Here is a 57671-nt window from a genome sequence, read left to right on the forward strand (position 1 = left end):
CGATCGCGGCCTGAAAATAGTCATCTCCATTGTCCGAAATCCTCGCGGCAGATCAGTAGCTCCAGCGCGACGGCACGCGGCAGGGCTGTGGTCAATCTGAAGACACCGCCCGCTCCGGCGATGAGACCCCGCTTCACTTCGGGAAGTCCGAAGGTCGAATTCTCCGCGGCTACTACAAGATCACCGGCCAATGCGAGTTCCGTCCCACCGCCCAGGGCGCTGCCGTTCACTGCGGAGATCACCGGCTTCGCGATATGGTGTTTGACGATTCCGGCGAAACCCCAGTGCGCGGTCTCGGGTGGAGTCACCCCCGCGGGCCCCGATGTGCCGAGAGCTTTCAAATCTGCGCCGGCGCAGAAGATTTTGTCGCCTGCGCCCGTCAACACCACAACTCGAATGTTGTCGGTCTCCTGTGCAAGCTCCCACGCCGCGCCCAAACCGCGGTGCACATCGGCGTTGATGCTGTTGGCTGCCTCCGGCCGGTCGATGGTGACGACGAGGGTGTGTCCCCGCACTTCGGTGAGTACTATTTCGGACACGTCGATCCTCGTTCCTTGGGGCCGTGAGACCCCACAACACTAATTCAGACAGTCACTGTCTGCAATGGTTCGGCCGGTCACCCGATCGTTCAACGGCTAACTCAACGCTCGCAAAACGGTGTCGACGACCACTGTCGAGTGGTCAACGGCAGCAGTGGTTCTCGATCCTGAGTGCGCCTGCGAGAAGAGCGCGCGCGCCAACACCGCTCCCGTCACGAGTTCGAGCAGTAACGTCGTCGACGTGCCCTCGGGCAGCTCTCCTCGCGCGACAGCCCGGCGGACGATGCGTCGAGCGGTGACGAGACGGCTCTGGTTGAGAGTGTCGGTGAGATGGGACAACAGGTCCGGATTCACCCTCGCGTCGAGAGCAACCCGTAGCGAGACCAAGCCGGAGAGCTCCCCGTAGCCGACGGCCAATTGTTCCGCGAGCTCGACGAGGTCCCCACGGACCGATCCGGTGTCGATAGGCGTCGACAGCGGCGACCGAGCTTCGAGCGCCTGGACCAGAAGTTCTTCCTTGTCGGCCCAGCGGCGGTAGAGCGCGGCGCGGCCGACCTTGGCCTGCCGCGCGACTGCGTCGAATGTGAATCCGCGCCAACTGGTTTCCCAGTACACCTCGAGCACAGCGGTGTACACGCGGTCCTCCATGTCCGCGTCACGGGGCCTGCCCGGTCCGCGCGGAGAATCCTCAGACATGATTGCACCCTCTCACCGGTCTGCCGGCCGAACGCGACGGCTACATGCAGAATTCGACGGCAAGGTTTCCCTCGTTGTCCACCAGGTCTATTCGGCGTCCGACGGCCGACTCGTTCTGCACGGACACGAGGTCGTGAAGCATCGTTGCGAATTCGTGTCCGGCTCGGCCCGCTACCCGGGCACCATCGTCGGTGGCAGCCACGACAAAAGATTGCTCCGGCAGGCCGCTTCGGTCGTACGTGACCGTAGCCGTCTCGATGGCCGCCCGTCCCGAGTAGCCGTGCACGACGCGTGCCGGCGTACCCGACACAGTCACCTGCTCCGGGTCGCCGATGTATCCGTCGCGGTGAGCACTCGTGGACAGCAGCACCACGTGCTGGTACGTCAGATAGCCGCCATTTGCATGCACCAGTGCGACGCCGGAATTCTTGCGCAGCAGTCGCGTCAATTCCGCAATGGCATGGAGCGAATAGCTGCTCAACGGCCCACCGAAGAACGAATGTCCGCCCAGAACAGTGGGAGTCGCCCCCTCTGCCAGGCCAAGCTCGTCGGCCAACAGCGCCGGCACGATCGGAAAGCAGCTGTACGCATCGATGAATGCCAGGTCCTCGCTGGCCACCTCGGCCCTCGACAGTGCCCGCCGCACAGCCGCACGAAGAGCTGGTGCGTCGTCGAACACCGGGCGCGCCAACACATCCGGATTGTCGACTGCACCCGCACCACCCCACAGGTACACGATTCGGCCCTCTGCCACACCGGCCTCTCGGGCGGTCGCCAACGAACAGACCATGACCGCAGCTGCTTGATCGACGAAGGGCATGGCGTTCATCGACAGCGGATAGCAATCGGACACAGACCGATTCGATGAACTGACGGTGCCGATATCTTCCGGCGTGCGTGCAACAGGGCTCCAGGCAACGGGATGTTCGGCCGCAATTGCCGAGAAGCGGGAGTACATGTCGGCCGATTCGCGCAGCCCCTGGTCTGGGTTCAGGCTACGGCTGTGGGCACGAGCGTTCTCGAAGAGCGGGTAGATCTGTAACGGTGCCAGGATTCCTGCTCGCTGCATTTCGACGCTGCCGAGGTCCTCGGGCGAGAACGACGGAGGGCCTCCCGGTGCGGTGGTCCAACCTAATTCACCGGGGTCCGCACCCGCTTTCGTCAGGGTTCGGACGGAGGCCTGCGCCTCGCCGCCCACCACCAGTGCTGCAGTAGTGCGTCCTTCGGCGATATCTCGACCGACCTGGTCGAGTAGGCGCGCGGGGTGATGTCCACCGATCGTGCTCGAGGAGCTGCAGGTGAGGGTGACGCCCAACCTCTCGGCGACCAGAGCCGGAAGATCGGCGTAGTTCCAGCTGGTTGTGCGAACCGCATGGATCGCATCGAGCTGCGCGCTCAGACCCGGTGCTCCTGTGTCCTCGATCGCTGCATCCACAGCGCGCAGGATGAGATCGAGCGGTTCGATGGCGCTCTGCGCAGTGCCGTCGCCTGTGAACTTCAGGTCACCCACACCCACGATGACCGGGACTCGTTCCGCATTGATGGACATACGCCCAGCATATACAGACAGAGAATGTCCGCAATGATGCGCAATTCACTCGGCATCGACGACGTCTGCGCGACTGTGACTGTGTCGACACTGTAGGCATCTGTGACGACCTCCGATTCCCGGTTACAGCTGTGTCATTGCGATCGAACCCCCTCGAGCCACGTCGGAGAACGAGCATGATTCCTCAGACCCTCTGGTCCAGTCGTTGCCAGATCCGCGTGAACAACAACCCGATCGCCATGGACAACGTCGAGATGACAACGGCGGACGTCACGCGCGTGGCGGCCGCCGATTCCGCCACGATGAGCAACGACGTGATGAAGGCAAGCAGGCCAAGAAGTGCAAACGCTCTGTCCTGCCAGTGAATCCAGCGGCGAGACCACTTCGAGTCCCCTTTCTCACCCTCGTTACGGGTATCGAGAAACAGCGTGATGAGCAACAGCGGAACGATCTGCATCGTCGTCTCGTAGAGCAGCATGTCGGCTCCCTGTGTCGGTAGTGCGAGGATGAAGCGCCGGCGCTTCGTTGCGCTGCACGACATTCCAAACCGTGCCCCTGGGACATGGTCAAGACCACTGCCGATCCGGCTCCGCTACAGACCCTGTCAGGACTACCGACATGTGATGTCCTCGGACGGCATGGTGCCGTCGACCAGATAATCGGCGACAATGTCCTGAGCGCACGCGTTCTTTCCCAGGACGAAAACACCATGTCCGCTGCCGTCGACGGTCAGCAGGGTGGAACGCTCACCGAACTTCTCGTCGAGCAACCGACCCCCGGCCAGTGGAGTGACCGGGTCTCGCCGATTCTGCGCAATGAGGATGTTCGCGGGCCCCTCGCCGTCGATCTGCACCGGCCGCTCGGACGGCGCGGACTTCCAGAAGGCGCACGGCATGATGTTCGCGGCGGCTGCGCCGAACAGTGGATGCGTTGTGCGATCGTCTTCGACTGCCTGCCTGTATGTCGCAACGTCTTTCGTCCATTCGACGTCGTTGCATGTCACCGCCAGAAACACCGACCAATTGTTGTCCATTGCGGGTGCCTCGTTCCCCACGACGGAGTCCACTGAAGGATCCCCGCCCACGTGGGTGGAGAAGTACTGCCAACTTTCGGCGGCCGCCTCGTACGATAGCGAGTTGTACAGCGTTGCAAAGGTGGACAGGCGGAACAGGCGGCCGTTGATTCCGTCCACTGGAGCCCCGTCGAGTTTCTCGGCGATCCTGAAGTAGGTGTCGCGAACATCCTCTGCCGTTGCACCCAAGCCGTACTGATCATTCTCGGCTGCAACCCATTCGGCGAAGTCCGGAAACGCCCCCTCCATCCCTTGCGCATACCTGCGCAGTCCGTCTCGGTCGAGGTGTGTGTCACCTATGTTGCTGTCCAACACGATTCGATCGGACGTGTCTGAAAACATCGAGGCATACGCAGCGCCGAGTGCGGTCCCGTACGAAAAGCCGAGAAAGCTTGCTCGTTCTTCACCGAGTGCCGACCGAATGCGATCGAGATCGCGTGCCATGTTCGCAGTGGTCACGTGACGCAGCGTTTCGTCCCTGTCGTTGGCGGCGCAGCGTTCGGCGACCTCTTTCGACGTCGTCGCCTGTTCAGTGAACGCGGCCTCGTCGACTGCATAGGGAGGAACTGCACCGTAGTACTCGAGGTCCTCGCTGAAGCCGCAACTGACAGGCGCGGAGTGCCCGACACCGCGGGTGTCCATTCCGATCAGGTCGTAGCTGTCGAGGACGCTCTTCGGCATCCCCAACGACTCGAGGAACTTCGGTTGGTCCAAACCGGTCCCGCCCGGACCACCTGGATTGAGGAGCAGCACACCTCGTCGTTCGTCGGGGTTCTCGGATGGCAGTCGCGAGATCGTGATATCGATCCGGGTACCGTCCGGATTTTCGTAATCGAGCGGCACCGGCACTGTGGCGCATTGCAATCGACTTGGGCCCTCCTCCGGATTCTCGACGCCGTCGGGACATGCGGACCAGCGCAGGGTGGATTCGGGTTGCGATGCCGTGTTCGACGGCGTCGAACTCTGGGTACAACCGGCCACGAGCAGGCCCGTCACCGCAATCGCGATGGTCGTTGGACCGAATAGTTTGTAGCTCAATGCTTTCCCTCCGTGGATGGTGTCAGTTTCCGGCGCCGTCGAGAAGCCAGTGGTAACGAAGCCGCAAACTGCGCTCGATGCTCCCGACGGCGGCACCGACTCCCAGGGCGATGTTGAGCCACACCGGAAGATCGACCGGGGAGGTGAAACTATCGACGGACTCGGCAATCGGCGGAATCTGCGAAATCGGTGCCAACAGTTGAAGTGCAAGCAGAACGAGGCCGATGAGCAGCATGAAGACCGACACGAATCCGATCACTCGACTTGCAGTCGGATGCTGGCCGTCGAGACGCGCGCGACGGCCCTCCGCGGACGCCGGGTCAGGACGCAGCGGCAGCTCGCGTCCGTCATCGGTCACGAAGTGGCACCGTTTCATACCGACGCCGCTCATCGCTACTTCGATCGAGCCGCCCTCGATGGCGAAAGCGGCGGGGATCTTCGATGTCGCAACCTGCGTTCCGTCGCAGTAGAGACCAGCTTTCACCCCACCTGAACTCTGGTTCTGCCAGTGTCTGACATCGACGGCATAGTCGATCGTGTGCCGGTTTTCCGGATCGGCCGCGCGCAGGTGAAACAGCGCACGTCCCGGCAGTTGCCACCATTTGAATCCCTGTAGAGCACGACCATCACCCGGCTCGACCCTTTTTGCGGCGCGTTTCTGTTGCAGCTTTCGGAGCACGACCATCCTCACCTTCGCTCGAGAACGACTAGCACGCTGTACTGTCGATGTCGGTGACAACACGCTAGCACGGCGTGCTAGCACAGTGTGCTGGAATGACGGAAAGGGCGCTGCATGGACGACCAGGATCAAGGTCGGCTGGACTCACGCGCAAAGATTCTCATTGCCGCGTGCACCATGATCAGCGAGGATCCGGCATCGACTTTGAGCGTGCGGTCCGTTGCATCTCGCGCCGGCGTGAGCATGGGTTCACTACGCCACCACTTCCCCACTCAGCGCGCGTTGCGCGCCGCTGTCCTCGACACGATCTACAACGTCGTCGAATACGAGGACGACATCATCAACGACAAGTCGATCCCTGCTCGCGACAGGCTCGTTCGATGCTTACGGCAGCCTCTGTCCATGGGAGTCGGCGACGAGGCACGGCGGGCCTGGACCAAGTTCTTCGATGCGTTCATCGCTCCCGAACCCACCGACGATATCCGCGCTGCGTATTCATCCTTCGTCAACGAGGGGCAACGCCGAATGGAACGCTGGCTCAACGTCCTCGCCGAGGAAGGGGCTCTCATGACTGACGACGTCGAAGGATATGCCAGGTTTCTGAACACGGTGCTGAACGGACTGTCACTGGAACGCGCAGCACCGATCGACGGTCCGATCGTTCAGCGAGAAACTGCAACCCTGTATGCCGCGGTCGATGCCATATTGCAGAAGCCGAGCTGACACGGTCGTCGACTGCGGATCCGGCTCTTGCCGCGTCTTCGTTTGCACACCTGCCGGACGGGTAATCGTTGACAGGTCGAGAATATGGCCTTTCACAGCGATCGCACCGCCTGACGCGTGCGAGTCCCGCGATTCCCAGCGAGTCACGGCCGGCGTGCTGTCACAACGAATACATTTCGAGGAGGGCCAGATGTCTCACCGCGAGGTATCGGCGTCCAACGCCACCCTGTCCAGCGCTGCACGATCCGACACGGCAGTACAGGTTCGCGAACTTGCAAGCCACCGAATTCGGTATGTGGACCGAGGCCACGGGCCCGTTCTGGTCTTGGTGCACGGCCTGATGGGGAGCCTGCACGATTGGGACCCCCACATCGAAGGCCTGTCCAACGACTTCCGCGTCATCGCTGTGGATCTGCCCGGGCACGGGGAGTCCGACAAAGTCCCTGGTGATTACTCGCTGAGCGCACACGCAGCGACCATCCGAGACCTTCTGGATTCCCTCGGGATCGAGTCCGTCACCATGGTCGGTCACTCGTACGGGGGCGGCGTTGCGATGCAGATGCTGTACCTGTTCCCCCAGATGGTCGACGGAATCTGCCTGATCGCCAGTGGCGGATTCGGTCAGGAGGTGAACCCGGTGTTACGCGCAGCGGCGGTGCCGGGAAGTGGCCTTGCCATCCCCGTCGCCGCGTCCATGGTCAGTAGGGCAGTCGTCGGTGGTGCCCTCGGTGTGTTGAAGCGACTGAGGCTGTTTCGACTCGGCCCGGGCGATCGTCGAGCGTGGGGAAACTTCGCCTCGATGGCGGATCCCGCGACCAGACGCGCTTTCCTTTCCACTGCACGGTCGGTCATCGACTTCCGCGGCCAAACTGTGAGTGCAACAAGACTTCTGGCGAATTTCACCGACGTGCGTGCATTGTTGATCTGGGGCGAACGCGACGCGATCATTCCGATCTCGCATGCCCATGCGGTTCGCGAACACATGCCAGACGGGACCACCCTCGAAGTAGTACCCGGGGCCGGTCACTTCCCGCACCTGGACGAGCCAAGGCGATTCGACTCGGTGATTCGCGACTTCATGTCGACATTCACCGCGCCGAGCACTTCGCGCCGATCGTTTACTGCGTGACCAACGAGCCCCGCGTGCGGCCCGGACTGCACTGGTGACTCCCGGGCCGCACTCTTCGAGCTCGGTGTTCAGGTCTTGTCTGGGTCCAGTGCATCCTTGATCTTGCCCATGACACCCTTTTCGGTGCCGAACGCAGCAGATGCCGGGTCGCCCTTGGCTCCGTCATAGGTTGCGTACAGCTTTGGATCAGGAGCAGGTGCGGAAGCTTTGCCTCCCAGCGGTTGTGGATCTTCCAAGAAGCCCATCTGCCGCTTCCCGTCAGGAGCCAGCCGGTTTGCCCACCCGCCTGTCGCCGAGAACTCACCGTCCGAAAGATGCCAAAGGTCGGTCGCATGTTCCGATGCTTCTTCGTCCAGAAGCGCATTCGGGGCGACGACGTCCTCGAGACCGTCAGCTTGCAATTCTTCGATCGCCGCCAGCCACAGGTTCTGATGGTGAGTGTCACGGGCAAGATTGAACTGCAACATCGCCTTCACGCCCGGATCATCGGTCATGTTGTACAAACGAGCTGTCTGCAACCGGCCCTGCGCCTCGGCGGCCACATTGGCACGGAAATCGGCGAGCAGATTACCGCTGGCGACGATGTAGCGACCGTTCCACGGGTAGCCGTTGGAGTCGGCTGGTAGCGCTCCTCCCCCGGATACGATTGCTTGCTGTGGATCCATCCCACCCATGACGGCCGCGACGACGGGATCTGCGGCCGCATTCTTGGTCGATTCCGTGGCCGGGGCACCTTCGAGCAGTCGAGCCACCATCGTGGCAAGCATTTCGACATGGCCCATCTCCTCGGTGGCGATGTCCATGATCAAATCCTTGTATTTGCCTTCCATGCGACAGTTCCAGCCCTGGAACAGGTACTGCATGGTCACCGTCATCTCGCCGAACGCACCGCCGATCAGCTCTTGAAGTTTGTGCGCATACACCGGATCCGGCTTTTCCGGCTTGGCGTCGAACTGCAGGTAGTCGGTATGACGAAACATGTAGTCTCCACTTCGATTCGTGGTTCCAGCAAGGACTACATTCGGCTACCCGGCCGATATCGGCACAAACACATTGCGCGAAAAAGTTTGAAAGCGAAAGGCATTGCGTATCAAGCGCTTCTGCACAGACTGCGCCGCGCGAGGCACTACAGGTAAGTGCCCTGCAGGGCATCCACGGCGACGGTCCGCGTACCTGGCCGCGTCATTCCCGCATGTCGCTCGTCGACCCACTCGATGTGCACATGTTCACCGAGTATTCGCATCTCGCGATCGTCGACCGACGTCGGCGGTACGACAGAGAGGCGAAAACCTGTGCACGACAATCGACGTGCTACATCGACGATCAGATTTGCGGCGGCACTCCCGATCTCCGACACCTCACCGAGATCGACGGTCAACGGACGGTCGGAAGCGGCCACAGCGACGAGGCAGTCCGCCAAAAGTCGGGAATTCCCTGGAACCGTGAGTGCTCCCCGCACTGAGACCACGATAGATCCGTTGTCTGGCCGATCGACCGACAGGGAGAAAGAAGCAGCTTCGGACGTCATCGACATCCACCTCCACGAGCGAGAGACTCCAGGCCCGCGAAGCGTGGACACCGCAGTCGATTCTGCGGGCGTAGTCTCCACCCAAACTCATTGAACCATACCTCGACTCGCGCCTCGACGCGACTGTCCCTTCGCGCCCACCATCTCCAACGGGTAGCTCCGGACTCCGGTGATCCGAGCCTTCGGGTGCCGTATATTATCGGTTCGTTCGGTCGAGTCGGGGCCGGGAGTTCCACGAGCGCCTGCCTGCTGATGATGCGGAGGCCCGACCGAAACGAGCCCTCCACATGATCGACCGCTCTGTCGAAGACGGCAACTGCCGACTCCGATCGTCGCGCGACACCACCGTCCCGGTATTCGGTCGGGTCGCCGACTGCACGCACGCTCTGCGCCGCGTCAGAGACAAAATCTTGTCGGGTAAGGACGTCGACGCCGTCCTTCAGGCAGTGTGCGCAGAGGTGGCCGCGGTGCTTCCCGGTTCCAACCTGGTCGGAATCACCATCGTCGACGATGCCGGTCGCCCCCGTACCGTGGCCTCCACAGATGCAACTGTGAACGTCGTCGATTCCGATCAGTACCGCACCGGCGAGGGTCCCTGCCTCGAAGCGGCGCGCAGCAGAAGTGTGGTTCGTGCGAGCGTCGACGAGGCCGAGAGTCGGTGGCCCCGATTTTCGGCTGCAGTAGCGGATCTGGGAATCGACGGCTATCTGGCCGCACCCCTGGCTCTCGACGGGGGGCGTTTCGGATCACTCAATGTCTACGGAGTCGGAGCAGACAATTTCACGACTATCAACAAGGACTTTGTGGAACTGCTCGCCACTTCGATCGAGACAGTAGTGGCACTGTTGCAACGCATTCGCTAAGCCGAAGAAGAGGTCACCGGTCTTCGCACTGCAATGAAGACCCGCGGTGAAATCGACCAAGCCAAGGGGATAATCATGGCGTTGCGCGGAATACCGGGCGACGCAGCATTCGCCCTCCTGTCCGAACAGTCACAGAACAGGAACATCAAAGTCAGCGATATCGCTGCGTCGATGATCGATTCGATTGCGCAACAGTCCGGTACCGGGCTCACGCAGCGTCTCGGAGATCGATCCGAACCTTCCCGCTTCGAGGATTGACGGACGCGACAGCCGTTGTCCTTCCCTCGTCTCGAGGTATCATTCTCACCAGCGCGGTGTAGCCCTTGCCCGCAGTCGACGGCGTACCTCCCGCGTCTACTACCTTCCCGGCCCGGCGGTAATAACCGTGAAACGCGAGAGCACATCTTTCGACGACACAGTCACATCTCAGGGTTAGGACGGCCGGACCGCCATGAATGAACACGAACTACTCGGACTCGAAGTCACCAGCACAGAACACGGTGACGCCATTGTTCTCTGCGTGAAGGGTGAGGTCGATCTGGCGACGGCCTCCGATCTGGCCCACCACATCGAACGCGCCATGAGATCCTCACCCACAGCGATGATCGTCGACTTGTCCGGAGTATCTTTCCTCGCGTCGGTCGGTATGAGCGTTCTCATTGCCGCACGTCGAAAAGCATGCTGCACAACCCCATTGGTAGTTGTCGCGGCAGGACCGACCGGACGCCTGATGCACCTGGTGGGACTCGACGCCGCGATTCCGATCTTCACCGATGTCGAGTCGGCTCTGGAGTCGACCCGTGCGTCGGAGCCGACGGAGCTCCCTGTGTCCGCTGACCAGGCCGACCCGTCTTCGACGTGCTCGGAATGCTCGTCGGGCGATTCGACGGAAAGCGCGTTCTCGGCCTGACGCCGGAGGGTGGCAGATCGCCTACGAGCCGTCGTCGACAGCGGTCCGCCACCACCGGTCGTCAGGTCCCACCGGTGTGGTGCGCTTGTGGCGGGTCTTGTAGAACCATCTCTCGATTGTTCGCGCGGATTCGTCATCGACCGGTTCGCTCTGCAGATACGCGTCTATCTGTGCGTAGGTCACCCCGAGGGCCTGCTCGTCGGGAAGCGCAGGTCGGTCGTCCTCGAGATCGGCAGTCGGCACCTTGCTCCACGTCGACTCCGGAGCATTCAGATAACGTAAGAGCTGTGCCCCTTGACTTTTGGTGAGACCGCTCAATGGAGTGACGTCGGCACCGCCGTCTCCGTACTTGGTGAAGAATCCGGTCACCGCTTCGGCAGCGTGGTCGGTCCCGATCACCAGTAGATTGTTCTGGCCGGCTATCGCATACTGCGCGATCATGCGCTGCCTGGCCTTGACGTTCCCGCGTACGAAGTCATCGATGCGTTCGACACCGAGCGCGGACGCCACCGAGCGCGCCGACGCATCGACCGCGTCTCGAATGTCGACTGTGACGGTCCGATCGGGCTCGATGAAGTCCAGCGCAATGGTCGCATCGGCTTCGTCGGCTTGAGTGCCGTAGGGCAACCGCACCGCGACGAACGACGCACAACTTCCCAACAGGGTGGCTTCGTTGGTAGCCATCTGGGCGAGTTTTCCTGCGAGTGTGCTGTCCTGGCCGCCACTGATCCCCAGAACAAATCCCTGTGCGCCGCTGACCTTCAGATAGTCGGTGAGAAAGTCGACTCGTTGTCGAATTTCTTGGGCGGGATCTATCGCCGGTTTCACTCTCAGCTCGTGCTGAATCCTCTGGCGTTCAATAAATTCGGTGCTCATGGAAGTTACTCCGATCGTATCGAGTAGCAACGCCGTAGGGCGGTGAGCCCATTACTGGTGGGCACGTCGTCTGACATGACGCAGAAGCGTGTCGAGGGAGAACGCCAGCGTTCGTGCCAGGATTTCCTCGGGTTCGCCGTCGAAATGCTTGCACTCGGCGCTCACCTCACCACGGTCGAACACGGCGGCCCACACGGTTCCCGGTGGTTGGTTTTCTTGCGCGTCCGGGCCCGCTTCTCCGGTCACGGCAATGGTCAGTTCCGCACCGATCAATGACGCGGTGGATCTGGCCATCGCGACCGCTGCTCGTTCACTGACCACGGGGCCGTCTGGAACTTCGAGCAGCGTGTGCTTGACGCTTTCGTGGTACGCAACGATTCCGCCGCGGTACCAGTTACCCGAGGACGGAGCCTTGCCGAGCAACGCGGCAAGGTTCCCCGCAGTCAAGGATTCGGCGGTGCCGATAGGAACCTCGTAGGTTCCCGCCAGGTCAGCGATCTTCCCACAGATCGCCGAAACCTCGGCCTCGGTCGGCAGGCGTTGTTCTGGATCGACATTCATGACAATCTCCGCACTGTGCGTGCAGACGAGGACCAATGGGGGGTCCTCGCCGAGAATGATTCGCCGTATTGCTTCAGCGATTCGATATGCGGCAGCGGGACCGGAGGCTGCAGGGTTGGAACCTCCGGACCCTGACTCGACCGCGATGCCCGAGCGATCACGTTCGAGCTGACGAACGAATTCCACCGCCGAGCCCGACTAAACCCTCGACTCGAAAGATCTTTTGTCGCAGCTCGATCGATGCGTCTGCCAGGTCACGACTCGCCGATGTCGACGGACTTCCCATCTCCGGAAGCCGGGGCTCCCGGCTTCACGGCTGCGCAGACGGCCGCGGCCACCGTGTCGTAGTACTCCACCCGGAGCCAGGCCGAGCCGCTCGAGAGCTGACGTTTCAACTCGGCGGTGCAGGCAACCATCGCGCGGCATCGATGCGAGAAAAAGCGCGCGGCCGCAGCCTCCAGAACGGACACCCCGGCGGGGTGAACGTAGTCGACGTCCAGCAGGTCCACGACCAACGACCGGCCGCAGACGATTGCTTCGGCCACACACTCACCGAAAACCGATACGGCCGGTTGATCTATGTCGCCTGTAACCCGAATGACGACGGGTCCGCCCAGCGGTTCGTCGACCGACATGGCAAATGCGCTGTCCTCGAGATCGGAAGGCCCACAGAACGACGAACGCACCGATTCCGGGCCGCTATGTACCGAGCGTAGAAAAACCATCTTTGCCTCCATTGCCTGTCGGCTGGAGGGGCACGCTGTCACGAAGAACGCGGTGGGCCCAACTCGCAGCCGAGGGGTTTCTCGACCACGGGGCTACTCTTCAACCACGTACGGGCAGTCTAACCAAAAGGGTGGACTGTGAAACACACTATGCAGCAGCGAATTCGGTCGTATATCTGCGGAAATCGGTCGAAAGTCGGATCGAATCGAGCGTACAATGCTCCGATCCCCGGACCCGACCGCATAGCTGTCACGAAGGTCGGTTTACCAGCACCATCCAGGGAACGAGTTCGGCCGCACTGGTTCACCCGCGTGAGATCATCAGTTGCAGTGAACGAATCGGACTTGCAGTCCACAGCCAAGTGCAGCACGGGTTTCACAATCGCACGACAGGCAATAAGGTGAAGGGCGACGCCCGAGGCTCGAACAACATCGAGCGCGTCCACAGCACGCCGACTCCAGGATCGGGTCGGAATACTCCACGAACAGCGTTGCGCTCTGTATACGGCCGAACGGGCCCGTGCGATCGCAGTAGGGATCGAAAACCATGCACGTTGCGCTGGTCCACGAACATGTGAGCCCGATACTCGGATCGACGGGCGCGAAGTCGGAACAGCCCGCCGCTCAGCTCCACGAACTGGCGTCATCGCTGGCGCGCGCAGGTCACCAGGTCGACGTCTACACCAGGAAGCGGGAGGCGCACCTGGAGAACGAGATCCGGACTGTCGCTGGTTACCGTGTGGTGAATGTCGACGCGGGCCCCGCCAGCTGTACCGGGGAGGCCGATCCAACCAGCTACACAAGTGCATTCACCTCGGCCGTGAGAGACCACTGGTCACCACGCAAACCTGACGTAGCTCATGGACATTCCTGGGTTTCGAGTCTGGCCACCGAACTCGCGGCCGGCGCGCTCGGCATTGCGACCGTGGTGTCTTTCCACGGCCTCGCCGCCATCGAACATCCCGAGGACGACGGACGCAGCAACTCTCCGCTACCGCGCGCTTCCATGGAACGCACGATCGCGCGATCAGCAGATCGCATCATCGCGTCGTGCGAAAAGGAGGCCGACATGCTGACGCGGATGGGGGTTGCCCGGGCCAAGATAGCCATCGTTCCCACAGGTGTCGATCTCGATGACTTCGACCCGGCGGGGCCTGCGGCGGCCAGCGGGAAAGCGAAATGTCGAGTTGCCACCGCCGGTTCGGTGCCGGAAGTGGCGGCAACCATCGAGACCGTCTCCAGAATCGAAGATATCGAATTGATCGTCGTCGACGGCGACCCGCCGACGAGCGACGACGTGTCGCGTCTCCGCGAGGTAGCTGCGGCCGAGAACATGACCGATCGAATCGTATTCACCGGCCCCGTACGTCATCGACACATGTCCACAGTCCTGAGATCGGCCGATCTGTTCGTATGTCTGTCTCCGAGCGAATCGGCGGGAGTGATCACACTCGAGGCGATGGCCTGCGGCCTTCCCGTCGTTGCGTTCGATACAGGATATGCAGCAGACCTGGTTGTCGACGGGGTTACCGGCAGGTTGATCGATCCCCGAAATCGACGACTGCTCACGCGCGAGCTCGAATTACTGGTACGCAACGATTCTCGGCGGCTCGAGATGGGGATTTCCGGCACGGATCGTGCCCGATCGCGCTTCTCCTGGGATCGAATCGCGCAGGACACTGCGCGCGTTTACGAATCCGCCCTTCAAGTTGTGCCTGCGCGAAGGCAACCGATCGGTCTCTCTTGCAGCAGAACTGGGTGAGGACGCACCCTACAACCCGCGACGTCGGAACTCGTTGAGTAGTCGACGACGCGAGTTCTCCAGTGCAGCGACGTCGGCGTCCGAGCGAGCCTCGTACCGAGCCGACATCAGCCGCCTTTCGGTATCGGCAAGGGCCGCATCGAGTTCGGGTACGCTGAGGCCTCGTACATTCGCTTCGGTGATCATCACGAGGGGACTAACTCGAGATCCAGATACTACGACGCGCGACGGCAGCAATGCGAGCAGCGAGCACCGAACTCACACCGAGCGCCTCGCGCTCGGCTGCCGTACTACGCTCGAGTACCGACAGGACCGTGCGGTAGAACACTCGCCCCGGCACGCCGAACCTGGCAGAGATCTCGGACTCCGGTCCACCGCCCGAATTGACCCAACGAATGGCGTAGTCGATCAGTGCGCGGTCGTCGCACTCGACGCCATTACCGGCCAGCGGACCCAATACCGCTGCGGTTTTGTCGGAGGTCGCTGTCATGGCGCACCATCCTTCCGGCTGAACCTCAGCCAATCAGTATGTGCTGATATCGAATTCGGCCGACTGGCACGAATCGATGCGACTGGCGCGGGCTCGACCAGAGATACAGTGATGATACGCAATGTCGGGCCATGAAACTACCGGCTCGAGGCCATCGACAGAAACTTCACCGAGTGCAGCGCTCGGTCAGCTTCGTCCGGATGCCACCGACCCGATCAGTCGTCGCGCGACGTCGGTAACTTTCACATTCGTGTTCTGCGATTGTTCCGACAGAACGGCAAACGCATCTTCTGCGGAGATCCCTCTGGCGGCCATGATGATTCCCTTGGCCTGCTCGATGTACGCGCGGGTCTTCATTGCCTCCTGCAGCCCGTCCACTTCGGTCTGAGCTACCTCGGCGCGTCGCGAATTCCACACTGCTGCTTCGACGGCGGTGACGAACACCCTGACGACCAGTTCATCGACATCGTCGAAACCGTGATCGCCGAAACTGTAGATGTTGAGCGCGCCCAGATGCTTGTCATCGATGGAGAGCGGAGCCGAGAGGTAGCTCTCCACTCCCAGACCAGCCACTTTCGTGGCAAAGTCGGGCCAGCGCGTGGCGACCTCCCGCACACGGACCCTGACGATGGATCGAGTGCGGGCCGCCTCGAGACAGGGGCCTTCGTTTGTCCGGTATTGATCGAGATCCACGTCGAATACTCGAACGTCCGTCAGCGCAGCCGTTTCCGGATGATCCCGACCATCACGCAACAGCGTCACACCCGCCATGTCGGCCCCGGGGATGGTCTCGGTGACCTGCTCACACACACGCTGCAGAATGACGTCCACCTCGCACTGCGAGCGTAGAAGTTCTCGAAAGTGGTCCAGCGAATCAGCTGGCTCGAACTCGTCCGATTCGATTGGTCGAGCCTCGGACCGGCGGGAGTTCTGGCCGAGATCGTCGATCATCCTCATCGTCTCCTTCCCGGCGTCCACCAGCCGATCGGATAGCTCGAGTGCTCTGTGCCGGACGGTCTACGTCGGCCTACGTGCAATCGCGGTACATACGGAGGTACGAATACATACTTGCACGAGGTCCGTCCGTACGTCCACGTCGTCGTCAACGGCGGGTCCGGGCCGCTTCAGAAATACCTGTTCAGAGTGCAGATGCGCCCCGCCGGCGAAGCAGCAGTGGATGAACGATCCAGATGGCGACGAAAGACAACACCGCCACGACTCCTACGACGATCGCGGCCACCGGCCCGACGACGACATCGGTGATCAGAACGACCACACCGGTGAGCGCCACGCCGAGCAACGACAGGCCCGCCAGCGCGGCTCGGTGGGCAGTCGATACCAAGTCCAGGAGTGCGCGCCGCCGAAACAGCAGCCGGTGCACAGCGACCGGAGATGTCACCAGAATCGTGGCAATCACCGACGCAAGCATCGCGACCATATAGATCGCCTTGTCGTACGTGGGAAGTCCTGAAAATTTGTCCTGGAACGGGAGAATCAGCAGAAACCCGGTCAGCAACTGAAGACCGGTTTGGACGACTCGAAGTTCCTGAAGCAGACTTGTCCAATTCCGGTCGAGCGATTGCGTCGGACTCTCCCCGCGATGAAGAGAATTGAACTCTTCGTTACGCGCCACACTGTCCGGAGTACTTGCGGGAGATTCGGCTCCCCCGTTCATCTCGCCTCCTGGTAAGGGTTCGACCTGCACCCGATAGCACGATGCTCGACGGTCGTGCCCGTCGAATCGTTGCTTCCGGGTACCCGGACCGCGCGAAAACAATCATCGCGGTCGACATAGCTGCTCCTCAGCGGACAAGACTCCCCTGTGCCGCATCATATGTCGAGTTGCCCGATCTTCCTCGTCGCAGTTCACGAACGCAGAGTCGATCGAAGAACAGAGAACGACCGTCCTCGCCCGTTGATTGTGAGCGGCCCCGCCCTCTGACTGTTCAACTGACGAGGCCTGACCTGGCCGAGGCACCCGGGCGGCGACAACCAAGCTGCAATTCGGATGCCCGGTTGGATTCCGGCCAAACATTGTTTCTCGTTCGTCTGCCCGTCCTGCTTCCTCGCATGGTCGAGGTTGGACAAACCGAACTCCGAAAAACTAAAGTCGGTTGCTTACCCGGTCCAGACTGCGGCCCGCTCGAACACGCGTGGCGAATGCCTGCGAGAGTCGGTGTGCAGCATCTGCATACGGCTCGTCCCACCGAAACAGGTGATGCGATGACGAACACTTTCGAAAGCCCCAATTCCGTTGAGTCGGCCGCCGCAAAGACGGACCTGAACGCGTTTCGCACGCTGGTGCTGTCTCCTCAACAGCAGCCATTCACCAGCCTGCTGCAACACCTCTGTATCCAGATTGTGGAACAGATACAGGTCGCGGATATGGCCGGTGTGGTGTTGGTCGATCCCGATGCCCTCGAACCCACGACAGCGGCGTGTACCGACCCGAAAGTCATCGACGTCGACCTCGACCAGTACCGCGCCGGCCATGGCCCCTACTTCGAGGCGGTGCAGCGCAGGACGGCCGTCCGCGCCCGAGGAACGGACACCGATGCAATTCGTCGGTGGCCCACCTTCATCGCCCGCAGCACTGCCATGGGAATCGGAAGCTACCTGTCGGCACCGTTGTCGATCGACGATCGACACGTCGGTGCGCTCAACGTCTACAGCCACAGCCAGGATGGATTCGATGATTTCGACGAAAAATTCGTCACTGTGTTCGTCACGGCCGCCGAGAGCGCCATCTGGAACGCGCGTCGGGTCGCCCAGGCCCACACCCAGCTCGACGAGCTGCAGCAAGGAATTCAGTCCCGTGGGGTCATCGAGCAGGCCAAGGGAATGATCATGGCTGATCGCGGAATCTCCGCGGATGCGGCTTTCGCGGTTCTGGTCGAGCAATCGCAGCGTCAGAACGTCAAGCTCGCGGTGGTGGCCCAGGCACTGACCGAATCGGCGCACACTACGGAACGGGCCCGCTCACGACTCGTTCCACGGCGTGGTGAATCGCAATGGGGCGACGAAGTAACGGGCCGACCACCATGGCGGTCCTGAGCGCACAGTCTGGATTCCTACCGCTCGCCCACGCACGGTGGGTTTCACATACCGAATTGGGATCTGTTTCTGCGGAAACAGTTCTGATCGATGCGGTGGCAAGCTTCGACCCGGGCGGGTCTCAGCGTTCACAGAGCAGTGCCACCGGCGTCGATGTCTCGATCTGTTTCCGCGACAGAGTATTTGGGCAGGACTCGACGCATGATGGAACGTGCAGCAGCGACGACGGTCAACCGGTCGTGCGTCAGTAGGAACGCAAACCGACGGTCGTGATCGAGAACGTCGTCGCCGAGATCGCGGGCGATGAGGGCTGCGCAGTAGTGGGATCCGACGATAGTGATGGTCCACTCGCCTACGAAACGCTCATCGGGGTGAAGTTCCGCACCACGCACACCTGCTGCGGGTTCGGTATCCATCCCGACTCCCAAGGCCGCCACGAACGGGTTGACGGCGGCAAGCCTCGCATAGCGGTCGGCCACCGACGGTGTGAACCATGCCGAGTCTTGAAATGCAGCCTGAATGGTGAGCGGATCGGGCATGTGGCGCGCGTGATCTTCGAGTTGCCGGGTCAACGCCAGTAGCAACGATTTACTACCCACCTGCGCCGATGAAGTCGTCAGGAGGTCCGACGGAACCGAGGGCACCGCTGTGTCCGCTCGCGCGTGCGCACCCGATTTGACGGACAGGATGGGTCGGGCGGAGATGGCACCCGAGTGTTGCCGGTTTCCGAGGGTCGGAAGTGGCGCGGGACGGCCGAGCATCCAGCCTTGTCCGAAAGTGGCTCCGAGCGCGGTCGCACGGTCGAGGTGGGCGTCTGTTTCGATGCCTTCCGCAACTATCCGCGCCCCACTCGACTCCACGTACGCAGCGACGGCGAGGACGACGGCAGCCTGCTGCGGCGATGGATCCGACTGCGAGAGAGTGTAATCGAGCTTGATGATGTCCGGGGCGACAAACTCCAGCAGAGCGAGCGAGTCGGGATGCGATCCGACATCGTCCAGGGCAATCAGACAACCGCTCTTTCGTGCACGCCGCACCGTTTCGAGTAGCTCGGCAGGGTTGGCCAACAGTGAGCGCTCGGTCAGCTCGACTACGACATTCAACCGGGTCGCCGCCCTACCGATGATCTCGCGTGCGTACGCGGGAACGATGCGCGAGGAGAGCGGCTCGATATTGATGAACAGCGAAACATCCGATGACATACCGGCATCGAGTGCGCCGGTCATCGCAGCGCACCGGCAAGCCCAATCGACCTCGTCGATCACTCCGCATTCGGCGGCACTCGAAAACAGAGCACCGGGGTCGACCGACGGATGGCCGGGCCACCGTGCGAGGGCTTCGTAGCCGACTACCTTGCCACTGCCGAGTTCGACGATCGGTTGGTAGTGCGGACGAACGGACCGAGGATCCGCGAGGATGCTGCGAACGGCGCTGGAAGTCAAGGTTTCCTCGTGCTCCTCTTCATCATGGTCGGGCCGGTCGGTGACCAGGAATCGCGTCTGCGGGCGTAGGTGGAGCAACTGTGGTCCGGGAGGCACGGCGCTGGCGGTACAGGTCCCTGTCTGCATTTTCGATCACATCGGCGACTGTGTCCCTCTCGCGCGCGAACGCGATGCCACATGTGATCGCTATGTCATCGCTTTCTCGAAGTCTGGCTTCGATTGCATCGGTGGTGTCGTCGATGTCGAGAGCAGTCGGACCGAGCACGGAGAAGATGAACTCGTCGCCCCCGTACCGCAACAGGGTGTCGTCGCAGTCCAAATGATCGTCGATGACCTCGGCGACCAGTTGGAGTATGCGATCACCGGCCGGATGTCCGTCGGTGTCGTTGATGGTCTTGAGGCCGTCCACATCGACAAAACAAACGACCATGGCGGTACCCGAGTCGCGGGCGATACCGAGGCTGCGTTCGAGTTGACCGATCCCCGCGTCCCGGCGGTACGCAGAGGTCAGGTCATCGGTGGCCGAAGTACGGCGATCATGCGCTGCTGCGATCCGATCCTCGCGCGACGCGGACCTGTCCGCGCCGGCCCGGGCACGGTCACCGGCCGCGGTGAGCCGATGCGCTCGGCCCCGCCCGTGGCACTGATCGTGTGATCGGTCGTCACAATCCAAGCTCAGGGCCACCGCATCACGGGCATCAGCAGCACGGTCGGCTCGATCTGCTACGGCGTCGCGAGCCGCTGCCGCGACGTCACGATCGTCACCGGCATCCGGCACGGGCCGAACGCACGGGGGCGAATGGCTGCACATCCGAGGCACAAGCAACTCCTGACAATTCGAAACCTCGCACGCAGTGAACGACTGTCGCGGAAGTAGGCGCGCACGGGCCCCCGAGCCGGTTACTGAAGCCTACGGCGAGAAACTACGCCGCGCTGACCGACAGCCCAGTTCAGGGTCGAAGCCGTCGGGCCGAATCGGTCCCGTGCTATGTACGGACACCGACCTCGCCGACAAGATCCAGACCGGCGAGAGATACCCCCTCGATGGCACGTGGGCGCGAGATGCAGTGCATCGGTGCCGTCGCCCCTGCGAGCATCGCGAGGGTATGTTTTGGTGTGTGAGCTCGCCGTGTCGCGTGAGACGAACGGGCATCGAGTCGCTGCATCAGGACGCGAAGAGGGAGGCGGCATGGCCGAGGAACATTCCACACGGCCGCTTTTTCGCAATGGCGCCGGCAGCGCCGCACTGATCCTGGGCATCATCGCTCTGGTCTGCGCGTTCGTACCCTTCATCGGGGATTTCGTCGCTATCCCCACAGGTGTCGCCGCGGTGGTGTGCGGGTGGGTCGGCGTCGGCCGGGACGAACAGGGCCACGCGACCAATGGCCGCGAGGCCATGATCGGCGCAGCTCTCGGCGGCGCGGCCATGTTCGTGGTGTTCGTTGCGTATGCGGCCACCGTTGTGTGAGCGATGAGCAGTAATACGAAAATCTCATTCATCGATTGCTGTGCAATACCTCTCGCACGATTGCGCAGAATCGGCATCTCCGGCTCCGCCGAACTCGAAGTTATGGGTGAATAACAACCGAATTTCGTCCATAACTTCGAGTTCGCGGCTCCGGTCCGACTATTCCCTTCGCCTCAATACGACCAGAGCCGCACCTGCCACCAGAACCGACACCACAGAGATGCCCGTCGACATCCACACCCATGTGCTCGGCGAGAACGTGGGCTCGAGATCGACCAGCGGAGAGTAAGCGGTCCAACCGAATTCGGCGACGACGGGAACCGATACCACGATGGGCGTCGTCACCGACATCACCGCAACAGGGGCGGTTGTCGGCAACAACGACGCATACGCCACGCCCACCCCGAGCGGCAGAACCACGAGGGTCGCAACGATATTGACGGTGTCCAAGGGTGGGCCGGTGAACACTCCCGTAGCTGCGACGACGGCCAGTACTACGAACCCCACCATCGGAGACGGCCGACGATGGCCGACCACCCCGCCCAGCACCAACCTCGCGACGAACACCAAAGCTGTCCCCCACGTCAGGGATCCCACTGTCGGGGCCGATAGGAAGGCAAGTGCCGCAAGCAGGATCGCTCCTGTCACCGCGGGCAGCACAAACGCCGCACTGACAAGTAGCGGTATGACCGCGAGACCCAAGAACCACCGGTTCTGCATTGCACCGCCAGGACCGAGCGAGTTCACCGACCGTTCGAACAGCCAGTACAAGACCAGCCCCACGAGAGGAATGACGATCCCCACCGCGAGCACTCGCCCGCGCGATTGGACCGGCGATAATTCGTCGAACACTTTCGCCCACGACGACACCGCCAGCAGCACCGCGAAGACGACCAGGGCGATCAACACTGGTGTCTGCGGTGCCTGCGCGAGAGTGGAACCGGCGTAGTCCACATACCGGCTGGGGACATTCTGCAACACACTCGATGCCGCCACACCGGCGATAGCACCGAACAGCAACGCGCACTGCAGGATTCGAGTGAGGCCAGTCACCGCCGCGGCACCACCCAGGATCAAGCCGGCTGCGATCGCCCGAAACTGCAGTTCCGCAAGAATCGGCACCGACAGTAGAACCGACAGGGCCGCGACGCCAACGGCCGCCACAATGAGAGCTGACTGCTTCCGCGTCGCGAATACCGCGGTGACGACGGCAACGATCGCGCCGAGTGACCAGGCGGACGCGCTACTGTAGAGCAGAATATCGAGCCTGTCGCCGCCAGCAACGAACGCAAAATTACGCGGTACCGGCGTCGTCAAAGCCAGGACCGCCGCGAACGCACCGACGAGAACGGTGACGGGTGGAAGTAGTCGTCGTGCAGCGGTATTCATCGCGTCACCCGAGCGATGACCGCTGGCATCGACACCCACAGGTTTCTCACGCGTCCACCCTGTCACATTGTGACCGTTCTCAGCGTGTGTAACGGAGCGCTGGGCGATGGCGACCTACCGAGCATCGCCGCCGAAGGTTGCGTTCGCAGTGTCCGAACACTCGCTCAGCACCGCAGCGGACCACTGCGTGCAGTCGTTCGAAGGCGGACTGTTGAACTCCATCGGCCTGGCACACTTCCCCGACGGCGCACCGCATATCGGTGAGCCCCAGCACGAGGGCGACATCGGGTACGAAGAGTTCGACGGCGACTGGTACCAGTTCGAGCAACTGTTCTGATGATTCAGTTGCCCTGGCCCGCAGAGAGGCCGGGGGTCATTGCGATGTCGGTCAGCTGTGAACCGTGCGCGGATCGGATGGACATGACCGGTATCTTGACGCGGTGAGCAGACTTGGTCCTCAGCGTGCCGGGATGTGGGCCGATGCGCTCACGATCGTGTCCATCGTCGCCATCGGGGTGTGCGTAGCAGCGCTCGTCGAGCGAGGCGCACCGCCAGAGCAGCCCGAGAACCGCGCCGAGTCAGTAGCCACGACCACCACACGCTCCGTCACCCCCGGCCCTTCCGAACCCGTCGACACCACCTACCGAACGCCCGAGGTGATATTCCCGACGGCTATCTCCGGGTGCGACGTCGTCCAACCTCCGGACGGGAAGTCATCGGTGTGGGGACGGATCACCACCAGCGAGGATGCATACGACAACCCTCAGGCCTCGTGGTACTCGGGACCCAGGTCGGTGATGATGACCGACGCTGTGGCCGAAGCCCTTCCGGATGGTGTCGAGGTTCTGTTCGCAAGCCTGCGCGAGTCATTGGTGTTTCAGCCGATCCCCCAAACCTCCAGCGAACCAGGCCAGCCTCAGGAACCCGGTTGGGCGACGGCATCGGCCGAGCTCGGACGCGGCAACACACTCGGCCTGCTGGCAGTATCCGTGGCGCAGGACGACACGGGTGTGCCACCGTGCAGGGCCGGATCAGTGCAGGAACGCACGACATCGGCGGACGGCACCGTGGTCGACACCAACGTATCGTGGTCCGAATTCGGCGGTACGAGAACCAATTACCGCACGGTCACCGCCTACGCACCCGACGGCACGCACATCACCGCAACCGCATCGGACGCTGAGGGATTTCAGTCGACCAACACCGGAGACCGCGACATCGTTCTCACCATCGATGAGCTGAAAGCTCTTGTGACACTACCGGAGCTGCGGATATCGGCACCTGTCCCCGCCGACACACCCGAACCTCGCGAAGGATGCGACGACTCCTTCGGCCTCTTCTCCGGCGACACAGCGATCGACGCGGAACTCGCCACCAACTTGAACACCGCGTTGGAGCGCGTCGATGCAGGTGAGCGGTTCGATCCCGGATTGAACACGCTCAGGCTCGCCGACTTCGAGACCGGTGTGGTGTGTACGCACGTCGATGCCGTCGGCACCGGTGCCGACCTGTCCATATCCATACGAGGCGGACAGGAACTCCCCGTCATGCCGGACATTTACGACCCCGCCTACCAGAATCGGCCGACCGACTTCGAGACGCTCGACGGCGGTGCGGTGCTGCGGATCGAAGAGGCACCCTACTCGTACTCGCCTGCACTGCCCGAGGGACCGAACGGCGGGATGCGCCGTACCGTGACCGTCACCTACCCGTCGGGAACCGAGGTCGAAGTCCGATCGCACGCCGAGCGTCCGGACGAACCACTGAGCGCAAACACATTGCGCACCATTGCCACCGCCGACGGATTGGATGTGCTGTGAACCCGTACCGACGGCTTGCCGTCACCGCTGCGGTGGCTTTCGTAAGCGTCGGCGCGGCCGTCGCGCTGGTGGCAACGGGCCCACATGACGCCGAACCCTTTGCAGCACAGACTCCGACGTCGCCCGGCGCTGTGTGGACGCTCGACGCCGCCGACGTGCTCGGCAATCCGTTCGCCACCTTCGATGATCCCGTGGGTGGACGATTCGGCGAGGTCGAGGGCGGCGTCATAGACGCCGACGACATTCTTGTCGCCAAGGCAGGGTTGATCAATCAGGAGACGGACGAGTTCGAGCAGTCCCAACTGATCGGGTTCGATGCGGCAACCGGTCTGGTGCGGTGGAAAACACCCGCCGACGGGATCGAAAGTTGTTCGTCCCACGTACTCGACACACTGCTGCTGTGCCGGAGCACCGATCAGATCGTGACGATCGACAGTGCAACCGGAACCGCCACCCGACACGATACCGACTGGAACATATTCTCAGTCGGCACCGACGGCGAAGACCTCTACGTGGTCGAGGGCGAGAATGACGGGTACACCGTCCGGATCCATCGAGGAACGATCGACGACCCCGACGCGTCGTGGTCCCTCACCCTCGACGACACCTGGGTCGACCCGTACAACTCACGAGAAATCCTCGCGTTCGCAGGCAATGCGGGAGTGGCCCGGTTCTCCTCGGGCACAGCACTGTTCGACTCCAGATCCGGTGACATCACCGACAACATCTCGTCCCCCGACTGCGCGCGCGACCAGTTCGATCGAGGCGATCAGATCTACGTTCTTGCCGGCCGCCGATGCTCTGACCTGTTCGAGTTTCGCACCGACCTGGTCGATTCCACCGGACGAGTTGTCGCGACCACCGACGAAGAGGTCTACCAGCGCACGACGGTCGACGCAGCGAACGACCCCGACGATCCGGTTGTGTTGGGCAGCAGCGCATTCGACCCTACGACGGGGCAGAAACTGTGGACCTCGGACGACGCCGGCACCGGGGGTGACATCGCGATTGTCGGTGATGTCGTCTTGGGTGTCGGTCCACTTGCACGCAACCTGTTCACCGGGGATCCGGCGTGGGGTCCCGACGTCGAATCTCTACCTTTCATGCCTACCGCTGTGCGCGAGGGCCTGGCCTATGTAGCCGATTCTCGGGAGATCCTCGCGATCGAGCCCGAAACCGGCGCTCGCCTCGAAACAATCGCGATCGAGGATTTGCTCGGCAATACCGGTGGACGGTCCGAGAGGGTTGCACTGCTTGCCACTGGCGGCGGCGTTGTGGCAGTCAACGAGAAGCGAATGAACTTGCTTCGTTGAGCCTCGACTCAGGTCGATCTGCTTCGACCGAACCGCGATCGTTGCGACATCCGATCCGGCGCTGGGAAACCAGTCGATTTTACGAACTACGCCTCCTTGCTGCGGAACTGGACCGCGTCGAACGACGCCCGCAAGCTGTGAAAATCTTTGCCGTAGAACGATGTTTGCCCGCTCGTTGGGGCATTGGTCCCGCGGTTGATACTGAACGCAATCGCACATCGTCCACGCCACCAGGGGTTGGCCCGTGAACGGTAACGTGTACCAACGCACCGTGTTTCCTTGAGCATTCGGTACGCGGGCGGCTTGGAATGAGAGGAGTTGGCGGTGAGCTTTCCGAGCGGGACGAGGTGGGTCTTCTTCTGGTCGGGGCTGGCGTTGCTGTGGGCCGTTGTTTCGCTGACTCGAACTCAGGACGGTGAGTTTTCGGTCTGGTCATGGGTGGCTACTTGGTTGTTTGCTGCCGCCGCAATCCTGACCGGACTTCGTACATTTCGCCGCAGGCAATGACGACGAGCACGGACCGCAAACAGGTAGGGAGTTCACTGCTGCATCGCGGGGCGGTCAATTCGATAGCCTCGTCGACAAGAGTCCCGGCACAGTCGTTCCTCGGATGGCCTGAGCTGCCCGTTCTCCGTGTGATGCGCCGAAGGGTGGACCCCGCAGGGCGGGAGTGACGAATCTGCCGAAAAGCTTTTTGATTCAACCACAGTGGGGGGGCGCCCACGGGGACGTCCCATTTTCCAGTTCACCGACCGCCTCGCACTGTATGGTGACCGCGGGGATCGGTAGGGCTCGGGAAGAATGTCGGGGGATCATGACTCTGTTCGGTGTGCTCGATCGCGTATTGACTCGACAACTACCCCTGGAGCCTCCGGACGATCCCCATGCCGCGATCCTTCCGACCCCGATCGACAACGACGCCTTCTTCCTCACCCCTCCCGGCATAGAGGACCTTGCACCCGGTGCGGTGATCCGACAGCGCACGACCCGCGGTCTGGTGCCCCGGCCGCGAACCGCCCTGCATCAGTTCATGGTGCGATCGACCGACGCGCGGGGTCTCCCCGCCGGCGTCACCGCCTCGCTGCTGATCCCGAAGCGGCCGTGGACCGGGCGCGGACCGCGGCCCGTCGTCGCCCACAACGTGGCCATCGATTCCCTCGGAGCCAAGAGCACGCCGTCGTACCGGCTCGTACACGGTGTCGGTGCCGACCTCCCACCGGCGATGCCGATCTGGCTCGCCCGCGGATACGCCGTCCTCGTCGCCGATCACCAAGGCCCGCGGATGTCGTACTCCGAAGGCACGATGGCCGGGCATGCCGTCCTGGACTCGCTGCGCGGGATGACGATCGTCGCCCCGGAGCTCGCCGACAGCCCAGTGGTGGCCTACGGCTACAGCGGCGGCGCGATCGCCACCACGTGGACGGCGCAACTACAGCCGAAGTACGCGCCGGACGTGAGGTTGGTGGGCGCCGTCGCCGGTGGAACGCCCACCGACTTCTCGATGCTGCTGGACACCATGAACGGCACCGTCGCGGCCGGCCTGCTGGGTGCGGCGAGCATGGGTCTCGCGCGTGAGCACCCAGAGATGGTGGAGTTGTTCGGCCCGAAGGCGCTGCTGTTGGCGTCCTGGGTGAAGGACATGTCCGTCCTCCCCCTGGCCTTGGGTGGGTTGGCACGCATGCGAATCGAGGACTTGGCGTCCGAGCCCCACCCGTTCGACTCCGACATCGCGCGGCGGGTGATCGCCGCGAACCGTCCTGGCGCCGACGCGCCGTCGGCGCCGGTCGCGTTCTTCCACGGTTCCGCGAGCAAGTGGATCGGCGATCGCTTCATCCCCGAGGCCGGCGTGACTGCCCTGATCGAGCAGTGGCGCAGCAAGGGTTCAAATGTGCACTACGAGCCCGTGGCAGGCGACCACTTCATCGGTGCCATGACCGGTCTGCCGTTCTTGTTACGTTGGACCGCAGAGCAATTCGCGATCAACGGTTCGGATTAACTCGCCGCCCCTTGGGAAATATGGTGCCACCAGTCGGACCAGAACCGACACTGTGCGGATTTCAAGTCCCTGGAAATGGATCAACATGAATGTCAACGGACCTGATATTTGTTTAATTGCAGCGGTTTTCGTGCATCGGCGTCCCAACGAGTCCATGCTCGATCGCACTGACTTGTGACACTCTCGTGACACCGAACTGCCGCCAATTCTCTGACACCGGACAGTCCTGATCGGTGTCGGAGTGGGCCCACCAGCATGGGCGCGTGCGGGACAGCCGTTTCTGCTGCGTACAGAGTGTCACTGCGTGCCGGAGATCGACCTCACCCTGACGTTCCTTCGCGCCACACCGTACGACGCGGAACGCACTGCGTCACCACGGTCGAATACGGCCTCTCACACCCGGGACGACATTGATTGAACCCGATCCTGAACATGTATGTGCGCGTTCGGAGGTGGCGGTCGGCACCTCCGATGCTCCCGGTTCGCCCACGAGGTTGTGAGGCCACGACCCGTCTCTGTGCGGCTTGCAACCACGAAAACGCGCGCTCCCGGCGGTGACACTTCAGCGATGTTCGCCCGGGTATGACGCTCAATCCCCCGGGACGCTCTCGATCGTGTCGAGGAACTTGCGAGTACCGAGGTTGCCAACGAGAGCGGCCTCGACGTCGAGGGCGACACCACTGGTTTTGTCGGCAAGCGTGATGTGCAGGACGGTTCCGCGCTGTCGATGGGTGATCTCGAGGTGAGTACGCGCGATTTTCACCAATAGCTCTTGGTGACGCCACGATCCGAACAACCCCGATCGCCGCCGACCAAGCGCATACAGAGTCGTCTCCGATACAGCGAGCACCACCGACGGCGGCATCTTCTGCCTGCGGGCAGCACTTCCCCGGCCTACCATCAGACCGCCGATCTCCCACGCCGTGGTCGAAGATCCGCCACCGCCGATCGCTGCACCCAGGCCCATGCCCACAGCGCCAGCGAACGTCGACCCGCGAGGGACCGTCAAAGCGACATCGAGGACTCGATCGTCTCCGACGGCGGCCTGCGCACCTGCACGGGCTTTTGTTTCACGTGACATAGCTCGTTCCTCCGAAAATCGCGTCGAGCAGCGTCGGTCTGAGGTTGGATTCTGTCGCAACAATTCAATACGAGCGAAAAATGAATTCTTTTTAGTCTTGCGAACGCTACCAAATCGACCTAAACCGGCAGGCAGTTCGAACCGCGGCGAAGTTCTGGCGTCAGAGACTCTTGCACCGCCGAAAGGAAGGGAATCACGCAAGTAAACCGCATCGAGTGCGGAATTGAATACCCAATAGACAGCACCGGAATAGGTCGCACGAATGTCATCCAAGACGCTGAAATGTACTGGCGTCTGTGGAAAAGTTTTCCAGAGCAGAGATGAAGGGGAGAACCCGTGACCACAACTCGGACCGAACCATATTTACTCGCAGAAACACATCGCCATCGAATACCAGCCGAGCACCGTGTGCTCGGCCTCGACCGGCGAACACTCCCACCCGCCCTGTTCGTCCTCGCGGTGTTCCTCGTCCTGACCGTCATCGTGCCCCGAGTGAATGCCTCCATCGGTTGGGACGACCCGGTGCGCGCCGGTGAACAGCTGGCCCTCACCGACACCCTCGTCTTCACCCCGGCCACTGGATGGAACGTCGAATCCGGCTTCCGCGTCGTCGACGAGCAAGTTCGTTTCGGCGCTGCGACCATCGCCGGTGACGGCGTCACCGTCGAGATTTACCCTGATTCGTTCGACGGCAACGCCGATCAGTTGCTGGATTAAGTCGAGAAAGTCACCTCCCGCACTGCCGACCCATCGTTCCGGGTCGACGGAAGCCGCAGCACCCTCACCACGACGGCGGGCCAGACCGGCATCGTTCAGCCCTACAGCAGCCTGAGCAACGATGGACTGGTCGCTGCCTTCGTTCTCGACGGCACCGGCATCGAGATCACGGCGTACGGTCCGCCCACCCAAATGACCGCAGCGGCGCAGACCATCCGAGACATGATCGCCAGCATCCAGACCATCGATGGGAACAACGCATGAGCACCACCGACACATCGGCAGTGTCCTCCAACGCGCTGCGCCGTCAAAAGGAAGCGATCGAGATCTCCGGCTGGGGAGAGCGCTTTCATTTCGTTCAACCCCACAACCTCTCCTTCTGGGTGTACCTGGCACTCACAGCAATCGGAGCGTTTCAGGCCTGGGCCTACTACGCGCCAGGGGCCGGTTTCTACGCCGGAGGTCTCGCAATAGCGGCAGTGCTGTGCGGCTTGGGTGGTCTCGCCTGGTTCGCCTGGTTCCGGCACATCGACCGGTGGGAGCGTCAACCCGGCCTGCTCATCGCGGCCGCACTCTGGTGGGGTGCCATCCCGGCGACGTTCGCATTCGCGATGACCGTCAACACCGCGATGCTCGGCATCTACTCCAAACTCTTCGGTCAGGAATGGAGCGCCAGCTGGGCCGCCGGTGCCACAGCGCCGTTCACCGAAGAAGCCGCCAAACTGTGCGGATTCATCCTGCTGATGAGCCTGGCCCCACGCCTGATCCGCACCGCCAACGACGGCCTCATAGTCGGAGCATTCATCGGACTCGGGTTTGCGGTCTTCGAGGATTTCCTCTACGCCGCCAACTCCGCAGCCGCGACCTTCGGAACCGACCCGGTCGGCAACGCGTCGCAGACGGCCATCGGGCGTATCGCCGCCAGTTTCGTCTCCCACCCACTGTTCAGTGCATTGGTCTGTGCCGGTGCCCTCTACCTCATCGGAACCGCCGCGCAGCCCCGCAGAATCGGGCGCGGGCTGGCCTTCGTCGTGGCAGGAATGCTCCTGCACTTCACGTGGGACGACGCGACCGGGCTCGGATTCGGCAACCCGTTCGTCATGATCGCAGTCATGTTCGCCTCCATCGTCATCGGCTTCACGATCCTGACGATCGCCTTCCGGAAAGCCGCGCCGCGCGAACACCAATTCGTCCGCGACATCCTCGCACCCGAAGTAGAAGCAGGAACCCTCACCGACGCAGAGATCGACGGAGTGCTGGACCGTAGGGCGCGCAAAGAGTTCCAGAAGTCCGCGCCCAACAGACAAGCACGACGGGCACGTAAACACCTGCGCCGAGCGATCCTCGATCTCGCACACGATATCGCCGACGCAAAGGGCAACGACACCGAGGCCGTTCAACACTCCCGGGCAGAGGTCGAGCGCCTGCGCGCAAGAGACGGCATCAGCCGTCAAGTCTGAAGCGCGCCAGGCAACGTCACTCTCACGCTCGCCATCGAACAATTTGGCGACGAACGCTTCCCTGGCGCACACCGTGAGAAAGTCCGCGCCGAAGTCTCCAGTTAGAGATCCGGGTCCACTTGGACTCTGGTGCCCCCAGTCGGACTCGAACCGACACTGTGCGGATTTCAAGTCCCTGAAAGTCGATCCACGCCGACTCCGACGGACTCGATAATTGTTTATTTGAAACACTTTTCATGCGACACCGTCCAGTCCAGTCCATGCCCGAACGTACCGACTTGTGACACCCTCGTGACACCGAACTGCCGCCGATTCTCCGACACCGGACAGTCCTGATCGGTGTCGGACAGCCACGGTATCGAGTGGACGGAGAGCGTCCTGGCGCACCAAACGCTCTGTGCGGACTCGTGACAACGAGACTCATGCGTCGCGAACCCATAACACCCTCGAGTCAGTAGGCCGTGCAACTGCGGGCTTTACCTGGAGTACTTGACCAGCTTGCGCATAGCCAACTGACAGCACCGCTACGTGCGACGAACTCGACGTTGTTCTCGGGCTACCCACCGGATGGTCACACTGCCACGACATGACATCTGTCATGACCCGCCGATGATGTCGTCAGAAGATCCGATGTTTGTGTGCACTGTTGTGCCCCGGTCGCCGAGACGACAGTAGGGGATGCACAGAGCGAACCGAAGCATCGACGAGGAGGGCACCATGAACACGCCGGAATCGACATCGGACGACAACAACGAGACGCAGACAATTCCCGGTGGCAAGGCCACCGAAAAGGTCAATGCCACACAGCTAATGCTCGACAGCCTCGGCGGAACCAGTGGAATGATCTACACGGCCATTCCGGTCGTGGCATTCGTCACCACCAATGCCCTGGTGGCCCTTCCGATCGCCGTCGGCATCGCGATCGCCATCGCACTGGTGATCACTGTATTTCGCGTCAAACGAGGCGAGCCGATCGCGCAGGCCAGTGGCGGACTACTGGGTGTCGTCGTCGCAGGCGGTATCGCCGCCTGGACGGGGTCGGCAGGGGGCTACTTCCTCATCGGCATCTGGCTGAGCATGGCCGGGGCTGCACTGATGCTGGCCTCGATACTCGCGCGACGACCGTTGACCGGACTGCTATGGAATGCGCTGCACGGCAACGAGTACGACTGGCGATCCAATCGCTCGGTCATCCGCGCCCACTACATCGCGACGTCGACATTCGCCGTGTTGTTCGGTGCCCGCTACGTCGTTCAGGACTGGTTGTACGACACCGACGCCACCGGTTGGCTCGCGTTTGCCCGGATCGCAATGGGCACCCCGTTGCTCGCAGTGGCAGTGCTCGTCACCGTCTGGGCGTTCCGTCGCTCGACAGCGCAATTGGTTCACTCGAACCCCGCGTAAAGACGAATTGGCCCTTGACTATGCCGTTAGGTCACAGTCGACACTGATTCCGACCGAAAAGAACCGGAGGAGAGCGACATGGGCTGGAGCACTCGGCAGATAGCCGATCTCGCCGGCACCACCCTGAAGTCGGTGCGGCACTACCACGATGTCGGACTACTCGACGAGCCCGAGCGTGCTTCGAACGGCTACAAGCAGTACGGCGTCACACATCTCGTACGGCTGATGCAGATCAAACGCCTCACAGAACTGGGATTCTCGTTGGCCGACATCGCCGCACAGGGTGACGGGCGCGACCATCCCGAACAGGCACTGCGCACCCTGGATGCCGAACTCGGCGCAACGATCGAACGCCTGCAGCGAGCACGGTTGGAAATCGCGATGCTTCTCCACGAATCCCTTCCGACCGATCTGCCACCCGAACTCGGCTCCGCAGCAGCACACCTGACAACAGCAGACCGACAATTCATCACCTTCGCCAGCACGGTACTGAACCCGACGGCCCTCGACGCCTACTGCGACCTACTGCGGTCCACTCCGCAGCTGCCCGCAGACCCGGAATTCGACGACCTCCCGGCCGACGCCGACAGCGCCACCACCAGGGATCTGGCGGAACGAATGGCCCCGCATGTTCGTCAACTGGCGGCTCGTTTCCCGGCCTTGTTCGCCGACACCGACGGCGACAGACAACGGCTGACTCGCGCACTCGCTATCGCCGTGGAAGACCTGTACAACCCCGCCCAACGCGAAGTACTCCGACAGGTGGCGGCACTCAACGCCACCGATCCCGAATAGAACATCGTCACAACGCAATTCGACAGGAGTCGACCAACCATGCCCCTATTCGCCAACAGGAGAGCGAAACTCTTCGCTGCAGCATCAGCGTCGATACTGCTGCTCGGCGGCTGCAGCCAATCGCCGCCGGAACCGAACGCAGACCCCGAACCGTCAGCCGATCTGCAGCAGTTCTACGACCAGAGCGTGGCATTCGAACCATGTGCAGGCTACGGCACCACCACAACCGACGAGCAACTGTTCGCCAGCGACCCCAGGTTCGAATGCGCCCGCGTGGACGTACCACTCGACTACGACAACCCGGACGAGCGCACAGCACAGATCGCGCTGCTGAAAGCCCCCGCCCGAGGAGAAAAAGTGGGCTCGCTCCTGCTCAACTCCGGCGGACCGGGCGGGCCTGGAATGAGCATGGCGGCGTCAGGTGCGACGTCGACGTGGGCACAGAGCCCGCTGACCGAAAAATTCGACCTGATCGGATTCGATCCCCGCGGCGTCGGTGCATCCACCCCGGCCATCGACTGCTTCACCGATGAGGAGTACGAGGCAGGACAGGCCTACACCACAGTCCTCACCGGCTCGAGAACCCTCACCGAGGACGGTGCACGGCAGCTGGTGAGCCAGTGCTCCGAAGGATCAGGGGGCGACGACGTGCTCGAACACGTCGGTACCCGCGACGCTGCCCGCGACATGGACATTCTCCGGGCCGTGCTCGGCGACGACACCCTGAGCTACCTCGGCCAGAGCTACGGGACACGCCTCGGTGCGGTCTACGCCGAGATGTTCCCCGAGAACGTGCGCGCGATGGTCCTCGACGGCGGAATAGATCCGGCGCAGGGCACAGCAGAACGCAGGATCTACCAATACACCAACTTCCAGAAAGCGTTCGACGACATGGCAGCGGCATGCGCGAGCACCCCGGACTGCCCGTTGGGCACCGATCCGAGCCAGGCCGTCGACAATTTCCAACAGATCGTCAGACCGCTGATCGACAATCCGATCGTCACCCCCGATGGCCGCATCATGGACTTCGACGCCGCATACAGTGCCGTGATCGCTGGGCTCTACGACTCCACGGCATGGCCTGTCATCACCAAGGGAATCGCCGAACTGCAAGCAGGACAGGCCGATACGCTTCTGAAGGTCAACGACATCTTCGGCGGACGGGACACCGACGGCACCTTCCCGAACTTCCCCGAGGCGCTGTACGCGATCAACTGCATGGACGAACAGCGCAACACCGCAGAACAAGAGGTGGACCTCAAACGGCAGATCCAGGAGATAGCACCGTTCACCGACGCAGGCCTCGGACCGGAGGGCGCACGCGACCCCTGCGAATTCTGGCCTGCAGAGCCGACTCTCGACATCCCGTACGCCACCGACGTCGACGGACTTCCCGACACTCTTACCATCTCCGTGACCGGCGACCCGTCCACCCCGTACGAGGGCGGCGTCAACTTGGCGAATACCTTGGGCGGCTCGCTGCTCACCGTCGACGGCGAACAACACACCGTGGCGTTCGGTGCAACGAGCCCCTGCGTCAACGACATCGTCGCCAGCTACCTCGTCGACCTCCAATCCCCACCGACCGACGCCCGCTGCGCTCTGTAGCGGCCGAACGAAAGGACGAATCATGACTGCACCCCACTGATCTCGGTCGAGGACTTCTTCGGCCCACCCGTTCGCTCCGGTGCCACGATTTCACCGGACGGCAACAGGATGGCCTTTCTCGCGCCGTGGAAGAACCGTCTGAACGTGTGGATCGAGGACCTCTCGCCCGGCAGCGAGCCACGCTGCGTCACCGCGGACGAGACTCGCAGTGTGCACGCTTTCCAGTGGACGGACGACCCCCGCTGGCTGCTGTATCTGCAGGACACCGGCGGTGACGAGAACCACCACGTGTTTCGCGTCGACCTGGAGGATCCCGATGCCCCGGCAGTCGATCTGACGCCGTTCCCCGGTTCCCGCGCGGTGGCCACCGAACCCGTGCGAGGTAAGGCAGGGGCGTACACCGTCCTGATCAATGCGCGAAACCTCGCCGAGTTCGACCTGTACGAAATCGAGATTGCCACAGGTGAACTGACGATGATCGGGCAGAGCCCCGGCGTCGGACGGTATCCGATGCTCGGTTCGGACGGCCAGGTGTTCGCCTCCGCGATGACCGCGGAGGGCACCATCGAGATCACGCGGCTGGACGAGTCCGGCGCAGAAACCACGGTGACGTCGTTCGACGGCACCGACTACCCGATGGGCATCAGTCCGATGCAGATCACCGCGGACGGTACCGGTATGTGGCTCGGTTCCAGCCGAGGTCGCGACTTGGCCTATCTGATCCGCCTCGACCTCGAGACCGGCGAGGAGACCGTCGTCGACAGTCACCCGACACTCGAACTCGACGGTGCGCGACGAGCAGTCGAGCAGACCTCGCCACCGCTGATCTGCGACAGTGCAACCGGAGAGCTCATCGGTGTTCGGTACCTGGGAGAACGCCAGGTGATCCATGCACTGGAACCGGGTTTTGCGGAGATCCTGAAGAACCTCGAGCAACTGTCCGACGGTGACATCGGAGCACTGTCCTCCGATGACACCGGTCAGAAGTGGATCGTCAGCTTCGTCCACGACCGCGATCCGTCCGTCACCTACTACTACGATCACACCACCGGATCGAGTCGCCGACTCTTCCGCCCCTACCCACACCTGGAACCCGAGGACATGGCCCCGATGGTGCCGGTGAACATCCAGGCGCGCGACGGTCTGACTCTGCCGTCGTATCTGACGCTTCCGGTCGGCGTGGAACCCGAGAATCTGCCGATGGTTCTGGTGGTGCACGGCGGCCCATGGTATCGAGATTCGTGGAACTTCGATCACATCGCGCAAATGCTGGCGAACCGCGGATATGCAGTGCTGCAGGTCAACTTTCGTGGATCGGTCGGATACGGCACAGCGCATACGAACGCCGCGGTCGGCGAATTTGCGGGCGCGATGCACGACGATCTGATCGATGCAGTGAAATGGGCGGTCGAGGCGGGGTACGCCGATCGCGAGCGAGTGGCCATCATGGGTGGTTCCTACGGCGGCTATGCCGCGCTGGTGGGCGCATCGTTCACACCCGACACGTTCGCCGCAGCAATCGACTGCGTCGGCATCTCGGACCTGTCCAACTTCATGCGGACCCAACCTGCCTTCATCGGTCCGGGAATCATCAACAGCTGGCACCGATTCGTCGGCGACCCCGCCGATCCCGATCAGCTGGCCGACATGCTCGCACGATCACCCATATCCAAGCTCGACGCGATACGCGCGCCGCTCCTGATTGCGCAGGGCGCCAACGACCCTCGGGTCGTCAAGGCAGAATCGGACAATGTCGTCGAGCGGCTGAGGTCACGTGGCGTCGACGTCGACTACCTCGTCTTCGGTGACGAGGGTCACGGATTCGTCAACCCGGAGAACAGTATCCGCTACTACCGCGAGGTGGAGAAATTTCTCGCCCAGCACCTCGGCGGCCGTAGTCTGCCATGATCGGAAGCACAGTGGAGGTGGATCGGAAGCTCGTCGTCGAAGTCAGTCCGAGTCGCCCTTCGGCATGGGTGCAGCGGTGTGAAAAAGCATCGAAATGGCGTGCTGCAGAACGTCTGTTTCCGAGCGAATTCGAGTAGCGTCGGTCGGGAGGGCTCGTGCTACGGAGAGCCCGTCCAGTACCACGTTGAGATAGGCAGCGCGCTGGGTGTTGTCGCCCGGCGGCAGGGCACCTTCTGTTTCGAGAACGTCCAGCCAGTGTTCGATGTGCCGGAGTCCGGCCGCGCTGAGAGCGTTGTATGTGTCGATGGCATCAGCGTTGAGGTCCGAGCTGAGGTAGGTGCCGAACGTCCGCCGCCATGTATCTCGGGCTTGCTCACCGGTGCCGGTGGCCGACAACACCTGCTGCATACACGCCAACAGTCGCCCCTCGGCAGGCACAGTGGTGTCTTCGATGACATTCTTGTTCGCCACCAGCCCGGTGATTCCCGCGGCGACTTCGTCCATCAACGCTCGCTGCGTGGGGAAGAAGTGACGCAGTGATCCGGTACTGACCCCGGCTCGCGCGGCGACCGCCCGGACGCTGAGCCGGGTGCCCGGATCCTTGGACACCATCGTCGCGGCTGCGATCAGAATCCGGTCCCTGGTGCTGGGTTCGCTTTCGCGAGTCTCCACATTGTCCGACACCCCCCAACTCTAATACAGCGTGATACCTTCAGATCTACTATCACGCTGTACTAGTAGAGATCGAGGATCGAGCAGATGGGAATCAAACAGTGGCGCTACCGCCGCATTCGCGCCGGATCGGGTGAACCGCTTCGCCGCTACCGCTGGTGGCAGATGTTCGGCAGATCGCTGCGGTCGATCACGCTGTCCGCACCCGACGGCACGACGTCGGTCTATGCAGTCGATGTACGACACATGGGCGACGCGAAGGACGGTGAGGTGCGCGCTCGCCTCTACGTCGACGGCGCACAGCAGTCGTACGCCAAGATGCCGACCCGCTTCCCCGTCCCCGGTGGGCACATCGAGGTCGCGGCTAACGGATTCGGGCTCGAGCGCTGCCATTACGTGCGTGAGGACGGCACCGAACAACAGCTCTCTCCCGATCCCGCATCCGCAGAGGGACGCCGCGCTCGGCTGCACCACCGGCACCCCGGTCCGAGTCGCGTCATCGGTCTCATCTCGATCCTGCTCGTCATCGGCGGCCTCTGCGTGGAGGTGCCGCAGATCATCGCATCCCTCTCGCTCATTCCCCCCATCGCCGACTCGATCGGAACATTCACCTCACCCATCCGACTGCCGCTCCACGTCAACCTGCTCATCGGATTCGCCGCTGTCATCGGCAGCACCGAACGAGCTCTACGAATGCGATCGAGCTGGATCGACGAACTCGCCAGCTGAACCCCACGAAGGGAAAACCACCATGCCTCAGACGATTCCGACCGCTATCCGACGGAAGGACGAGCAACGACGATGGCCGAAGCCGGTGATGGCGGCGGCGGCCGCTGCCTCAGTGCTCCTGCTCGCCGGATGCTCCGGTGCAGCACCGAGTGATGACGACAGCGCGAACGGGGTTGGCCTCGAACGGTTCATGGAGCAGGAGCTCGCGTTCGGGGCGTGCGATGCCAGCGTCGTGGACTCCCAGCCGCCCGTTCCCCAAGTCGTCGAGGCGGCAAAGAAGGCGGAGTGCGCGATGCTCACTGTCCCGATGGAATACGAGGATCTCGACGGCGAGACCATCGAGATCGCCGTGTCGCGCATTTCCGCCACCGGCGACAACCCGATCGGCTCTGTCGTGCTGAACCCTGGCGGTCCCGGAGCCGCGGGGACGACGCTCGCCCCGCTGGTGAATGCCCTGTGGACGGGAGGCCCCATCCCCGAACGCTTCGACATCGTCGGCTTCGATCCGCGGGGAGTCGGTCTGAGCAATCCGGCAATCGACTGCTACTCCGATGAGGAGCGCGACGCCGACGCACCCCTGTCGGCTCTCGGCAAGTGGACCGGAGAATCCGCGCGCGCCATCGTCGACAAATGCGCCGACGGCTCCGGAAGCGAAGAGGTGCTCGCCCACCTCGGAACACGGGATGTCGCTCGCGACATGGATGTACTCCGCTCCGCACTCGGCGATGACAAGCTGACCTATGCGGGAGTCAGCTACGGCACTCGACTCGGTTCGGTGTACGCCGAGATGTTCCCCGAGAACGTTCGTGCGCTCGTTCTCGACGGCGCAGTGGATCCACTCATGGACACCGCGGATCGCAGGATCCAGCTCAGTGAAGGCCTTCAGGCTTCGTTCCAGCGTTTCGCCGACTTCTGCATGACGCAGGCGACGTGCCCGCTCGGAACCGACCCGGCACAGGCGACCGCTACAGCGCAGGAGCTCCTCCAACCTCTCGAAGAAGAGCCGCTAATGGCCGCTGACGGACGAGAGGTCGGCTTCCTCGCCGCCAGCGAAGGAATTGTCTCCGGCCTCTACTCCGAAGCCAGCTGGCCCGCGATCATCGCGGGGCTGACGGAACTCAAAGCCGGACGACCCGACGCTCTTCTCGCAATTCGCGACGGGTACTACGGCCGGTCCGACACTGGGGAGTACACCAATTCGTTCGAGGCGCTCTTCGCCATCAACTGCCTCGACGAGCAACGGTTCACCGAAGAAGAGATGACCCAGCTCGGCCGCGATCTCAACGAGGCCGTGCCGTTCCTCGACCCCGGATCCACTCCCCCTACGCAGGACGGGTGCGAGTTCTGGCCGGCCGAACCCACACTCGGATACCCCTACGCCACCGACATCGACGGCCTTCCCGAGGTGCTCGTGGTCTCGGCCACCGGGGACCCCGTGACGCCTCACGAAGGAGGCATCAGCCTGGCCGACACCCTCGGCGCGCGGTTGCTCACGGTCGAGGCCAACCAGCACGGAACGATCATCTCCGCCAACGACTGCGTCGACGGAGCGATCGCCGACTACCTGATCGACCTCGAACTACCGGAAGAAGGTACACGCTGCACCATCTGACCCTGCTGAGCCATCGAGCGGGCCCCGATCCGCTCGATGACTCAGCCGTCCCGGCGCTCAATCACGAGCTGCCGCAATCGCATCGGTGTGCAGCGCATCGGCGTGGAAGGCCGCGCGCCTCGGCTACGCATCGTGGATCATCCTCGCTGGGTTCATGCTTACCGTGGCGGGAATGGTCGCATCGGTCGGGTGCTCGCGAAAACCGCTGCCTCCGTTGTCCACTCAAATCCGTGCTAGACCGCCGAGATCCACGCTACAACCCGAAAAGCACTGTCCCGGTCCAGAAACTGGATCCATATGGACTCTGGTGCCCCCAGTCGGACTCGAACCGACACTGTGCGGATTTTAAGTCCCTGGAAGTGGATCCACCTGAACATCTCTGGACTCGATTTCTGTTTCTTTGCAATATTTTTCGTCGTTACGGTCCGGCTCGGTCCATGTCCGAACGTACCGACTTGTGACACTCTCGTGACACCGAATTGCAGTCGGATGCGGTTCTCGCACTTGTCCGAGCGTCCATGAATGTGGACGGGCCGAGGTGGATAATCCGATCTGAAGACGAGCGATGATCCAGCGGATCCGTACGAGCAAAGTGCAGCAAAGTGAACCGTCCCGGGTTTCTTGCCGCTCCTACGCTTGCAACATCTCCGGGAGGAGTGTCGATTCTTGACTGTAGTAGACCTCCTCGAATTCGTCTGGCGTGAGGTACTCGAGGGTGCTGTGAAGTCGACGTTGGTTGAACCAGTCGACCCATCCCATCGTGGCGAACTCGACATCGTCGATGGTCTTGAGCGGGCCGTTCAGGAATGGGCTCCGCTTCGATACCGCCTCGGTCTTGAACAACCCAATTGTGCTCTCCGCCAACGCATTGTCGTAGGCATCCCCGACACTTCCGATCGAAGCCGCGATCCCCTCGAGCACAAGCGTTTCCGCGAACGCGATCGAGGTGTACTGGGCAAGTTCAACCGGTCGTTGCAACACCGGGCTGGCTGCCGGCGTCGCTGTGATGGATGAGCCCTGAGTCGACGCGGTGTCCCCCGTGATCTCGTCGCCACAGTGCCATCTTCAGCGCCGTGGTGACCATCGCTGTGTCTTTGACCGTCGAGGCGTGCCAACCGACGATGGCTCGGGAGAAGCAGTCGATGACGAACGCGACGTAGACGAATCCCGCCCACGTTCTGGTGTACGTGAAGTCGGTGACCCACTTCAGATTCGGGGCCTCGGATGTGAAGTCACGGTCGAGCAGGTCAGGGGCCCGTGTGGAGTTCTTGCCGCCCTGGATCGTGGTGCGGTGCCGTTTGCCTCGGACGACGCCGGACATACCCTCGTCGCCCATCAGGCGGTCGATTGTGCAGGCAGCGGCGTTGTGGCCCTTCCTACGCAGGTGGCGGTACATCGTGCGGCGACCGTAGAGCTCTTCCGGTTCTCCGACCGTGTCGCGGAGCGCGGCGGTGAGGTAGGCGTCGGAGATCGTGCGGGCCGACGGTGGTGCGCTCTTCCAGTTGCGGTACGTGCGTGGGGCGACCTGTACGCCGTGCTCGGTGAGCACGTGGCAGATCGACTCGACCCGGTATTTCTGTGCACGCATCTGATCGATGAATTGGACTATCTGCGGCGGCGAGGGTCGAGCTCCCTCGCGAAGAAAATCGATGCCGACTTCAAAATCTCGTTGGCTTCCTTGAGATCTCGGTTCTCACGTTCGAGTTCCTTGATGCGCTGTTGCTCCTCGGTCGTGGCTCCAGGAGATTGGTTGGCATCGATCTGAGCCTGGCGTGTCCAGAGCCGCAGTGACTCCGCGCCGACGCCCAGTTTCGGTCCGATCGCCTTGCAGGCGCCGTAGACGGAGTTGTACTCGTGGAGGTGGTCGAGGACCATCTTCACCGCACGCTCACGTTGCTCGGCCGGGTAACGCTTCGACATGTGCTTCATCCTTCACAAAGAACGAAGCGGCATCAAACCCGGGACGGTTCAAAGTGGCCGTACGTGCGTAACGGAACCGCGCCGATGGAGACGCCGCCGTGGCTCACCTGACTTTGCAGTCCTCACGCAATAGACACGGCCAGCACTGCCGAGCTTCGGCTTGGATTTGATCCAAGCCAGCCACCCGAGCGATTGGCTCACTCAGTCAAGAGGAACTGGACCGAGTTCGCCAGGAGATGCATCGAGGGACTCGATTCTCATCGGCTCGTATTCGAATGACCGTCTGAGCGTGCGGTGCTCGATGCCGTCTGCACCGGACACGACGCTCTGGATCACCGGATGCGATGGTGACACTTGAACGGCAGAACGCGCCCACGGACGCTTTCGGCTGCCGGTCACCTCGAGTGGCACAGAAAGTAGAGTTCGACGTATGGGCATCCACCCCGCACGCGTAACGTCCACCTTCTACGGGACATCGACCATCCGTATCTCAGACGGCGATACAGCGTTCATGACCGACGGGTTCTTCTCCCGACCGTCCTTGCTCCGGGTCAAATTCGGACGCATTTCACCCGACCTCGGGCGAATCTCCGACGCCCTTGCCCACGGGAGCGTAGAACGTGTTGCCGCGATACTGGTGGCTCATTCCCATCACGACCACGCCATGGACGCGCCCGAAGTAGCACGTCGCACGAACGCAACCCTTTACGGCTCCGAGTCCACCCTTAACGTCGGTCGCGGATGGAACTTGAACGAGGATGCGATGGCCCTCATCGCAGACGGTAGCACCCTACAATTGGGTAAGTTCACCGTCACGGTCTTCGAAGGTGAGCACAGTCCAGGCGACTTCTCTCCCGGTATTATCACCACCCCACTCACGCCGCCGTGTCGCGCCAAGCAATACCGCAACGGCGGTTGTTTCTCGTTCCACATCGCCCACCCCCAAGGCTCAGTACTGATCCATCCCAGCGCCAACTACGTCCCGCACAAATTCGACGATCTCGACGTCGACACGCTATATCTGGGAGTTGGTACGCTCGGGAAGCAGTCGGAACAGTTTCAAGATCGCTACTGGCATCACGTGGTAGAGGCGACAAGTCCCAGCCTGATCATCCCGGTGCACTGGGACAACTTCGGGCGATCACTTCGCCGCCCGTTACGACCCCTACCTCGGGTCTTGGACAACTTCTCCGCAACGAAAGAGTTTCTGGCTCGCAAATCTGCCGACGCGGGAATCGACGTCCACTTTCAAAGGCCTTTCGAGACACTACATCCCATGTCGTAGCGGAACTCATGAGCGCTTGGAAGCCTCGAAATCATGCCGGCAATACACCACGATCCATCGATCACTGGGCGCATTGACCCGGCAGCGAAGAACCCCCGAGACATGACCACGTGAGCCAATCAGGTGCTGGTAACGATTTACGCCGAGGTCTGCCGTAGCTCGTGCTCTCTGTTTTCGAGTGCATCGATGGCGGCCGCCGTCAAACTCTTCACGATGTGCTGACGCATGAGATCTGCAGCCCCCTGCGAGTCCTGTGCGACGACGAGTTCGAGTATTCGGAAGTGTTCCTGGTGGTCGACGGTGCGCGGTTCCGCACCGGGTGGTGGCTCGAGCCCGATGCGTCGATAGCGGTCGGATTTGTCCCACAGGTCATCGAGCAGACGGATCAGGACGTCGTTGTGCGACGCCAGGTACAGCGTGCGGTGGAAATCTCGGTGCGCGCGCAACGCGTCCTCGCCCCACTTCTGTGTGACCGGCAGCAGCCTTCCCGCGGCCGCACGCATGTCGGCGATGTCTTTGTCTGTTCGCCGATCGGCAGCCAACTGGACAGCTGTTGGATCCAGCGACAGCCGAACCTCGAACAGCTGACGCGCTTCTGCTGCGCTCATGGGAGCGATGCGCACGTTCTTGTGATTGTCGAGCTCGATGAGCCCCTCGCTGCTGAGTCTTCTCACCGCTTCGCGGATCGGGGTGATGCTCATGTGCAGCCGGTCGGCGAGCTCGTATTGCGCCAGTTTCGATCCTGCGTCGAGAGTTCCCATCAGAATCATGGCGCGCAGCTCGGCGTACGCGACCTCCCCCTTGCTGGAGAAGACATTGGTTGGAGTGGTCACTGCTGGACCTGCCTCTCCGCTATGAGCGCAGCCCGTCCGGGCTCCTGTTGATCTGGGTTCTCGATTAGCGACCTTACACCCGCGATTCAGTCTTCTTATAAGATGCCCGATCGAATTCTCCACGATCTTATAAGAAGGGGTTGTGTTCGGCGTCACTCTCCGCTACCGTCCCTTACACCTTATAAGATATGAGAAAGGCGCAACATGAAGATCATCTCGGTACACGAGGGCATCGTCCCGATCAGCTCCTCGATTCGAAACGCGTGGATCGACTTCTCCAAGATGGACTGCTCGATCGTGGCCGTCGTCAGCGACGTGATGCGCGACGGCGAACCGGTAGTCGGCTACGGCTTCAACTCCAACGGGCGCTACAGCGCCGGCGAAATCCTCCGCCGCCGTGTCATCCCCCGCCTGCTCGACGCTGCGCCCGACGCTCTGCTCGACGCCGAAGGCGAGCTAGACCCCACCCGCGCGTGGGACTTCATGATGAGCAACGAAAAGCCCGGAGGACACGGAGAACGTTCCGTAGCAGTGGGTGTCGTGGATATGGCCCTGTTCGACCTCGCGTCCAAGATCGCCGAGAAGCCGCTCTACCGCTGGCTGTCCGACAAGCACGGTGACGGACAGCCCGACGACTCGGTGTTCGTCTACGCCGCCGGCGGTTACTACGCTCCCGGCAAGACCCTCGCCGACTTGCAGGACGAGATGCGCGGATTCCTCGACCAGGGCTACAACGTGGTGAAGATGAAAATCGGCGGTGCCGATCTCGCCGAGGACCTCGAGCGAATCGAAGCCGTACTCGAAGTCCTCGGCGGCGACGGACAGCGCCTCGCGGTCGACGTGAACGGAAAGTTCGACCTGGCCACCGCCCTCGAATACGGCGCAGCCATCGAACAGTACAACCTGTTCTGGTACGAGGAAGTAGGCGATCCCCTCGACTACCGACTCAATGCCGTTCTGTCCGAAAACTACTCCGGACGCATCGCAACCGGTGAGAACCTGTTCTCGCTTCAGGACGCACGCAACCTCGTCCGCTACGCCGGAATGCGACCCGACCGCGACATCATCCAGGTCGACCCCGCACTGAGCTACGGACTCACCGAATACCTGCGCATCCAGAAGATGCTCAAAGACCACGGCTGGTCGTCACGCCAGTGCATTCCGCATGGCGGACACCAGTTCTCGCTGCACATCGCAGCAGCGCTCAAACTCGGCGGCAACGAGTCCTACCCCGGCGAGTTCCAACCCACCGGCGGATTCGCCGACGGGGCAGTGGTCGAGAACAGCCGCGTCGGACTCACCGAAACCCCCGGCATCGGCTTCGAGGGCAAGGCCGCCTTCTACAAGGTCCTGCGCGAACTGCACTGACGGATACTAGCTCCACATCGCGGCAGAGCTACGCCGATGAACCCGATCTTCCGGGGTAGCTCTGCCAGCACCCTGAAGTCGTGGGCCCGCTCGAACTTCGATCCACCTTCTACGGAACTGTAGTGCTTACCGTGACGGGGAGTGCGCCTCAGGGATCGGTCGACAGGCCGCAGGGGAAAGCGAAGCGCCGAGTGCCGGCGAACCGGATCCACCACGAACCACAAACGATCTCGATACAGGCCAAGGAGGGCCCGCCCGTGGGAACAATCCTCATCACCACTGACTATCTCGCGCCCGGCGATCAGGTGGACGACTTGCTACGGGCCGCCGGTCATCGAACAGTACACAGCCCGGCAATTGGTCGGCGTCCCGAAGGTGAGATGGCTGATCTGCTGCTCTCGGCCGACGCTGCGCTGATCGCCGGCGAACCGGTCACTGCTCAGATGCTCGAACCAGCGACATCGCTCCGCGTCATCGCGCGCAGCGGTGTGGGATACGACTCGATCGACGTCGATGCAGCGACTGCCCGCGGGATTGTCGTGTGCAACACCCCCGGTGCCAACAAGAATGCCGTTGCAGAAATGACCATGACCCTGCTGCTGATGTGCGCCAAGCGCATCGGCGAAACCATGGTCGGCGTCAGAAACGGCACCTGGCCCCGACACGGCACCCGAGAACTACGAGGTGCCACCCTGGGCGTCATCGGACTGGGGCCCAGTGGTCGAGCAGTGGTCGAATTGGCGCGGGCGTTCGGGATGTCCGTTCTGGTGTCGACCGGTCACGCCGTCTCCGACCTCGACGTCGACTACGTAGGCAAGGACGTTCTCCTTGCTCGATCGGATTTCGTCACATTGCACGCCCGAGCTCAGTCCAGCGGCACGCCGATCATCGACCGCGCCGCACTAGCGGCAATGAAGTCATCGGCGTACCTGATCAACACTGCTCGCGGTTCGCTCGTCGACGAACCCGCACTCATCGACGCTCTCCAGCGCCACGAGATCGCAGGTGCCGGGCTCGACGTGTTCGCACGCGAACCCGTCGATCCCGACAACCCCCTCCTGAGCATGCCCAATGTCGTGTCGCTGTCCCATCTGGCGGGTCAGACCCGCGAAGCACGGGCCGAAGCAAGTCTTGCCGCTGCACGCGACATCGTCGCAGTGTTGGAGGGCCGGCACCCACGAGGCGCAGTCAACACCGACGAGAAGGCAAAGCTGTAAAACCACACCAACCGAGACCGCGGGGTTCATGAAATGCCCCGTGACGGAAAGCTTTATCACGCAGTTATCTTCACGGCCTTCGCCGTACTACTGCGGAACCTCTGCTCTCGGTGTCATTCGAAGTGTTTCGACCCGGCGACGCACCTCCCGTACCGGTGAAAACAATGCACACGAACACGGACGCCCCGGACGGCATTGCTCAGCGGCACCCGATTCCGAGCCCGATCGATTCTGCCCACCTGCCGATCCACCCACAACGCCGAACTTTCCCTCAGGGCCGAGTGGCGTTTCTCGGAACGTACGGTCTCGGATTCGGCGATTGATTCTCTGTTTGGAAGTCACTGATCCTGCAGCGCTGAACCGCGCAATCTCTTGCTCTCAATCGACCGGAGCGCGCTTCGGGTGCCGCTCACGAATGCTCGGTAAATGATCGCAACCCCACAGAAGGTGAGACATGTCCACTTACTATACAAAACGGGTCTGGGACGAACTTTGGGAGTCCCATCGGCAGATCAAGAAATTCATCTTGTTCTCCGTCGGCCGTGGCTCCTACAGTTCCGAACCGGTCGGGGCACGGTCGGGAGCAAGCTCTCCTGCTTCGATGTATCGACCGGATCGACCTGAGAGTGAGGAGCAAAAGCCGAAGAGCGGACCTCCCGGCGGCTACACCAACGCTCGGCTGGTCGGTCTGGCGCTGGGCCCGCTCCTGTTCGTGTTGACCCTTCTGTTCTTCCGGTCGGAAGGCCTCTCGACAGGAGGCGTCGCGGTCCTGGCCTCCACGTTGTGGATCGCAACGTGGTGGATCACCGAGGTTGTGCCGATCCCGGTTACCTCATTGCTCCCGGTGGTGCTGCTTCCCCTCACCGGAGCGGTCGATGGAGACCTCGTCGTCTCCGCATATGGCAACGACATCATCTTTCTGTTTCTCGGCGGCTTTTCTCTGGCGATCGCCATGGAGAAATGGAATCTCCACAAACGGATCGCACTGACCATCGTCGCAATGATCGGCACCAGCCCACGACGAATCATCCTCGGATTCATGGTTGCCACCTCCTTCCTCTCGATGTGGGTTTCCAACACCGCGGCAACGATGATGATGATTCCCGTAGGCCTCGCAGTGGCCTACCAAGCTGCACAGGCCCTCAAAGACGGTCAATATGCGGACGAAATACCCAAGTTCGAGAAATGCATCGTCTTCGCCATCGGTTATTCCGCAACCATCGGGGGACTCGGCACGCTTATCGGCACCCCGCCGCTGGCCATCCTCGCCGCCGTGTCCGGAGAACTGTTCGGGCAGACCATCAGTTTCGGTGCGTGGATGCTCTTCGGAGTCCCGATTGTCATCGCCCTCCTTGCCTTCGTCTGGTTCTACCTGACCTTCGTCACATACCGTTTCGGTTTTGCCGAACTGCCCGGCGGCAAGGATGTAATCCTGCAGGAAAAATCCCTGCTGGGGAAACTCTCCACCGAAGAAAAAATGGTTCTCGCAGTATTCGTCGGTACGGCGTTCATGTGGATCACTCGCGGATTCATTTGGGATGACCTGCTGCCCGGTATCAGCGATGGAATGATTGCAGTCACAGCGGCCATCGTGTTGTTCATGATGCCGACCCGCGGCAACAGCAGCGAAACCCGGATCCTGCAATGGGAGGACTCCAAGAAAATTCCGTGGGGAATTCTGCTCTTGTTCGGTGGAGGATTGGCCATTGCTGCCGGATTCATCGAAACCGGACTCTCGGAGTGGGTCGGAGAACAGCTACTGGTGCTCGATAGCCTCAACATCGTGCTGGTAGTGGTCGTCGCAGCGGCGCTTGTCCTCTTCTTGACGGAGATCACCTCCAACGCTGCAACGGCAACCATGATTCTCCCTGTGATGGCGGCCTTCGGTCTGGCTCTAGGTGTCCACCCCTACCTGCTGATGGTGCCGACCGCGATGGCGGCGAACTGCGCGTTCATGTTGCCCGTGGGCACACCGCCGAACGCAGTCATGTTCGGTACCGGGAAAATCGCCATCATGGACATGGTTCGTATCGGGTTCTGGATCAACCTCGCTGCGCTCTTCCTCATCGTGGCAGCAACGTTCTTCTTCTTGCCTCACGTATGGGGAGTCGACCTGTTCACCGCGCCACCCGAGTTCCAGTAAGAGTCATCGGAAGTGCGTTTGCCCGAAGACCCGGCAGTTGCACGACCCCGGTCGCGGTGACCGTGTGAACCGAGCGCCACGGAAATCAGTCTCGGGCGGCCGGCGACAGGTAGCTGGGCGAGGGCAAGCGATCGGGCAGTCTCGCAGAAGGAAGCGCCGAAAACGGAGGTTCCGGCGAGACTGCCCGCCTGGGCGAACCGATAAGCACCAGCAAAGCAATCGTCACAGGTCGAAAGCAACGGGGACGCTTTGTCACCGGAGCAACTATCTCTCGAATGCGATGTACACGACCATGATCGAGTTGCAGCCCGCTTCGACGTGCACCAGCGAACAACCTATCCGGTGAAATTGACCGCCGGCTCGGCAACGGCCCGCAGCGGGCCCAATCACTGGCTACAGATCGATCGAACGAAAGGTACAACAGTGCGTAACGACTTCGGGGCAATCGCACTCCCCCGGCCGACGGCTGACGTATGGGACTGGCAGCTGCAAGCCAGCTGCCGCGACCACAGCATCCGAACGTTCTTCCCACCGCGCGATCTCAGGGGACGTTCTCGCACACGAGCCGAAGAAGCAGCCAAACAAATCTGCAGGCCCTGCCCAGTACGCGGTGAATGCCTCCGCTACGCACTCGACAGCGGTGAACCGTATGGGGTGTGGGGAGGCCTGACACCGATCGAACGGTTCCGTCTGCGCAGCCCGGTACAGCCGGCCTCACCCGTAGAACGCGCAGAACAACCGACTACGCAAAGTTCTTTCGTCGGCCAAGGTACCTCTCCGGCTGCATCGCACTCGATCGGAACGCCGCGCAGGCCCTATCTGAAGCCAGCGCGTGACCGGAGCACCGTTCGGCCTGAATGAGTAAGCAACAGTCAGGATTCCGAGGCGGCATCAGGTTGTAGCCTGCCCCGAGAGGGGTTCGGTCAGAATGGCATCGCCCGGTGAGAGCATCGTGAAGGTAGGTATCCTCGCGATCGAGAGAAGCACGGAAGAGATCATCCAATCGAGGCACCCATATACGTGGCTTACCCTTTCAACGCGCGTGAAGTCGCTCGAAAGGTACGAAATGCGAGCCGCCACCGCAATGCCGAACACCGCGCCACAGACACCTACCGCACGGAAGACCGGTCCGGCTTTACCTGAAATCAAGGCGATCCCGATGTGAGAGACCTGCAGCCGAAGCAGTCGAGAAGTCGTGAAATGAGACCGCACTCCGTCGTATCGAAAGCGGGCACTTCCGGCGCGGCTCTTCGACGACGGAACTATCCGGCGGTCACCACGTTGCGAACAGAGCCGACCCCATCGATGCTCACTTCGACTGTCTGGCCCTCCGTCAGGTATTGGCGAGGTGTTCTGTTGTGGCCGTTGCCGGCTGGCGTTCCGGTGAGAATGACATCGCCGACCTCGAGAGTCATGAACGTCGAGATCAGTGAGATGAGTTTCGGCACCGAGAAAATCATCTGGTCGATACATCCGTCCTGAACCAGTACTCCGTCGATTGTCGTACGGATCCGCGCATCAACTGGAAGGCTTTCGTAAGGCACGATGGACGGTCCCAGCGGGGTTGTCGAATCCCACGCTTTACCCTGCAACCACTGTGTGCTCATGCTCTGAAAGTCGCGCACGGTCACATCGTTGGCGACCGTGCACCCCAGAACGTAATCGAGCGCATTCTTTTCGGGAATGCGCCGGCCGCGGCGACCGATCACAATTGCCAACTCGCCTTCGGCGTCGACCGCGACCGACTCCGAGGGCGTCTCGATCGGATCGAATGCCCCCACCAAACACGACACAAATTTCGTGAAGAAGACCGGATATGCGGGAGCTGCGGCACCGACGGGAAGGGCATCGTAATAGTTCATGCCCACGCCGATGATTCTCGATCTGTCGGTAACCGGGGGAAGCAACCTGACATCGGCTGCGGGAACAGATCGGCCGTGTTCGGGGTGCGTCGAACCGGGACGCAGATCGCCGACCGAAGCTGCATCGAGGGGGAAGAGCATGGCGTCTCGACGCCACCCGACCGATATTTCACCGTGGTGTTCGTAACGAACGTAGGCCATTTCTCAGGTGCTCATCTGTTGCGTCGGGGTCACCGAGCCGGTCGTCAGCCGGATCAACTCTCTGGTGATGTTGTCGCCGAGGGTGTTCGTGCTGGCCGATCCGCCCATGTCCGGAGTCAGAGAGTGCCCACCGTCGGCGAGCACGCTTTCGATTGCGCTCATCACTGCTGCCGCCGCCTCGGTCTCTCCCAAATGATCGAGCATCATCGACGCACTCCAGATCTGCCCTATGGGATTTGCGATTCCCTTTCCTGCAATGTCAGGGGCCGATCCGTGGACTGGTTCGAACAGACTCGGGAACGTCCGTTCAGGGTTGATGTTGCCGCTCGGGGCGATCCCGATGGTGCCGGTGCAGGCCGGACCCAGATCGGAGAGAATGTCACCGAACAGGTTGCTTCCGACGACCACGTCGAACCAGTCCGGGTGCATGACGAAATTGGCCGCCAGAATATCGATGTGATACTTGTCGACGCGCACGTCCTGGTATCCAGCAGCCATCGCTTCGACCCGCTCGTCCCAGTACGGCATGGAGATGGAAATTCCGTTGCTCTTCGTCGCCGACGTCAGGTGCTTCTTGGGGCGGGTCTGTGCAAGATCGAAGGCGTACTTGAGGATTCGGTCGACCCCCGTGCGGGTCATCACAGTCTCCTGGGTGACGATCTCGCGATCGGTGCCGTCGAAAATCTTGCCGCCGATAGACGAGTACTCTCCCTCGGTGTTCTCACGTACGACATAGAAGTCGATGTCACCGGGCTCTCGGCCGGCGAGCGGGCTCGGCACTCCGGGTAGGAGTTTGACCGGCCGCAAGCTCACGTATTGGTCGAAGTGACGGCGGAACTGGAGTAGGCTTCCCCACAGCGACACATGGTCGGGAACGACTTCTGGCCACCCGACGGCACCGAAGAAGATCGAGTCGAAAGACACGAGCGTGTCGAACCAGTCGTCAGGGAGCATCTGGCCGGTCCGCAAAAAGTAGTCGGCGCTCGCGAAGTCGAAATGCTCGAAATCGAGCGAGAAGTCGAACGCCGACGCGGCAGCCCGAAGGACCTTCAGCCCTTCCGGGACTACCTCTGTGCCGATACCGTCACCGGGAATGACGGCAATGCGATGTGTTGCGCCCATAGGGGATCTCCATTCGTGAGAAAGCTCGATCAGACTGACTGAATGCCCAGTGCACGTGCATGTTCGATCAGGGCCCGTGCTCGCCCGAGACGGGGCGGATCGCTTCCGTCGCGTATCACCGACCCGCGGGACTCGAAATCGGCGAGAAATTCCGCAGCCCAGATCAGATCCGCGGAGGTGGGGCTCATCGATGTGTTGATCGTCGACAGGTGATCGATACCCACGCACAGCTTTCCCGTCATACCCAGCGCTACGGCGAGAAGCGCCTGCTCCTCGACCTCGGACGCTTCGACCGAGACCGTCGGCCCGTCGATCGGCCCCGGTAATTTGCCGATTCGACTGGCAACGACCAGTTTGTTCCTCGGATACGACATCGCGCTGTCATGTGCGCTTGCACCGGTATCTCGGCGGTAGTCACCACTGCCGAAGGCCAGCCGGAAGGTGCCGCGCGCAGCGGCGATAGCCGTCGACTCCTCGACACCGATCGCGGACTCGATAAGGGCGATCACGGGGATACTCCCACCGAGTCGATCGAAGGTCTCCGTCACTTGGGAGCTGTCCTCGGCCTTGGCCAACACGACTCCGCTCAAGCCCGATGAGTTGCGAAGCTGATCCACATCATCCGACCAGTGCTCCGACAAACGATCGTTGATGCGAACCCATGCGCAATTGTGGTCGAGCCAACTCGTGACATGGGTGCGCGCGATCGGCTTGAACCGTGCATCCACAGCGTCCTCGATGTCGAGAATGATTTGATCGGCCGACGCGCGAGCCGCGTCGTCGAACACATCGGGACGGTTGCCGTTCACCAGCATCCACGACCGCGAACGCTCCGAGCTCACCCGTGACTGCACAACATTGTGCTGCCGCATCGTCGTGACCTTCTTCCTGTCGAGGCCGGATCGGCGCGGTCCGGCCTCACCCGGTCCCGCGCTCCGCTCAGCTGAATCGCCGCGTCCATCGCAGTCTTGCATCTTATAAGACACTTCGCAAGGGTTTGTTTGGGTTGAACTTCGACTCCGCCACTAGTTGCTGCCCTCGGCACCGCCAGGAGCGTGGCGGTCGCCGGACCTGGTGACCACTCAGGGCTCCCGTTCCACCCATTTCCGTAGCCGCTTACTGGATTGCACCACCTGCGTAGCCATTGGTGGGACCACTCGAACATGAGCCGGGCGTGCCGAGGTTGCCACGTGCTCTCACTCGATTGAAAGCGTGATGTCGTGGACGATTGCATGAAGCTCGCGATCCGCTTCGCGACGGCGGGCGGGATGACCGGCTCGACAGCCACAGACCGGCCGTGCGGGGAATGCCCACGGCAGCCGTTGCCGCAGGTGGTCGGGCTGGTCGTATGTCCATAAGCGGCAACCTGGAGCAGGTCGCCGACACGGCCGCAGCGTCGAACTGTGCTGAGCCGGCATTTCCAACAAGTCGGTGCGCGAAACGCAATTTACGTAGGCGACTTCGGAGAATGCTTCGTCAGGGCGTAGCTCCTGGGCGATTGGGCCGACATCCATGTGAAACCTGTTTCGTTGCAACCGTTTCTATGACTGACCCGAGGTGTCGCGGGTATCGATGAGGCTAGTCAGCTCAGCCAGATCAAGTTGTGACACCCTCGTGACAGCGAGCCACACGCAGAGACCACCAACCAACCCGAAGACCGGGCCTGAGCTGCACGAATGTAGAGATGCGACGACGGAGAGAGCAAACCTTACGCGGATCTCAAATCCGCTGTCTCGGTTGTCCACTCAAATCCGTGGTAGGCCGCCGAGGTCTACGCTACCACCCGAAAAGCATTGTCTTGGTCCAGAAATCTGGATCCATATGGACTCTGGTGCCCCCAGTCGGACTCGAACCGACACTGTGCGGATTTTAAGTCCGCTGCCTCTGCCAATTGGGCTATAGGGGCCACCGCCGGAGACTGCCTCCAGCGGTGACGATCATATCGGGCTACTACTGCGCCGGGATGACCGGCGGCACGAAGTCGAAGGTCATACCGAGGAGCCACACGAGCAGCAGCACCACCGGGAAGTGGAAGATGAACTGCAGGAACGTGAATCCGATCAGATCTCGCGCTCGCAGACCCAGAACTGCCAGCAAGGGCAGCATGAAGAACGGGTTGATCAGGTTCGGCAGCGCCTCGGCCACGTTGTAGATCTGGACGGTCCAGCCGAGGTTCATCTGCACGTCGGTCGCCGACTGCATCACGTATGGTGCTTCGACGAGCCACTTGCCACCACCGGAGGGAACGAAGAGTCCGAGTACGACGGTGTAGATCGCGATGACCACCGCGAAGCCTCCACCGGATCCGATCTCGGTGAAGAAGGTCGCCAGATGCTCGGAGATCGTGATACCTCCCCGGCCCTCCGCTTCGGTCAGCATGGCCGCCATCGCGGCGTAGAGCGGAAACTGCACCAGGATCCCGGCGGTCGCGGGCACCGCTTTGCTGACCGAATCGAGGAAGCGCCGCGGAGTGCCGTGCAGTACGAGCCCGAGCATCAGGAACACCAGGAGATACCCGTTGAGGCTACTGACCACCGACAGCACCGGCAGCGTCAACAGTTGGGAGACAAGCCATCCCAGGGTCATCGCGCCGACGAACAAGGGCAGAATTCGACTGTACTCGAGCCACTCACCCGGCCTCGAACGCGGAGCAGGCTCGGCAACGGTGTCGTCGAGATCGACCTCCATGTCTCCCGCAGTCTTGATCGCGGCCCCCTTGGGAGCGGACACATGTGCGATGACGACCGTCAACACGATGATGATCACGCACATCAGCAACAACTGCCACGTGAAGATGGTCTTACCGAAGTCCAACACACCGGTGACCGAGAGCAGTGTTGCCGGAAGCGAACTGGCCGTCGCCTGCAGCTGCGCAGCCGAGGACGACATTCCCAGCGCCCACACCGCACCGAGCCCCATGAACGCAGCGGCACCCAAGGCTCGGTAGTCCACGCGGAGATCGTCACGCCGCGCGATGGCACGGGCCAGCAGTCCTGCGAAAACCAGCGATAGCCCCCAGTTGAGGAACGACACCGAGCAGGACAGTAGCGCCACGAAACTGACTGCACTGCTGGAACTCTTGGGTACCTGCGCCAATCGGGTGATCAATCTGGCGACCGGCGGAGATGTGGCCACGACGTAGCCGGTGAGAACGACCATCGCCATCTGCAGGGTGAAGGCAGTCAGATCCCAGAAGCCGTTTCCGAACGCGTCGACGACGTTCTGCGGAGACGACCCGTTGGCGAAAGCAGCGACAGCCACGACCACCACGCCGACGAGAGCGAAGATGTAGGCGTCGGGAAACCACTTCTCGGTTCCCTTGGCGAGCATCTGCGCGACACGCGCCAAACCTTTCTCGGCCGGTGCCTGTTCGGCCGGAATCTGCTCGGCGGGTGACGTCATCGGTGGTCCTCACCTCGAAGGAAGCCGTGACGTGGGCCACAGCACCTGTAAGGTTTCACCGAATCATGCAGTGATGCAACCTACATCACCGCAGACCGCATCTGCAGAAATGCAGATCAGATCTTGATGGACATTGCGATACCGTCGAGAATGTCGTGCTCACTGACCGTCAACGAGCTGACAGCACCGCGTCGTTCGAACTCCTCGGCCAACACACTGCACACAATGGCGCCGCCGCCGATGACGTCGACGCGTCCGGGGTGCATGGGGCCCAACGCACTTCGCTGCGTATGCGTCATGCCGATCAGCCGCTCGCACACCTCGAAGAGCTGATCGAACGGCACTCGCGACAGATGCACGGCGTCGGCGTCGTACTCGGGCAGTTCCTTGGCGATGGCGGCGATGGTGGTCATCGTGCCGGCAACCCCCACCCAGCTCGACGCGTCGCCGATCGACACTTCCTCGAACGCCTCCGCCAACTTCTCGCGGGCGTACTCGCGCGCACCGTTGATCTCGTCCGCGGTGGGTGGGTCGGAATGCAGGAATCGCTCGGTCAGGCGGACGCAGCCGATGTTGGCCGAGAACGCCGCCTTCACACCTTTGGCGTCGCCCAGTACGAGCTCGGTGGAACCGCCGCCCAGATCGACAACCAGAAAAGGTCCTGCAGCAGAGTCGAGTTCACCGACAGCGCCGGCGAAGGACAACCGAGCCTCCTCGTCGCCGGTGATCACCTCGGCCTCTGCACCGGGGATGACTTTGCCGAGCACCTCGCGCACCATCGAGAAGAAATCCTCGCGATTGGACGCATCACGTGTGGCCGAGGTGGCGACCATGCGCACTGCGGTGGCCCCGGTCTTGCGAATGATCTCGGCGTATTCGACCAACGCCACCCGGGTGCGCTCGATGGCCTCGGGAACGAATGCTCCGGTGGCGTCGACTCCCTGGCCGAGTCGCACGATGCGCATCTCACGGGCGACGTCGGCGAGGGATTTGCCGTTGTTGTCGGCGACGAGCAGGCGGATCGAGTTGGTGCCGCAATCTATTGCTGCAACCCTGGTCATTGTTTCTCCGCACGTAGTTCTTCGATGGTCGGCCAGTCGGCCGGAATAGCTTTGCCGCGCAACGAGTTCTCGGCGGCCAACGCAACCGACTCGTCACCCAGCGGGTTGACGCCCGGGCCCTTGGCCAACGAGTGCGCGATCAGCACGTGGAGGCATTTGACCCGATCGGGCATGCCGCCACCGCTGAAATCGGTTCCGAGAGATTCGATCTCGTCACGCTCGGCCAGATAGGACTGATGGGCGCGCAGGTATGCCGCAGCCAATTCCGGGTCGGTACCGAGACGCTCGGTCATCTCGCGCATCACGCCGGCCGATTCCTGCCGACTCGCCTCGGCCGTCAGCCGCGGGTCCGTCAAATAGAACAGGGTGGGAAAAGGCGTGCCGTCGGGCAGCTTCGGGGCGGTTTTGACCACACCCGGCCTTCCGTCCGGAGATCGGTACGCGATCTCGAGTACGCCACGCGGTTCACGTCCGAGCTGCGATGCGACCGCATCGAGATCTTCCTGCGAGACTGCCGAGGAATTCACCCGACCGGTCCTCCTTCTGGTTCTGGCACCGACGGCACGGCCGGTGCGGGTTCTGACTGTACGAGAGGCATCGGTGCGGACGTCGGCTCCGGGGGCGCGTCCGATCCCTGTGGCTGGACCGCGGTGTTCCACAATTCGGTGTACCACGGTCCCTTCGGAGTGTTGTCCACTGCGAGGTCCTCGGAGCTCGGCGAGTAGTCGCCGGGCAGCTGCACCTGATAGGGCGTCTCCCCCGGCATGACGAAACGCAGACGTTCGCGAGCGTCGGCCGCAATGCGCGACGGCTCGTCGAGTTGAGACTTCTGAACCTGCAGGCGGCTCACGTCGTCTTGCAGCGCCTGTCGTTCGGCCAACACGGATTCGAGCTCACTGCGTTGCGAGAAGTAGGTGCGCAGCGGCACCGCCAGCGTCAACGCCAGCGCACACACCACGACACCGAGAATAACGGCTCGTCCGGTGGACAGTCCGAAGAACGTTCGCTCGGGCATCTTGGGGCGGCGAACACCGACGCGTCGGGGCGCGGCCTTGCCGCCGACCACCGCGTCGCGCACCTGCTCGGAGGGTTCCGGTGGGGTGGCCTGCCGGCCGGAGGCGTTCGCGTCACGCGAGACGCCCCCGGCCTTGGACCGACTCGAAGAGGAGGAACGGCCGCGGGGTCGGGGATCACGTCCACCTGGACTGGTCCCGGACCTGCCGCGCCGTGCCATCATTCACTCTCCACTTCGTGTCATACGAGCCTGTTCGCTATCCCTCGTAATTGAACCGGGGGAAAGACAACTCGCCGGCGTAACGCGCCGCGTCGCCCAGAGCTTCTTCGATACGCAGCAACTGGTTGTACTTGGCCACGCGCTCGCTTCGAGCCGGAGCACCGGTCTTGATCTGGCCGCTGCCGACGGCAACTGCCAGGTCAGCGATGGTGGTGTCCTCGGTCTCGCCGGACCGGTGGCTCATCATCGTCTTGTAGCCGTTGCGGTGAGCGAGATCGACTGCGTCGAGGGTCTCGGTGAGCGTGCCGATCTGGTTGACCTTGACCAGCAGTGCGTTGGCCGCACCCTTGACGATGCCGTCTTCGAGACGCTCGGGGTTGGTGACGAAGAGGTCGTCGCCGACGATCTGCACCTT

52 protein-coding genes, 1 tRNA gene and 3 pseudogenes (1 of these 56 running past the window's edge) are annotated in these 57671 nt (G+C 62.1%); 25 read left to right on the plus strand and 31 right to left on the minus strand.

Translation table 11 applies throughout. The features are described from left to right. Nucleotides 1–50 precede the first annotated feature (50 nt). From QM590_RS18485 to QM590_RS18510, 6 genes and pseudogenes are all read right to left on the minus strand, one after another. Nucleotides 51–539, minus strand: a pseudogene (locus QM590_RS18485) (enoyl-CoA hydratase-related protein); the annotation flags it as partial. Between the two features lie 96 nt (nucleotides 540–635). Beyond that, nucleotides 636–1235, minus strand: coding sequence for a TetR/AcrR family transcriptional regulator (locus QM590_RS18490; protein ID WP_269595922.1), 600 nt, complete (start codon nucleotides 1233–1235; stop codon nucleotides 636–638). 40 nt (nucleotides 1236–1275) lie between these two features. Then, entirely contained in the window at nucleotides 1276–2784 is a 1509-nt protein-coding gene (locus QM590_RS18495; RefSeq protein ID WP_269595923.1) for a TLP1 C-terminal extension domain-containing protein, read from the minus strand. A 184-nt stretch (nucleotides 2785–2968) separates the two neighbouring features. Beyond that, nucleotides 2969–3262, minus strand: coding sequence for a hypothetical protein (locus QM590_RS18500; protein ID WP_068046646.1), 294 nt, complete (start codon nucleotides 3260–3262; stop codon nucleotides 2969–2971). 132 nt (nucleotides 3263–3394) lie between these two features. Next, entirely contained in the window at nucleotides 3395–4894 is a 1500-nt protein-coding gene (locus QM590_RS18505) for an alpha/beta hydrolase (RefSeq protein WP_269595924.1), read from the minus strand. A gap of 22 nt (nucleotides 4895–4916) precedes the next feature. After that, nucleotides 4917–5705, minus strand: a complete 789-nt coding sequence (locus tag QM590_RS18510; protein WP_269595925.1) for a hypothetical protein — start codon at nucleotides 5703–5705, stop codon at nucleotides 4917–4919. On the opposite strand from QM590_RS18510, the gene QM590_RS18515 reads away from it, so the two are divergent. After that, complete coding sequence (locus QM590_RS18515; RefSeq protein WP_269595926.1) at nucleotides 5688–6296, plus strand: TetR/AcrR family transcriptional regulator; 609 nt, start codon at nucleotides 5688–5690, stop codon at nucleotides 6294–6296. The genes QM590_RS18510 and QM590_RS18515 overlap by 18 nt on opposite strands. Before the next feature lie 190 nt (nucleotides 6297–6486). Continuing rightward, nucleotides 6487–7425 carry an alpha/beta fold hydrolase gene (locus QM590_RS18520; protein ID WP_269595927.1) on the plus strand — a complete coding sequence of 313 codons (939 nt, stop codon included), beginning with the start codon at nucleotides 6487–6489 and terminating at the stop codon, nucleotides 7423–7425. Between the two features lie 68 nt (nucleotides 7426–7493). Here the strand turns inward: QM590_RS18520 and QM590_RS18525 are convergent, their stop codons facing one another. Both QM590_RS18525 and QM590_RS18530 read right to left on the minus strand, forming a co-directional pair. Next, entirely contained in the window at nucleotides 7494–8405 is a 912-nt protein-coding gene (locus tag QM590_RS18525; RefSeq protein ID WP_269595928.1) for a manganese catalase, read from the minus strand. Between the two features lie 146 nt (nucleotides 8406–8551). Then, nucleotides 8552–8959 carry an STAS domain-containing protein gene (locus QM590_RS18530; RefSeq protein WP_332112699.1) on the minus strand — a complete coding sequence of 136 codons (408 nt, stop codon included), beginning with the start codon at nucleotides 8957–8959 and terminating at the stop codon, nucleotides 8552–8554. 281 nt (nucleotides 8960–9240) lie between these two features. Between QM590_RS18530 and QM590_RS18535 the strand changes: the two genes are divergently transcribed. The 3 genes from QM590_RS18535 (at nucleotide 9241) to QM590_RS18545 (ending at nucleotide 10726) form a co-directional block, all read left to right on the plus strand. Further along, a complete protein-coding gene (locus QM590_RS18535; RefSeq protein WP_269595930.1) occupies nucleotides 9241–9816 on the plus strand; it encodes a GAF domain-containing protein in 576 nt (191 codons plus the stop codon). 33 nt (nucleotides 9817–9849) lie between these two features. Next, nucleotides 9850–10074 carry an ANTAR domain-containing protein gene (locus QM590_RS18540; protein ID WP_269595931.1) on the plus strand — a complete coding sequence of 75 codons (225 nt, stop codon included), beginning with the start codon at nucleotides 9850–9852 and terminating at the stop codon, nucleotides 10072–10074. 193 nt (nucleotides 10075–10267) lie between these two features. Further along, nucleotides 10268–10726, plus strand: a complete 459-nt coding sequence (locus tag QM590_RS18545) for an STAS domain-containing protein (RefSeq protein WP_269595932.1) — start codon at nucleotides 10268–10270, stop codon at nucleotides 10724–10726. Between the two features lie 21 nt (nucleotides 10727–10747). Here the strand turns inward: QM590_RS18545 and nadE are convergent, their stop codons facing one another. From nadE to QM590_RS18560, 3 genes are all read right to left on the minus strand, one after another. After that, a complete protein-coding gene (nadE, locus tag QM590_RS18550) occupies nucleotides 10748–11602 on the minus strand; it encodes an NAD(+) synthase (protein WP_269595933.1) in 855 nt (284 codons plus the stop codon). 51 nt (nucleotides 11603–11653) lie between these two features. Continuing rightward, a complete protein-coding gene (locus QM590_RS18555; RefSeq protein ID WP_269595934.1) occupies nucleotides 11654–12163 on the minus strand; it encodes a CinA family protein in 510 nt (169 codons plus the stop codon). Between the two features lie 254 nt (nucleotides 12164–12417). Next, nucleotides 12418–12888 (minus strand): STAS domain-containing protein, encoded by a 471-nt coding sequence (locus tag QM590_RS18560; RefSeq protein ID WP_269595935.1) that lies wholly within the window; start codon nucleotides 12886–12888, stop codon nucleotides 12418–12420. Between the two features lie 547 nt (nucleotides 12889–13435). Here QM590_RS18560 and QM590_RS18565 point away from each other — a divergent pair. Beyond that, entirely contained in the window at nucleotides 13436–14650 is a 1215-nt protein-coding gene (locus QM590_RS18565) for a glycosyltransferase (protein ID WP_269595936.1), read from the plus strand. Between the two features lie 9 nt (nucleotides 14651–14659). Here the strand turns inward: QM590_RS18565 and QM590_RS18570 are convergent, their stop codons facing one another. The 4 genes from QM590_RS18570 to QM590_RS18585 form a co-directional block, all read right to left on the minus strand. Beyond that, nucleotides 14660–14836 (minus strand): hypothetical protein, encoded by a 177-nt coding sequence (locus QM590_RS18570; protein ID WP_269595937.1) that lies wholly within the window; start codon nucleotides 14834–14836, stop codon nucleotides 14660–14662. A gap of 10 nt (nucleotides 14837–14846) precedes the next feature. Continuing rightward, nucleotides 14847–15140 (minus strand): hypothetical protein, encoded by a 294-nt coding sequence (locus tag QM590_RS18575; protein WP_269595938.1) that lies wholly within the window; start codon nucleotides 15138–15140, stop codon nucleotides 14847–14849. 186 nt (nucleotides 15141–15326) lie between these two features. Beyond that, entirely contained in the window at nucleotides 15327–16091 is a 765-nt protein-coding gene (locus QM590_RS18580; RefSeq protein ID WP_269595939.1) for an ANTAR domain-containing response regulator, read from the minus strand. A gap of 187 nt (nucleotides 16092–16278) precedes the next feature. Next, on the minus strand, nucleotides 16279–16815 hold the full coding sequence (locus tag QM590_RS18585; RefSeq protein WP_269595940.1) for a DUF6328 family protein: 537 nt from the start codon (nucleotides 16813–16815) through the stop codon (nucleotides 16279–16281). A gap of 548 nt (nucleotides 16816–17363) precedes the next feature. Between QM590_RS18585 and QM590_RS18590 the strand changes: the two genes are divergently transcribed. Then, the gene (locus tag QM590_RS18590) at nucleotides 17364–18194 is read left to right on the plus strand and encodes a GAF and ANTAR domain-containing protein (RefSeq protein WP_269595941.1); all 831 of its coding nucleotides are present in this window, start codon (nucleotides 17364–17366) and stop codon (nucleotides 18192–18194) included. Between the two features lie 128 nt (nucleotides 18195–18322). On the opposite strand, the gene QM590_RS18595 is transcribed toward QM590_RS18590, so the two are convergent. Both QM590_RS18595 and QM590_RS18600 read right to left on the minus strand, forming a co-directional pair. Next, entirely contained in the window at nucleotides 18323–19636 is a 1314-nt protein-coding gene (locus QM590_RS18595) for a sensor domain-containing phosphodiesterase (protein WP_269595942.1), read from the minus strand. Nucleotides 19637–19658: 22 nt separating this feature from the next. Next, a complete protein-coding gene (locus tag QM590_RS18600) occupies nucleotides 19659–20414 on the minus strand; it encodes a GGDEF domain-containing protein (protein WP_269595943.1) in 756 nt (251 codons plus the stop codon). 411 nt (nucleotides 20415–20825) lie between these two features. Between QM590_RS18600 and QM590_RS18605 the strand changes: the two genes are divergently transcribed. Beyond that, nucleotides 20826–21104, plus strand: a complete 279-nt coding sequence (locus QM590_RS18605; RefSeq protein WP_068046628.1) for a hypothetical protein — start codon at nucleotides 20826–20828, stop codon at nucleotides 21102–21104. A 159-nt stretch (nucleotides 21105–21263) separates the two neighbouring features. On the opposite strand, the gene QM590_RS18610 is transcribed toward QM590_RS18605, so the two are convergent. After that, the gene (locus QM590_RS18610; RefSeq protein WP_269595944.1) at nucleotides 21264–22493 is read right to left on the minus strand and encodes a hypothetical protein; all 1230 of its coding nucleotides are present in this window, start codon (nucleotides 22491–22493) and stop codon (nucleotides 21264–21266) included. 106 nt (nucleotides 22494–22599) lie between these two features. Between QM590_RS18610 and QM590_RS18615 the strand changes: the two genes are divergently transcribed. The 4 genes from QM590_RS18615 to QM590_RS18630 all read left to right on the plus strand — a co-directional run bounded on the left by QM590_RS18615 (nucleotide 22600) and on the right by QM590_RS18630 (nucleotide 27622). Next, nucleotides 22600–22830, plus strand: coding sequence for a hypothetical protein (locus QM590_RS18615; RefSeq protein WP_269595945.1), 231 nt, complete (start codon nucleotides 22600–22602; stop codon nucleotides 22828–22830). Between the two features lie 103 nt (nucleotides 22831–22933). Continuing rightward, nucleotides 22934–24313, plus strand: coding sequence for a hypothetical protein (locus QM590_RS18620; protein ID WP_269595946.1), 1380 nt, complete (start codon nucleotides 22934–22936; stop codon nucleotides 24311–24313). Beyond that, nucleotides 24310–25626 carry a PQQ-binding-like beta-propeller repeat protein gene (locus tag QM590_RS18625; RefSeq protein WP_269595947.1) on the plus strand — a complete coding sequence of 439 codons (1317 nt, stop codon included), beginning with the start codon at nucleotides 24310–24312 and terminating at the stop codon, nucleotides 25624–25626. Before QM590_RS18620 ends, QM590_RS18625 begins: the two co-directional genes overlap by 4 nt. 814 nt (nucleotides 25627–26440) lie before the next feature. Further along, nucleotides 26441–27622 carry a lipase family protein gene (locus QM590_RS18630; protein WP_269595948.1) on the plus strand — a complete coding sequence of 394 codons (1182 nt, stop codon included), beginning with the start codon at nucleotides 26441–26443 and terminating at the stop codon, nucleotides 27620–27622. A gap of 589 nt (nucleotides 27623–28211) precedes the next feature. On the opposite strand, the gene QM590_RS18635 is transcribed toward QM590_RS18630, so the two are convergent. Further along, nucleotides 28212–28703, minus strand: coding sequence for a hypothetical protein (locus QM590_RS18635; protein WP_269595949.1), 492 nt, complete (start codon nucleotides 28701–28703; stop codon nucleotides 28212–28214). Between the two features lie 408 nt (nucleotides 28704–29111). Here QM590_RS18635 and QM590_RS18640 point away from each other — a divergent pair, with 408 nt between their 5' ends. From QM590_RS18640 to QM590_RS18665, 6 genes are all read left to right on the plus strand, one after another. Then, nucleotides 29112–29420 (plus strand): hypothetical protein, encoded by a 309-nt coding sequence (locus QM590_RS18640; protein WP_269595950.1) that lies wholly within the window; start codon nucleotides 29112–29114, stop codon nucleotides 29418–29420. A 260-nt stretch (nucleotides 29421–29680) separates the two neighbouring features. Beyond that, nucleotides 29681–30880 (plus strand): PrsW family intramembrane metalloprotease, encoded by a 1200-nt coding sequence (locus QM590_RS18645; RefSeq protein ID WP_269595951.1) that lies wholly within the window; start codon nucleotides 29681–29683, stop codon nucleotides 30878–30880. 717 nt (nucleotides 30881–31597) lie between these two features. Continuing rightward, nucleotides 31598–32284, plus strand: coding sequence for a DUF3159 domain-containing protein (locus QM590_RS18650; protein WP_269595952.1), 687 nt, complete (start codon nucleotides 31598–31600; stop codon nucleotides 32282–32284). 78 nt (nucleotides 32285–32362) lie between these two features. Further along, the gene (locus QM590_RS18655) at nucleotides 32363–33079 is read left to right on the plus strand and encodes a MerR family transcriptional regulator (RefSeq protein WP_269595953.1); all 717 of its coding nucleotides are present in this window, start codon (nucleotides 32363–32365) and stop codon (nucleotides 33077–33079) included. A 39-nt stretch (nucleotides 33080–33118) separates the two neighbouring features. After that, nucleotides 33119–34687, plus strand: coding sequence for an alpha/beta hydrolase (locus tag QM590_RS18660; protein ID WP_269595954.1), 1569 nt, complete (start codon nucleotides 33119–33121; stop codon nucleotides 34685–34687). Between the two features lie 36 nt (nucleotides 34688–34723). Further along, nucleotides 34724–36595 (plus strand): S9 family peptidase, encoded by a 1872-nt coding sequence (locus tag QM590_RS18665; protein ID WP_269595970.1) that lies wholly within the window; start codon nucleotides 34724–34726, stop codon nucleotides 36593–36595. 42 nt (nucleotides 36596–36637) lie between these two features. Here the strand turns inward: QM590_RS18665 and QM590_RS18670 are convergent, their stop codons facing one another. Continuing rightward, nucleotides 36638–37279 carry a TetR/AcrR family transcriptional regulator gene (locus tag QM590_RS18670; RefSeq protein ID WP_269595955.1) on the minus strand — a complete coding sequence of 214 codons (642 nt, stop codon included), beginning with the start codon at nucleotides 37277–37279 and terminating at the stop codon, nucleotides 36638–36640. Nucleotides 37280–37354: 75 nt separating this feature from the next. Here QM590_RS18670 and QM590_RS18675 point away from each other — a divergent pair, with 75 nt between their 5' ends. Both QM590_RS18675 and QM590_RS18680 read left to right on the plus strand, forming a co-directional pair. Beyond that, the gene (locus QM590_RS18675) at nucleotides 37355–37996 is read left to right on the plus strand and encodes a hypothetical protein (protein ID WP_269595956.1); all 642 of its coding nucleotides are present in this window, start codon (nucleotides 37355–37357) and stop codon (nucleotides 37994–37996) included. A 22-nt stretch (nucleotides 37997–38018) separates the two neighbouring features. Beyond that, a complete protein-coding gene (locus QM590_RS18680) occupies nucleotides 38019–39608 on the plus strand; it encodes an alpha/beta hydrolase (protein ID WP_269595957.1) in 1590 nt (529 codons plus the stop codon). Between the two features lie 630 nt (nucleotides 39609–40238). Here QM590_RS18680 and QM590_RS18685 read toward each other — a convergent pair. Beyond that, nucleotides 40239–41528 (minus strand): annotated as a pseudogene (locus tag QM590_RS18685) (IS3 family transposase). A gap of 430 nt (nucleotides 41529–41958) precedes the next feature. On the opposite strand from QM590_RS18685, the gene QM590_RS18690 reads away from it, so the two are divergent. Continuing rightward, nucleotides 41959–42813, plus strand: coding sequence for an MBL fold metallo-hydrolase (locus QM590_RS18690; protein ID WP_269595958.1), 855 nt, complete (start codon nucleotides 41959–41961; stop codon nucleotides 42811–42813). Between the two features lie 137 nt (nucleotides 42814–42950). Here the strand turns inward: QM590_RS18690 and QM590_RS18695 are convergent, their stop codons facing one another. After that, nucleotides 42951–43646: a GntR family transcriptional regulator gene (locus QM590_RS18695; RefSeq protein WP_269595959.1), complete on the minus strand. Its 696-nt coding sequence runs from the start codon at nucleotides 43644–43646 to the stop codon at nucleotides 42951–42953. 204 nt (nucleotides 43647–43850) lie between these two features. Here QM590_RS18695 and QM590_RS18700 point away from each other — a divergent pair, with 204 nt between their 5' ends. From QM590_RS18700 to QM590_RS18715, 4 genes and pseudogenes are all read left to right on the plus strand, one after another. Further along, a complete protein-coding gene (locus QM590_RS18700) occupies nucleotides 43851–45014 on the plus strand; it encodes a mandelate racemase/muconate lactonizing enzyme family protein (protein ID WP_269595960.1) in 1164 nt (387 codons plus the stop codon). A gap of 257 nt (nucleotides 45015–45271) precedes the next feature. Next, nucleotides 45272–46231: an NAD(P)-dependent oxidoreductase gene (locus QM590_RS18705; protein WP_269595961.1), complete on the plus strand. Its 960-nt coding sequence runs from the start codon at nucleotides 45272–45274 to the stop codon at nucleotides 46229–46231. A 601-nt stretch (nucleotides 46232–46832) separates the two neighbouring features. Then, entirely contained in the window at nucleotides 46833–48374 is a 1542-nt protein-coding gene (locus QM590_RS18710) for an SLC13 family permease (protein ID WP_269595962.1), read from the plus strand. Between the two features lie 444 nt (nucleotides 48375–48818). After that, nucleotides 48819–49111: pseudogene (locus tag QM590_RS18715) on the plus strand (WhiB family transcriptional regulator); the annotation flags it as partial. 525 nt (nucleotides 49112–49636) lie between these two features. Here QM590_RS18715 and QM590_RS18720 read toward each other — a convergent pair. The 9 genes from QM590_RS18720 to eno form a co-directional block, all read right to left on the minus strand. After that, nucleotides 49637–50437, minus strand: coding sequence for a fumarylacetoacetate hydrolase family protein (locus tag QM590_RS18720; RefSeq protein ID WP_332112701.1), 801 nt, complete (start codon nucleotides 50435–50437; stop codon nucleotides 49637–49639). A 3-nt stretch (nucleotides 50438–50440) separates the two neighbouring features. Next, nucleotides 50441–51559 (minus strand): tartrate dehydrogenase, encoded by a 1119-nt coding sequence (locus QM590_RS18725; RefSeq protein WP_094631446.1) that lies wholly within the window; start codon nucleotides 51557–51559, stop codon nucleotides 50441–50443. Nucleotides 51560–51588: 29 nt separating this feature from the next. Further along, the gene (locus QM590_RS18730) at nucleotides 51589–52431 is read right to left on the minus strand and encodes an HpcH/HpaI aldolase/citrate lyase family protein (RefSeq protein WP_269595963.1); all 843 of its coding nucleotides are present in this window, start codon (nucleotides 52429–52431) and stop codon (nucleotides 51589–51591) included. Between the two features lie 957 nt (nucleotides 52432–53388). Next, nucleotides 53389–53465: transfer RNA gene (locus QM590_RS18735), tRNA-Leu, on the minus strand. Nucleotides 53466–53509: 44 nt separating this feature from the next. Then, nucleotides 53510–54961: a short-chain fatty acid transporter gene (locus tag QM590_RS18740; RefSeq protein WP_269595964.1), complete on the minus strand. Its 1452-nt coding sequence runs from the start codon at nucleotides 54959–54961 to the stop codon at nucleotides 53510–53512. A gap of 116 nt (nucleotides 54962–55077) precedes the next feature. After that, a complete protein-coding gene (locus QM590_RS18745; RefSeq protein WP_269595965.1) occupies nucleotides 55078–56022 on the minus strand; it encodes a Ppx/GppA phosphatase family protein in 945 nt (314 codons plus the stop codon). Further along, the gene (locus tag QM590_RS18750) at nucleotides 56019–56549 is read right to left on the minus strand and encodes a DUF501 domain-containing protein (protein ID WP_206490145.1); all 531 of its coding nucleotides are present in this window, start codon (nucleotides 56547–56549) and stop codon (nucleotides 56019–56021) included. The genes QM590_RS18745 and QM590_RS18750 overlap by 4 nt, the downstream gene beginning before the upstream one ends. Then, on the minus strand, nucleotides 56546–57259 hold the full coding sequence (locus QM590_RS18755) for an FtsB family cell division protein (protein WP_269595966.1): 714 nt from the start codon (nucleotides 57257–57259) through the stop codon (nucleotides 56546–56548). The genes QM590_RS18750 and QM590_RS18755 overlap by 4 nt, the downstream gene beginning before the upstream one ends. A gap of 34 nt (nucleotides 57260–57293) precedes the next feature. Then, nucleotides 57294–57671, minus strand: partial view of a phosphopyruvate hydratase gene (eno, locus tag QM590_RS18760; protein ID WP_094639587.1) — the final stretch only. The gene runs 909 nt beyond the window's last position; the window shows 378 of its 1287 coding nt (coding positions 910–1287); its start codon lies off the right edge, out of view; its stop codon occupies nucleotides 57294–57296.

The organism is Rhodococcus sp. IEGM 1372 (assembly GCF_030056835.1).
In the GTDB taxonomy this organism is placed as follows: Bacteria; Actinomycetota; Actinomycetes; order Mycobacteriales; family Mycobacteriaceae; genus Rhodococcoides.

Excerpts from the sequence above, each read along its gene's own strand:
- QM590_RS18630 (WP_269595948.1), top strand. The coding sequence starts at position 26,441 with ATGACTCTGTTCGGTGTGCTCGATCGCGTATTGACTCGACAACTACCC.
- QM590_RS18500 (WP_068046646.1), bottom strand. The coding sequence starts at position 3,262 with ATGCTGCTCTACGAGACGACGATGCAGATCGTTCCGCTGTTGCTCATC.
- QM590_RS18610 (WP_269595944.1), bottom strand. The coding sequence starts at position 22,493 with ATGAATACCGCTGCACGACGACTACTTCCACCCGTCACCGTTCTCGTC.
- QM590_RS18545 (WP_269595932.1), top strand. The coding sequence starts at position 10,268 with ATGAATGAACACGAACTACTCGGACTCGAAGTCACCAGCACAGAACAC.
- QM590_RS18675 (WP_269595956.1), top strand. The coding sequence starts at position 37,355 with ATGGGAATCAAACAGTGGCGCTACCGCCGCATTCGCGCCGGATCGGGT.
- QM590_RS18690 (WP_269595958.1), top strand. The coding sequence starts at position 41,959 with ATGGGCATCCACCCCGCACGCGTAACGTCCACCTTCTACGGGACATCG.
- QM590_RS18740 (WP_269595964.1), bottom strand. The coding sequence starts at position 54,961 with ATGACGTCACCCGCCGAGCAGATTCCGGCCGAACAGGCACCGGCCGAG.
- QM590_RS18555 (WP_269595934.1), bottom strand. The coding sequence starts at position 12,163 with ATGAATGTCGATCCAGAACAACGCCTGCCGACCGAGGCCGAGGTTTCG.
- QM590_RS18720 (WP_332112701.1), bottom strand. The coding sequence starts at position 50,437 with ATGGCCTACGTTCGTTACGAACACCACGGTGAAATATCGGTCGGGTGG.
- QM590_RS18585 (WP_269595940.1), bottom strand. The coding sequence starts at position 16,815 with ATGAACGGGGGAGCCGAATCTCCCGCAAGTACTCCGGACAGTGTGGCG.
- QM590_RS18655 (WP_269595953.1), top strand. The coding sequence starts at position 32,363 with ATGGGCTGGAGCACTCGGCAGATAGCCGATCTCGCCGGCACCACCCTG.
- QM590_RS18525 (WP_269595928.1), bottom strand. The coding sequence starts at position 8,405 with ATGTTTCGTCATACCGACTACCTGCAGTTCGACGCCAAGCCGGAAAAG.
- QM590_RS18520 (WP_269595927.1), top strand. The coding sequence starts at position 6,487 with ATGTCTCACCGCGAGGTATCGGCGTCCAACGCCACCCTGTCCAGCGCT.
- QM590_RS18580 (WP_269595939.1), bottom strand. The coding sequence starts at position 16,091 with ATGATCGACGATCTCGGCCAGAACTCCCGCCGGTCCGAGGCTCGACCA.
- QM590_RS18700 (WP_269595960.1), top strand. The coding sequence starts at position 43,851 with ATGAAGATCATCTCGGTACACGAGGGCATCGTCCCGATCAGCTCCTCG.
- QM590_RS18730 (WP_269595963.1), bottom strand. The coding sequence starts at position 52,431 with ATGCGGCAGCACAATGTTGTGCAGTCACGGGTGAGCTCGGAGCGTTCG.
- QM590_RS18575 (WP_269595938.1), bottom strand. The coding sequence starts at position 15,140 with ATGACAGCGACCTCCGACAAAACCGCAGCGGTATTGGGTCCGCTGGCC.
- QM590_RS18645 (WP_269595951.1), top strand. The coding sequence starts at position 29,681 with ATGAGCACCACCGACACATCGGCAGTGTCCTCCAACGCGCTGCGCCGT.
- QM590_RS18590 (WP_269595941.1), top strand. The coding sequence starts at position 17,364 with ATGACGAACACTTTCGAAAGCCCCAATTCCGTTGAGTCGGCCGCCGCA.
- QM590_RS18490 (WP_269595922.1), bottom strand. The coding sequence starts at position 1,235 with ATGTCTGAGGATTCTCCGCGCGGACCGGGCAGGCCCCGTGACGCGGAC.
- QM590_RS18560 (WP_269595935.1), bottom strand. The coding sequence starts at position 12,888 with ATGGTTTTTCTACGCTCGGTACATAGCGGCCCGGAATCGGTGCGTTCG.
- QM590_RS18680 (WP_269595957.1), top strand. The coding sequence starts at position 38,019 with ATGCCTCAGACGATTCCGACCGCTATCCGACGGAAGGACGAGCAACGA.
- QM590_RS18615 (WP_269595945.1), top strand. The coding sequence starts at position 22,600 with ATGGCGACCTACCGAGCATCGCCGCCGAAGGTTGCGTTCGCAGTGTCC.
- QM590_RS18515 (WP_269595926.1), top strand. The coding sequence starts at position 5,688 with ATGGACGACCAGGATCAAGGTCGGCTGGACTCACGCGCAAAGATTCTC.
- QM590_RS18605 (WP_068046628.1), top strand. The coding sequence starts at position 20,826 with ATGGCCGAGGAACATTCCACACGGCCGCTTTTTCGCAATGGCGCCGGC.
- QM590_RS18535 (WP_269595930.1), top strand. The coding sequence starts at position 9,241 with ATGATCGACCGCTCTGTCGAAGACGGCAACTGCCGACTCCGATCGTCG.
- QM590_RS18745 (WP_269595965.1), bottom strand. The coding sequence starts at position 56,022 with ATGACCAGGGTTGCAGCAATAGATTGCGGCACCAACTCGATCCGCCTG.
- QM590_RS18495 (WP_269595923.1), bottom strand. The coding sequence starts at position 2,784 with ATGTCCATCAATGCGGAACGAGTCCCGGTCATCGTGGGTGTGGGTGAC.
- QM590_RS18650 (WP_269595952.1), top strand. The coding sequence starts at position 31,598 with ATGAACACGCCGGAATCGACATCGGACGACAACAACGAGACGCAGACA.
- QM590_RS18710 (WP_269595962.1), top strand. The coding sequence starts at position 46,833 with ATGTATCGACCGGATCGACCTGAGAGTGAGGAGCAAAAGCCGAAGAGC.
- QM590_RS18635 (WP_269595949.1), bottom strand. The coding sequence starts at position 28,703 with ATGTCACGTGAAACAAAAGCCCGTGCAGGTGCGCAGGCCGCCGTCGGA.
- QM590_RS18565 (WP_269595936.1), top strand. The coding sequence starts at position 13,436 with ATGCACGTTGCGCTGGTCCACGAACATGTGAGCCCGATACTCGGATCG.
- QM590_RS18530 (WP_332112699.1), bottom strand. The coding sequence starts at position 8,959 with ATGTCGATGACGTCCGAAGCTGCTTCTTTCTCCCTGTCGGTCGATCGG.
- QM590_RS18570 (WP_269595937.1), bottom strand. The coding sequence starts at position 14,836 with ATGATCACCGAAGCGAATGTACGAGGCCTCAGCGTACCCGAACTCGAT.
- QM590_RS18755 (WP_269595966.1), bottom strand. The coding sequence starts at position 57,259 with ATGATGGCACGGCGCGGCAGGTCCGGGACCAGTCCAGGTGGACGTGAT.
- QM590_RS18540 (WP_269595931.1), top strand. The coding sequence starts at position 9,850 with ATGAAGACCCGCGGTGAAATCGACCAAGCCAAGGGGATAATCATGGCG.
- QM590_RS18725 (WP_094631446.1), bottom strand. The coding sequence starts at position 51,559 with ATGGGCGCAACACATCGCATTGCCGTCATTCCCGGTGACGGTATCGGC.
- nadE (WP_269595933.1), bottom strand. The coding sequence starts at position 11,602 with ATGAGCACCGAATTTATTGAACGCCAGAGGATTCAGCACGAGCTGAGA.
- QM590_RS18660 (WP_269595954.1), top strand. The coding sequence starts at position 33,119 with ATGCCCCTATTCGCCAACAGGAGAGCGAAACTCTTCGCTGCAGCATCA.